Raw genomic sequence first — 54743 nt, 5'->3', positions numbered from 1 at the left:
GGCATCCAGCAGCCGGCGGGTCACCCGCGTATCCTCGGCCAGTATGCGATCCACGCCGGCCAGAACGTCCAGCGCCCGCAGGGTGATGTCGCGCAGATTGCCGATCGGCGTTGAGACCAGGTAGAGACCCGGTCCGGGCGCTTGCCCCTTCGGGCCCTGGCGGCTAGCTTCGCCGGGGATTTCACTGGGTGTTCCGGTCATGCTTTCAGTCATTCTTTCGCGTTTTGCCGCTTATCCTTGCAACATGGCACAAAGCGTACGGCCGCGCTGCCTCGCCGTCATCGGCCTGGCGGCCCTGGCGGCGGCCTGCAGTACAACGCCCGAACCGGCACCGCCTGCTCCGACCCTGCCGGTCGAGGAGCCCGAACCCGAACCCAAGCCGGAACCGGAAGCGCCTGAAGAGCCGGTCGAAACCGGATTGATCCCGCCGCATATGGCTGACCGGGATATTGCCCGTGTGGCCGTGCTGCTGCCTTTCTCGGCCGAGAATTCCGGCGCGCGCGCCGAGGCCCTGCGCCTTCTGCGCGCCGCCGAACTGGCCCTGTTCGAACGCGCCGGCGGCAATCTCCTGATGATCCCCAAGGACACACAGGGCACGCCCGAGGGCGCCCGCTCGGCCGCCATGGCCGCAGCCGAGGACGGGGCCGACCTGATCATCGGACCGCTGTTCGGACCGGCTGTGGCCTCGGCCGCCAATGTCGCGCGCCAGGCGGATATCCCCGTGATCGCCTTCACCACGGATACGGCCGTCGCCGGCGATGGCGTCTATCTGTTGAGTTTTCCGCCCGAGATCGAGGTCGAGCGGATCGTCGAATACGCCTCGCGCCAGGGCGTCCAGCGCTACGCCTATCTCGGTCCCCAGGACCGGTACGGCGTGGCCGTCTACAATGCCCTGGAGAACACCTCGGCACTGACCGGCGGGTTTGTCGCGGCGGAAGCCTTCTACACCGGCGATGTGGAGGCCATGGCGCGCGCCTCGGCCCGGCTGGCTGAGGGCGTGTTCGAACCACTGACGCCGGAGGACGCCCTTGAGCTGCGCCGGAGCGAATGGGTGCCCGATCCGGAAGCCCCTTTCCAGGCCGTCATCCTGCCGGAGGGCGGAACCCGGCTGCGCGCACTCGGCCCGCTCCTGATCTCGCAGAATGTCGACCCGCTGGTCGTCCGGTTCCTTGGCACCGGCCTGTGGGACGATCCGGAATTGCTGCGCGAACCGGCCCTGCACGGAGGCTGGTTTGCCGGCCCCGACCGCGATGCGCGTGAACGGTTCGAGACTGCCTATGAGGACACCTACGGCAGCGCACCGTCTCGCATTGCCAGCCTGGCCTATGACGCCATGGCGCTTGCCGCACACATGGATGGCGGGGAGCGTGGCTTCTCCCGCGAGGCGATCGAGGAAGAGCAGGGCTTTCTGGGCGCGGACGGCCTGTTCCGCTTCCGCGAGGACGGGCTGATCGAACGCGGCCTGGCGATCTACGAGATCCAGCCGCGCGGCCTGCGCGAACTCGAGCCGGCGCCCCAGACTTTCGAGCCGCAGGCCTTCTAGGGCACGAGTTCGCCCGAGACGCCGTCGGCCAGGAGCCGGCCTTCGCGTGTCAGGCGGATGTGGGTGCCGTCCTGTTCGACGAACCCCTGCCGGCTCATCCGCGCGAGACCGCCGGGGTCGACGCCGGCGCCCGTCGCCGCTTCGAGATGGACAAGATCCAGCCCGTCAGCCACGCGCATGCCCATCAATATGCGTTCCGCCCCTTCGTCCGCCGCGCCCAGCGTCTCGGCCGTATAGCGCGGATCGGCATCGATATAGTCGCGCGGACGCCGGTGTGCCTCGGTCGCCAGCCGGCCGCCGGCGGCAGCCCGGCCGATCCGGCCATGAGCACCGGGCCCGACCCCGATCCAGTCTCCGCCCGCCCAGTAGAGCCGGTTGTGCACCGACCGGTCGCCGGGGGTGCGGGCGTGATTGGAGATTTCGTAGGCCGCCAGGCCTTCCGCCTCGCAGACCGCATGGGTGAGTTCGTAGAGGTCGGCCGCGAAGTCCGGCGCCGCAGCCAGTTTTTCGCCGCGCGCCGCGCGCTTTCCGAATGCGGTTTGCGGTTCGATCGTCAGTTGATAGGGCGAAACGTGGCCCACACCGGTGGCCAGCGCGCGGCGCAATTCGGCCTCCCAGGCCGCCGCGTCCTGACCGGCCCGGGCATAGATCATGTCGACCGACACACGCCGGAACGCGGCCTGGGCGGCGTCGATCGAGCGCTGGCCCATGACGCTGTCATGATCGCGGCCCAGGGCGGCCAGGGCCGCATCGTCGAAACTCTGCACGCCCAGCGACAGACGGTTGATGCCCGCTGCCGCCATGTCCGCAAACCCGTCCATGTCCCTGGGGTTGGCTTCCAGTCCGATCTCGGCACCGGTTTCGAAACCCCACAACCGGTCGGCCGTCTCGATCACCGCTGCCAGCTGGACCGGCGTCATCAGCGAGGGCGTGCCGCCGCCGAAGTGCAGGCTGACCAGCCGGCGCGCACCGCTGCGCGTGCGCCAGTGGGCCATATCGTCCAGTATGGCCGCCAGCAGCGTCTCGTCATTCCCTTTGGGCCGGTAGACGTTGAAGTCGCAATAGGGGCAGATACGCGCGCAATAGGGCCAGTGGACGTAGAGTCCCAGAGCATCGCCAAGCGCCAGGCGGGCTGCGCCGGTCACGGTCCGAATTCCGACCGCGTCAGGAGGTCGAGCGCACGCGCCCGGTGGCTCAGTGCCCGTTTCTCGTGAGCCTTCATTTCCCCGAAGGTCCGCCCATGCCCGTGCGGGCGGAAAACCGGATCATAGCCGAACCCGCCCTCGCCGCGCGGCGGCCAGACGATATCGCCGGTCACCTCGCCACGATAATGCACCAGCGAGCCGTCCGGCCGGGCGAGGGCAATCACACAGACGAAGCGGGCCGTACGGTCTGCACTGTCGCCCAGCTCGTTGTGCACGCGCTGCATGGCGCGGCGGAAGTCGCGCGGCTCGCCCGCCCAGCGCGCCGAGTAGATTCCCGGCGCTCCGTCCAGCGCATCGACCGCCAGCCCGGAATCGTCGGCCAGACAGACCAGACCCGTGGCGCGGCAGGCCGCCCCGGCCTTGAGCGCGGCATTACCCTCGAATGTCGGTTCGGTTTCTTCCGGTTCAGGAAGGGACAGCTCGGCAGCGCTTTTCAGGGCGATGCCGCGAGGCGCCAGAATCTCCCGCAATTCATTGATCTTGCCCGCATTATGGCTCGCCAATACCCAGGTGAAGTCGTCAGTCATGGGCGGAAAGGACCTCAGTTCCTTATCGCCTTTCGAAAAATTCATATCGAAAAACGATATTTTTCGCTTGCGTGCCCCGAGCTTTCCGTTTATCGATAAACAACAAGGACGGGACACATCGTCCGAAGACGCCAGAAAAACAACGGTAATTGGTCAGATGCAACAGAAAGGAAACAGTGAAATGGTCAGGTCCGAAAATTCAGGCATCCGCACGTTCGCGTCGATCGCGATCAATCTGATGCTGCTGGTTTCGGTGGCGGCCGGCGCGTTCTACGCGATTGCTCCGGTTGCTGCATGATTGCTAAAGACGGGTGAGGCCTGACGGACGGAGACAACGTCCACAGGCCTCATTCACAAACGGGAAGGGGCGGGCATGAAGACACTGGGCCACGGGTCTCTCGCATCCATCGTCAAGGTGGTGCTGGACATCGTCTGGTACATCGCCTGGGTATTGCTCGCCTTTGCGGCGCTGGTCATCCTGGCCGCGGGCGCGACATTGGTCATGGACTTCCTCGGCTATTCGCCGGGGCCGATTTCCGAGCTGCTGCAGGGTATTCGCAGCCATGGCTGGATCTTCCCGATCCTCGTTGCGGAAATCATCGCTTTCATGATCGTGGTCGACCGGCTGCGGCGCATCTTCTCGACCCTGATCGCGGGCGACCCCTTCGTGCCGGAAAATGCGGGCCATCTGCGGGTCATCGCGCTTGCGATTGCCGGCTACCAGGTGCTGCGCCATGTCACGCAGGGCGCCGTGGCAATGCTGCTGACCATCATGGACCAGCCGGTCCTGGGCGGTCTGGAACTGACGGCGACGGCCAATATCGACCTGGGCGCCTGGTTTGCGGTGGCGGCACTGCTGGTGCTTGCGGAAGTCTTCCGCGAAGGTGCGCGAATGCGCCAAGAACAAAAACTGACGATTTAGGGGGACGCCGAACACATGCCCATCCGCGTCACCCTCGACCGAATGCTCCTCGAGCGCCGCATGTCGCTGACCGAACTCTGCGACCGTGTCGGCATCACCATGGCCAACCTGTCCATCCTCAAGACAGGCAAGGCCAAGGCGGTGCGCTTCTCCACCCTGGAGGCGCTGTGCCGTGAACTCGACTGCCAGCCGGGAGACCTGCTGAGCTTCGACGATGAAGAGGACGACAGCCGCGACGCCGCCGAATAGGCGCGAACGGCGCTACCCGGATCCGCCCGACCGAGTTCAGGGCGGTCAGACGGCGGGGGCGGGCCTGCACGGTAGCCCCTTCCCAAAGAGGCCGTGCGGGCCATTCACCAGCCCCCCAGCGCGCTCCCGCCGTCTGTCTTTTGCGCCGGTTTCCCGGCGATGCCTCAGCCCTTTGCCGCCAGCGCCGCGATCTGCGCTTCGCACAATTGCGCCACACCCGCCTTGGCCAGGGCGAACAGGTCGTTGAAGTTACCTTCCGGGATCGGACGGTCCTCCGCAGTCGCCTGAATTTCGACGATACCGCCATTATTCGTCAGCACAAAATTGGCATCGGCCTCGGCGCGGCGGTCTTCCTCATATTCCAGGTCGAGGCGGGTTTCGCCGTCGATCACGCCGCAGGAAATGGCGGCAAGCTGACCATAGACCGGGTCCGCCTTGAGAAGGCCCTCCTCGATCAGATAGGCCGTGGCCTGCTTCAGGGCGACCCAGGCGCCGGTGATCGCGGCGGTACGGGTGCCGCCATCGGCCTGGATGACGTCGCAATCGATGGTGATCTGGCGCTCGCCCAGGGCTTTGAGATCGACCACTGCCCGCAGCGAGCGGCCGATCAGGCGCTGGATTTCCTGGGTGCGGCCAGACTGTTTACCCGCCGCCGCCTCGCGGCGCGACCGGGTGTGGGTGGAGCGCGGCAGCATGCCGTATTCCGCCGTCACCCAGCCCTTGCCGCCGCCGCGAAGCCACGGCGGCACCCCGTCCTCGACACTCGCCGTGCACAGAACATGCGTACCGCCGAAGCGGGCCAGGCAGGAGCCTTCCGCATAGAGCGAAGCGCCGGCTTCCAGAGCAATCTCCCGCATCGCGTCGCGTGCCCGTCCCTGAGGTCTCATCGAAATCTCCAGCTTGTCATCGTCCGCCGCTCCTAGACGCATGCGCGCCGGGCATCAAGCACCGCCGCACTGACTGCGCCGGGTAAACCCGTCCGACAAACGCGATTGAACCGGCGCGCGGCCACGATTAATTCAGTAGGCATGGCCGAGACCAAGCCCGAAAGCGCACTGGCGTCCCTGGACGAACGCATGCGCACGATCTTCCGCGAGATCGTGGAAGCCTATCTGCGTTCGGGCGAACCGGTGGGCTCGCGCACCCTGTCACAGACCGGAAACCTGGCGCTGTCCCCGGCCTCGATCCGCAACACGATGGCCGATCTGGCCCAGATGGGGCTTTTGACCGCGCCGCATTCCAGCGCCGGACGCATGCCCACCCATGCGGGCCTGCGCCTTTTCGTCGACGGACTGCTGCAGGTGGGCGAGCTGTCGGACGATGAACGCCGGGCGATCGAGGGCAAGGTGTCCGTCTCGGGACGCTCGACCCAGGGCCTGCTGACCGAGGCCTCCACCCTGCTCAGCGGTCTGGCGGGCGGCGCCGGTCTGGTGGTTACGCCCAAGCGGGAGGCTCCGCTGCGCCATGTGGAATTCGTTCCGCTGTCGCCGCAGGAAGTCCTGGCCGTACTGGTGTTCGAGGACGGAACGGTCGAAAACCGCCTGATGCGGGCGCCAGAAGGCATGCCGCCGGTCACGCTTGTGGAAGCGGGCAATTATCTTTCCACCCGGCTGAAAGGCCGCAGTCTCGACGAGGCGCGCAAGGCAATCGGGCAGGAGATCGCGGAACGCCGCTCCCAGCTCGACAGCGCCGCGGAGGAGCTGGTCAAGCAGGGTCTCGCCGACTGGGCCGGCGGGTCGGGCGAGCGCGCCCTGATCGTGCGCGGACAGGCGCGGTTGCTGGAAAGCGTCGACGCGGCCGGGGATCTGGAACGCATCCGCATGCTGTTCGAGGACATCGAACGCAAGGAAGAGCTGATCACCCTGCTGGACAAGGCCCGCGACGGTGACGGGGTGCGTCTGTTCATCGGTGCGGAGAACCCGCTCTTCAGCCTGTCGGGTTCAAGCGTGATCGTGGCTCCCTATATGAACTCGGAACAGGAAATCATCGGGGCGCTGGGTGTAATTGGCCCCACCCGTTTGAACTATGCGCGTGTTATCCCCCTGGTCGACTACACAGCCCGTGTCGTCGGACAGATCCTCGATGGCGCGCGATCGCGAGAGTGAAGACCTGAAATGAGCGAAACCGACAACAACGAGACCCAGGCCGGTACGAACGAGACCGCGCCGGAGGCCGAAACCGACACGCAGACCGCCGGGGACGGCGCCGAGGCCGGATCGGGCGAGACCACGCCGGAAGAGGCTATCGCCAAGCTGACGGCGGAACTCGACGCCATGCGCGACAAGCTGCTGCGCGCCCTGGCCGAGGCGGAAAATACCCGCCGCCGGGCCGAGAAGGAGGTCAAGGATACGCGCGACTACGCCGTCTCCAGCTTCGCCAAGGACATGCTGGACGTGGCCGACAACCTGTCGCGGGCCATTGGCGCTGTGGACCAGAGCCAGCTCGACGATGCCCCCGACGCGGTGAAGAATCTCGTCGAGGGCGTGGAAATGACCGAAAAGGCCATGCTCTCCAAGATGGAGCGGCACGGTGTGAAAAAGGTCGATCCGGCCCCCGGCGACGCTTTCGACCCGCATCTTCACCAGGCCGTGGCCCAGATCCCTTCGGACCAGCCGTCCGGCAAGATCGCCTCGGTTATGCAGACCGGTTTCGTCATCGGCCAGCGCACCCTGCGTGCAGCCATGGTGGCGGTTTCGGCCGGCAGCCCGTCCGGCGACGGCGATGGCGGCCCGCAGGCGCCGGGCGACGGGGTCGACGTGAAGGCCTGATCCCGCCTCACATCCCATCACAGGTCCGACAATTCGCGCCGGACCTCTCGCAAGGGAAGCCGCGGCGATGCATGATGCGCCGGTCTCGACGAGGGGATTAGCGAACATGCCGATGCTGCCGCAATGGGCGATGGATGCGATGAACATCCTGACGCAGGCCTTCATCCTGGCGCTGGGCCTGGCCGCGCTGGCCGCCGTGGTCATGTATGCCGCGGATGTGACACAGACCCGCGACGCTGTGCGCCGTAATTACCCCCTTGTTGGCCGGTTCCGCAGCCTGTTCACCACGCTGGGCGAATTCTTCCGCCAGTATTTCTTCGCCATGGACCGCGAGGAACTGCCCTTCAACCGCGCCGAGCGCGACTGGGTCTACCGGTCAGCCCAGGGTGAGGGCGGCACGATCCCCTTCGGTTCGACCAAGCCGATGGACAAGCCGGGAACGGCGATTTTCGTGAATTGCGCCTTTCCCCTGCTGGACGATCATGCGGCCGCCACCCAACCTCTGCGCATCGGCCCTTTTGCCCGCGAACCCTATGATGCCCCATCCTTTTTCAACATTTCCGGCATGAGCTATGGCGCCCTGTCCACGCCGGCGATCCGCGCCTTGTCGCGCGGAGCGGCCAAGTCGGGAATCTGGCTCAATACCGGCGAGGGCGGGCTGTCGGACATGCATCTGGAAGGCGGCTGCGATCTGGTCTTCCAGATCGGCACCGCGAAATACGGTGTACGCAATTCCGAGGGCGGGCTGTCCGTCGAACGCCTGCGCGAGGTCGCGGCGCGGCCCCAGGTAAAAATGTTCGAACTGAAACTCTCCCAGGGCGCCAAACCGGGCAAGGGCGGCATCCTGCCTGCCGAGAAAGTGACCAAGGAAGTCGCGAAGATACGGGGCATCCCGGCAGGCGAGGCGTCGATCTCGCCCAACCGTCATCCCGAATTCGACAATGTCGACGGCCTGCTGGACATGATCGGACATATCCGCGAGGTCACCGGAAAGCCGGTCGGCATCAAGGCCGTGATCGGGGCCTATGGCTGGATCGAGGACTTGTGCGAGGCGGTGACCCGTCGCGGCGTGGAAAGCGCTCCGGATTTCGTCACGGTCGACTCAGGCGATGGCGGCACCGGCGCCGCGCCGATGGCGCTGATGGACAATGTCGGCCTGACCATCCGGGAAAGCCTGCCCATGGTCGCCGACATTCTCGAACGCTACGGGCTGCGCGGGCGAATCCGCATTGTCGCCTCGGGGAAGCTTCTCATTCCGGGTGCAGTGGCGTGGGCACTGGCCGCCGGGGCGGACTTCGTGCAGTGCGGGCGGGGTTTCATGTTCTCGCTGGGGTGTATCCAGGCGATGAAGTGCCACCGCAACACCTGCCCGACCGGTGTGACCACCCATGACAAGCGCCTGCAGCGTGGCCTGGTAGTCAGCGACAAGGCCGAGCGTGTGGCCGAATACGCCAACACGATCCGCGAGCACGTGGAAATGATCGCCCATTCCTGCGGCGTCGCCGAGCCGCGGCTCTTGCGGCGCAAGCATGTCCGCCTCGTCCAGGAACACGGCCGCTCCGTTCCCATGACGGCCATCGACTACTTGCCGCCCGATACGGGCGCAAACGCGCCGCGCGACATGCCGGTGCAACACTAGACGCGCCGGGGCCCGAATGAGCCCCGGCGCGAATGTCCGATAGTGCTAGCAGGCGCGGTATTCGCCGTTGCGCCAATACGTGCAGCGGTCGCGGCTGTCGACATAATACTCCCGGCGGGCGCGCTCATCGTAGTAGAGCTGGGAATGATTGCGATTGCTCTCATTCCACCGGCAGCCGCCGTCATGACGGCAACCGGCGTAAGCCCCTGCCGCAGCGCCGACCACACCGCCGATGATGGCGCCCGTTTCAGCATCGCCGGAACCGGTATTGTTGCCGATGATGGCACCAGCCGCGGCGCCGAGCGCACCGCCGGTCACAGCACCCTGGGTGGTCGCCCCGCAGGCCGCCAGGCTCACAGCCACGACCCCAATCGCAAAGACACGTCCGATCACTGCCATCTCCCTGGCTGATTGACCCGGCGCCTACCATTCCGGCGACCGGGCAGAACGAAACGGATCGTAGACCTGCGATCGTGACACGGAGATGAACAGAACCGTCCCGCCGGCCCTTTCGCGCAAAAAAGGCGCCGGAGCCTTCCGCTCCGGCGCCCGCCTTGTGGAGTGCTGGCTATTGGCTAGCAGGCGCGGTATTCGCCGTTGCGCCAATAGGTGCAGCCGTCACGGCTGTTGATGTAGTAGTCGCGGCGCGCGCGCTCGTCATAGTACAGTTCGGAATGATAGCGATTGTCGCTGTTCCAGCGGCAGCCGCCCTCGGAACGGCACCCGGCATAGGCCCCGGCTGCAGCGCCGACGGCACCGCCGATCAGCGCGCCGGTTTCGGCATCGCCCGATCCCGTATTGTTACCGATAATGGCACCGGCGGCCGCACCCATGGCGCCGCCGGTGGCAGCACCCCGGGTCGTCGCACCGCAGGCAGAAAGCCCAAGCGCAGCGACGCTGACGATAAGCAGTGACTTGATCATGGCGTCGTCTCCCGTTGTTTGCTTCAACACACTCTGTGCAACGCCCGAATGTGGCGAAAGTTCCGCGGGCTCATCCGGGCAGGGTCACGCGGCGCATGGTCAGATTGATGCGGCCGCCGCCGGGAAAGACCTCGTCCGGCAACAGGGTCGATGTGCCCGGATAGATGCGGTCGACACCGTGATAGCTGCGCCGCGCCGCGCCGCCCAGCACCACCACGTCACCCGACGACAGTACCATGGACGCAGTCTTGCCGCGGCGTGTTGTGCCGCCGACACGGAACCGCGCCTTGTCACCCAGCGACACCGATACGACCGCTGCATCCGCCGCCTCCTCGTCCCAATCCACATGCAGACCCATGCGGCTGTCGGGCCCGTACCAATTGACCAGACAGGCTTCAGGCGGGGCGCAATACCCGGAGAGCTGGGCCCACAGGTCGAGCAGGACGGGAGGAATGGGGGGCCAGGGCTCGCCGGTCAGCGGATGTACCGGTTCGTAGCGATAGCCGCCCTCCTTGTCCGTGACCCAGCCCAGCCGGCCAAAATTGGTCATTTTCACGGACAGTGGCTGGCCGGAGCGCGGCATGGCCGGCCGCCAGAACGGGGCGATTTTCGCGGCGGCCACAACAGTTTCAATCAGCGCAGCCTGAGCTGTGCGGTTGAGATGTTCCGGCAGGAGACGAAAGCCTGGGAGGGGCAGCACGGGTTCGGACATGCCGGGAAGATGGCAATTCCCGACCGCCGCGGCCAGTCATGTCCGCCTTGTTCGCACAGATGCTGGCCCCGGTATCCTATTGCGGCCGGTCGTCACGCCGCGAGCGCGTAGACTGGCGCTGACGACGGGTTCGCGCGTCTTGCTCCGCTCTGCGGCCGTCGGCCGAAGGCTCGTCGTCATCCGCCTCACCATCGCTCGCCTGTGATTGCTGCTGCAAAGTGTGGGCAAGCTCATGCGCCATGAGGTTCCGGCTTCCCGGATTGCCGGAGCGGGGACCGAGCTGAACATCGCGACCGGTCGTCAGCGCCCGGGCCCCCAGATTGTCGGCCGTATCCGCCGCCGCGCTGTCGGTATGGACCCGCACGCCGGACAGGTCGCCGCCGGTCTCGGTCGATGTCTGGCCACCCGTATCGCCGCTATTGCTGTTGCCTGTATCTCCCCCGCCATCGCCATCATCGTCCTGGGCCAGGCCGGCCGTGCCCACCACGGCTGCTCCTAGGGCTGCTGCAAGAATGCGTATCATTTCCCTTCCTCCCGCTGGTTTCTCAGCACCGGCAGGATATCATATGAGCCGGTCCGGCCTGTACTTGGCCTGAACACGCACTTGCACTGTCAGCCCGCCCTCCCTAAATCGCCCACCAAGCGCGGGGTTATTCCCCGGCAGCGTGAACCACACCGGCGGCGGCATCGCCGGTATATCAATGACGATCCCGAAGGGGACGGCGAACGGCATCCGGGACGCTTGTGAACAAGGTCCGGTATGCGCCGAGCCGGTCCCGCTTGGAAAAACGGAGAGACGATCAATGAGCAAGGTCATCGGCATCGACCTGGGTACGACCAACTCCTGTGTGGCCGTTATGGAAAACGGCCAGGCGAAGGTCATCGAGAATTCAGAGGGCGCGCGGACAACCCCCTCCGTGGTGGCTTTCACCGAGGATGGCGAGCGCCTCATGGGCCAGCCGGCAAAGCGCCAGGCCGTCACCAATCCCGACTACACGTTCTTTGCCATCAAGCGCCTGATCGGCCGCATGATGGACGATCCGACGGTCAAAAAAGACATCGACATGGTGCCCTACAAGATCGTGCCGTCGGACAACAACGATGCCTGGGTTCAGGGGCGCGACAAGAAATATGCACCCTCCGAGATTTCGGCCTTCACGCTGCAGAAGATGAAAGAGACCGCGGAAAGCTATCTCGGCGAAAAGGTCGAGAAGGCGGTCATCACGGTTCCGGCCTATTTCGATGACGCCCAGCGTCAGGCCACCAAGGATGCCGGCAAGATCGCCGGCCTGGAAGTCCTGCGCATCATTTACGAGCCGACCGCGGCGGCCCTCGCCTACGGTCTGGACAAGGGAGAGAACAAGACGATTGCCGTCTTCGACCTCGGTGGCGGCACGTTCGACGTCTCCATTCTGGAAATCGGCGACGGTGTCTTCGAGGTGAAGGCGACCAATGGCGACACCTTCCTCGGTGGTGAAGACTTCGACATGCGCATCGTCGAATACCTCGCCGACGAGTTCAAAAAGGAAAACGGCATCGACCTGCGCCAGGACAAGCTGGCCCTGCAGCGCCTGAAGGAAGAAGCCGAGAAGGCCAAGAAGGAACTGTCTTCGGCGACCTCCTACGAGGTGAACCTGCCCTTTATCACCGCCGACGCCTCGGGCCCGAAACACCTCAATATCAAGCTCTCCCGCGCCAAGCTGGAGGCGCTGGTCGAGGATCTGATCAAGCGCACGCTGGATCCGTGCAAGAAGGCCCTCAAGGATGCCGGTATCTCGGCGTCCGAGATCGACGACATCGTCCTGGTCGGCGGCATGACCCGCATGCCGAAAGTCCAGGAAGCGGTAAAGGGCTTCTTCGGCAAGGACCCGCACAAGGGCGTCAATCCGGACGAGGTCGTCGCCATGGGTGCTGCCATCCAGGCCGGCGTGCTGCAGGGCGATGTGAAGGACGTGCTGCTGCTCGACGTGACCCCGCTTTCCCTGGGCATCGAAACCCTGGGCGGCGTGTTCACCCGCCTGATCGAGCGCAACACCACCATCCCGACCAAGAAGTCCCAGGTCTTCTCGACCGCCGACGACAACCAGACCGCCGTGACCATCCGGGTATCCCAGGGTGAGCGCGAAATGGCGGCCGATAACAAGCTGCTCGGACAGTTCGACCTGGTCGGCATCCCGCCGGCCCCGCGCGGACTGCCGCAGATCGAGGTCACGTTCGACATCGACGCGAACGGCATCGTCAACGTCTCGGCGAAGGACAAGGCCACCGGCAAGGAACAGGCGATCCGCATCCAGGCCTCCGGCGGCCTCTCGGACGACGATATCGAGCAGATGGTCCAGGACGCCGAAGCGAATGCCGAGGCCGACAAGAAGAAGAAGGACCTGGCCGAGGCCCGCAACGGCGCCGAAGCCATGGTCCATCAGACCGAGAAACAGCTCGAGGAATTCGGCGACAAGGTCCCGGCCGCCGACAAGGACGCCATCGAGGCGGCCCTGGCCGAGCTGAAGGACGTCAAGGACGGCGAAGACCCCGAAGCCATCCAGCAGAAGACCCAGGCCCTGGTCCAGGCCGCCATGAAGCTGGGCGAGGCCATGTATGCCGCTCAGCAGTCCGAAGCCTCCGAGGGTGGCGAAACCACCGGGGATGCTTCCGAGGACGACGTGGTTGACGCGGAATTCTCCGAAGTCGACGACGAAAACAAGAAGGACGCGTAAGGTCCGGTGTTCCGGAGCGATGGACAAGCCGTCGCTCCGGGCCGTCCGGCCCCGGAGAGCCCCATGGCCCGTCCCGACCCGATCTCTGCTCCCTTTGGCGCCTTCGCGCTTCCCGCTCCGGCCGAATGGCTGCGGCGCCTGCCCACCTCCCTGCCTCTGGATGCCCTGCGCCGCGGGGCGGAAACCCTGGTCCGCCGCGCCCTGATGTCCAGCGGTCGGGAGATCGCGGATATCGAGGTCTTTCCCGGCCAGTTCGCCCGGCTTCACCTGCGCGACAATCGTTGCGAAAAACGGGTCTTTGCCGGTGCGAAGACCTGGGACAATGCCGAACGTGCCGAGATCCGCGCCCGTCTGGCAGAACACGACAGCGAGGATGCTTTCGTCTTTGTCGACGCCGGGGCCAATGCGGGCCTTTATACGCTTTCGGTGCTGGCCGACGCCGCCGAGCTGGCCAAGCCGGTCCAGGTACTGGCGATCGAGCCCGATCCGGAAAACCGGCGCCGGCTGGAGTTCAATCTTCAATCCTCGAATGCCGAGGCCGTGACAGTCCTGCCCTGGGCGCTCGGTGCCGAAGAGGGTGAGGTCTGGATGAGCGCCTGCGGCAAAAATCGCGGCGAGGTCCATGTCGAAGCCCGCGGCGAGGGGAAAAGCGTCCCGCTACGCCCGCTGGCGGCGGCGCTCGCCGAGGCCGGTATCGAGCGGGTCGATGTCATGAAAATGGACATCGAGGGCTATGAACCGCTCGTTCTTAAGACCTTCTTCGCGGAATCACCGCGAACGCTGTGGCCTGGCATGATTCTGATAGAGACGCGGCACGATGCTGCGATTGAGGACGGCGCTGCCGGTCTGTGCCTGCAGCACGGATACACGCTGGCGCGGCAAATGCGGCAGAACGCGATCCTGGTTCTGCCCGATGGTGAAATTTGATGAGTAAGCGCGACTATTACGAAACCCTCGGCGTCGATAAATCCGCCGACGACAAGGCCCTCAAGAGCGCCTATCGCAAGCTTGCGATGAAATACCATCCGGACAAGAATCCGGGCGACGCGGGCGCCGAGGCGCGGTTCAAGGAAGTCGGCGAGGCCTATGCTATCCTGTCGGACAAGGACAAGCGCGCCGCCTATGACCGCATGGGTCATGCCGCGTTCGAGCACAATGGCGGCATGGGCGGCGGTCAGGGCCCGTTCGGCGGAGCGGCCGGTGCGGCCGAGTTCGCGGACATTTTCGAACAGGTCTTCGGCGAGGCCTTCGGTATGGGCGGTATGGGCGGACGCCGTGGCGGACGCAGTCACGGACCGGCCCGCGGCGCCGACCTGCGCTTTGATCTGGAGATTTCGCTGGAAGAGGCCTTCAACGGCAAGGACACCACGATCAAGGTGCCCACGGCCATGCATTGCGAACGCTGCGACGGGCAGGGCAATGAGCCGGGCACCGAGCTGGAAACCTGCGGCACCTGCCATGGTGCTGGCCGGATCCGCCGGTCCCAAGGCTTTTTCACCATGGAACAGACCTGCCCGCATTGTGGCGGACGCGGCCAGTATGTGAAGACGCCCTGCCAGGAGTGCGACGGGGTCGGCCGGGTGCGCAAGAACCGCACCCTCAACGTCACCGTTCCGGCCGGCGTCGAGGATGGTACCCGTATCCGCCTGGCCGGCGAGGGCGAAGCCGGGGCCCGAGGCGGCCCGCGCGGCGATCTCTACATCTTCATTTCCGTTCGCCCGCACGAGATTTTCGAGCGCGACGGCCCCAACCTTTATTGCCGCACACCGGCCTCCATGGTGCAGGCGGCCCTGGGCTGTTCCATCCCGGTACCCACGATCGAGGGCGGCAAGGCCGAGATGAAGATCCCCGAAGGCGCCCAGACGGGCCGCCGCATGCGGCTGAAGGGCAAGGGCATGCCGCGCCTGCGCGGCGGGCCGCGCGGCGACATGATCGTCGAACTGTTTGTTGAAACCCCGCGCAATCTCTGCGACCGGCAGAAGGAACTCCTCAAGGAATTCTGCGACCTGTCCGGCGAGGGCTGCAACCCTGACAGCGCGGGTTTCTTCAACAAAGTCAAACAGTTCTGGGACGATGTCACGACCGATGACGGCCGTCCAAACGCGAATTAGGGCGTGATCGCGTGACAGTCTGCGCCGGCGCGGCGTAGGGTTCGCGCATGGATACCACGCCGCAGCAAGCCGACCCGAAAACCGGGCCCGCCGCATCGCAGGCCGGATACTACCAGCCACTAGAGGTGCGGGCCTATCGCGCCTCGCCCGGCGGATTTGCAGTGACCACGCTGACGATCTTCGTTGCGGTTTACGGGCTCTATGTGCTGATCGCCGAAATCACCGGCCGGCCACCCCTGTTCGAAACCGGGGCCGACGGCGATCCGGTGCTGACCCAGGTCGCCTGGATCGCCCTTGTGCTCTCTCTCATCTTCACGGCCGGCACTGCCTTTACCGAAGCCGGGCGGCGGATGTGGGCGGCTGAAATTCCCCATCTGATCGCTGCGGTGACACCGCAGGGCGCGGCCGGAGCCCGGGGCCTGGCCGACGGCATTCCGATCGCCTGGCGCCGCTACTACACGGGCATGTTCTTCGCCGGGGCCGTGGCCGGTCTGTTTTTCAATGGTGTCCTGATCGTCACCAGCAATTTCACCTTGTCCACCTATCTGGCTTCGGTCGGGTTATGGTTCGTCCTCGTCTCGCCCTTTCTCTACGGAATAGGGTTTCGCGCCGGCGTCGACGTGGCGCGCGAGAGCAGTGCGATCAAGCAACTCATCCGCGACCATCTCGAGATCGACCTGTTCCGTCTCGACCGGCTGGACGTGTTTGGCCGGATCGGGCTGAGAGCGGCCCGGTCGTGGATGATCATGGCAGCCATCCTGCTGTTGTTCCTGATCAATCCCAACGAACCCGATCAGCTGTTCGCCGCCGAACAATTGTGGATGACAGTGCCGGTGGTCAGCGCCTCGGTGCTGGGCGGCCTCTTCCTGCTGACCAGCGCACTCCATCCGGTTCATGTGAAGATCCGGGCCGCCAAACAGGCCGAACTGGACCGTATCCATGCCGAAATGTCGGCAATGCGCGACAAGGCGCTGGCCGGCGATGCGGACGCGGCCTCGGCGCTGGCGGGCTATACCGATTACGAGGTCTGGGTGAACGGGCTGCGGGAATGGCCCGTATCGGCCAGTATCACGACCCGGTTCTCGCTTTACATCCTGTTGCCGGTAATTCCCATCATAGGGTCCTATGTTTTTGAAACACTGGCAAATCGACTGGTCACGGGAGGCGGTGGATGAGCCGGAGAATGAAGATCACCCTGCTGGGCGCTACGGGACGGCTGGGCAGCGCCATCGGCCGCGCGATTCTGGACGCGCCGGATATGGAACTGGCCGGCGCCGTGGTTCGTCTCGGCTCGGCAGCGGCGGGTCAGGATATCGGTGCCTGGCTGGGCGGCGAACCCATCGGCCGCCGCGCCGATGTCACGCTGGAGGATGCGCTGGGCGAGGCCGATGTGGTGATCGATGCCAGCCTGCCTGCCATGACCGTGGCCGCTGCGGAATACCTGGCCGAGCGAAACGGGACGCCGCTCGTCAGCGGGGTGACGGGGTTCGACGCCGAGCAGGCAGCCCGTCTGGACGCGGTCTCCCGGCGGGTGCCCCTGCTCACGGCTGACAATTTTTCCCTGGGCGTCGCCATTGCCGAGGCCCTGGTGCGTCATGCGGCACGGCTGCCGGCGGAGGACTGGGATATCGAGATCGAGGAAAGCCATCATCGGATGAAGGCCGACGCCCCCTCCGGCACGGCGCTGATGCTGGGCCGGGCCGCTGCCGAAACCCGAGGCGAGCGCCTCGAAGAGGTCGCCAGTTGGGCCCGCCACGGCCATACCGGACCACGTAAACCCGGAACGATCGGTTTCGCCGTCACACGGGGCGGCGCGATTGTCGGCGAGCATGCCGTGCGCCTAGTCGCCGAGATGGAGGAGATCGCCATCACTCACCGCGCCTTCGATCGCGCCATCTTCGCGCGCGGGGCGCTGGCGGCGGCCCGCTGGATCGACAATGGCGGACAGGCCCGGCCGGCCGGGCATTATTCCATGCAGGATGTCGTTGCAGGCTGACAATATCCTGACAAACCTGCCCTGCGCACGTGAACTACCGGCGCTGTGACAATCTTGCCTGAACCCGCGAACCCTGACATCATCCCGCCACGCTATCCGGCTTGCAGGAGGTGTCAGTGCGCCGCGCCGAACGTCTCATCCGCATCGTCCAGGCCCTGCGCGAAGCCGCGCCGGGGGCGGTGACCGCCCAGGAGATGGGCAAGCGTTTCGAGGTTTCCGAACGCACCATCTATCGCGATATCGCCCACCTGATCGGCTCCGGCGCCCCGATCGACGGAGAGGCCGGCGTGGGCTATGTGCTGCGCCCCGGTTTCGACCTGCCGCCGCTGACCTTTTCCTACGAACAGCTGGACGCGCTGGCCCTGGGCGCTCGCCTGGTCAAGGCGACGGGCGACAGGGACCTGGCCTCGGCCGCCGCCGAGGCGCTGTCCAAGATCGAGCACGCACTGCCGGACACACACCGCCAGCGCCTTCGTTCGACACCGCTCTTTGCTGCCTTCCTGGACGAGACCGTGCGGCCGGAAGCCTTCGGCCCGGTGCGCAACGCCATCGCGTCGAGACGCAAGCTGCGCGTGGTCTACAACTCCCTCGACGATGTCGTCACCAAACGCGTCATCCGCCCGCTGGCGCTGACCTGTTTCGGCCGCGTCTGGCTCTTGTCCGCCTGGTGCGAACTGCGAAACGATTTCCGCCACTTCCGCACCGACCGCATCGAACGGCTGACGGTGCTGGCGGAAAGCTATGAGGACGAGCCGGGGAAAAGGTTCGAAGACATGCGGCGGGCGGCGTAGGGAGCCCTTTCTGCCCTGCTTGAGGGGGAGGCGGCCGAGCGACACGCGGCAGAAGGGGCCGACGGCTGCGGCGCAGGCCCGCCTCACCCTTCCGCCGCACATCCGGCGAGTTTCCCTTCCCACCGGCGTCGGCAGGAAACTACCAACTCCCCGTATTCTCCATGCTCGCCCAGGGCTCCTGCGGGGGCAGGTGCTCGCCGCGCTGGAGCAGCTCGACGGAAATCCCGTCCGGCGAGCGTACAAAGGCCATGTGGCCGTCGCGGGGCGGACGGTTGATGGTGTAGCCCATGTCCATCAGCCGCTGGCAGGTGTCGTAGACACTGTCCATGCGATAGGCGAGATGGCCGAAATTGCGGCCGCCTGTGTACTCCTCGGGATCCCAGTTCCACGTCAGCTCCACACACGGCAGGCCCTCGGGTATCTTCCCGCCCGTATAGCCGGCCGCTTGGACATCCTCCGGCGTGGCCAGAAAGATGAGGGTGAAACGGCCCTTTTCGCTGTCCATCCGGCTGATCTCGGTCAGGCCCAGGCCCTCACAGTAAAAGCGCAGGCTTTCCTCCAGGTCCGAGACCCGGACCATGGTGTGCAGGTAACGCATGGCGGCAATCCCCTAATCCGACTCGTTGGCGGGTACATCCGGCTTCCGATCGGGCCGGGCCCTGACCGCCCATTTGGGGCGTTTGCGCGGAATGACAACATCGTCCAGCGGTTCGCCACGGGCGCGGGCGAGGGCGGGATTGAAGGGTTCCGGCCGCCGGGCATGGTGAATGCGGGCCACGACAAATCCGCACAATGCCCAGACCGCGCAGAAGCCGAAGAACATGTAGAACATCCAGGGATAATAGCCGACATCATACCAGGGTCCGCCATCCAGCCCCATCACGATGACCGGCCACAGCGCGACCAGACCGAAGGCGGCGGCCGGGGTCACCAGGATCGCCAGCACCAGAGCGGCGGCGATATAGAGCGCCCAGCGCGGCTCGAAGGCCGCGACATAGAGGCGTTCGAAGACCGCGGCATCGACGCCCTTCACCGTGCCGGGTTTGGATTCGCAGCGCTCACGGTATTCGATCCGCGCGTCTTCCATCAGCCGCCGGCGCGCCGCGACCCAGCGGATCAGGAAGGCGGCAGCGGCCACGAGGCCGATGATGGCGGCAAGGGCGAAGGGGTTGTTCGTCATGCCCCCAATCTAGCTCGCCATCGCCTCGTAGGCGAGCATGGCCCGCTTGCGGTCAACACCCCAGTGATAGCCGGTCAGCTGGCCGTCGGCCGCGATGACCCGGTGGCAGGGAATAAGCCAGGAGACGGGATTCGCGCCCACTGCCGCGCCGACGGCCCGGGCCGCCTTGGGCGTGCACACCCGTTCCGCGATGGCCTTGTAGGTCGTGGTCGCCCCCGCCGGTATGGTCAGAAGCGCGCGCCAGACCTGCCGCTGCCAGGGCGTGCCGTAGAGCGCCAGCGGGATCGGGTCGCTGTCACGCAGCGTGAAGATGCGCTCGGCCCAGCGCCGGGCCTCGGCATCGTCCCGGCGATAATCCGCCGCCGGATAGCGCGCCTCCAGATCGGCAAAGCCGGCTTCGGTATCGGGATCGGCAAAGGCCAGGGCCGACAGGCCGCGCGGCGAGATCAACAGCACGGCCTCGCCGAAGGGTGTCGGGGCCGTGCCCCAGGTAAAAGCCAGGCCGGCGCCGCGCCGTTTCGCATCGCCCGGCGTTACCGCCTCGTGGGCGATGAACAGATCGTGCAGCCGGCCCGGACCGGACAGGCCCGCATCGAAGGCAGCATCGAGCATGCTCGCGCCCTCGTCGAGGGCCTCGCGGGCGGCGCCATGGGCAAGGGCGCCGACATACTTTTTCGGGCTCACCCCGACCCAGCGGGTAAAGACACGCTGGAAATGGTGGGGCGACAGGCCTGCGGCGCGGGCGGCGGCTTCCAGATCGGGATGATCGCGCCAGTTCTCGCCCAGAAAGGCAAGCGCCGAGGCGATGCGGCGATAATCGCGGCTGGATGTGTCGAGATCGTAGATTTGTGCAGTCATGACACCCAGTCTACGCCACCCGGCACTAGGCTCCACCCGGTTCTTGCGACCGGGCGATGGCCGGGTTCAGCGAGGTCCGCGCAGCGTCGATGGCCCGGCCCAGCGCTTGAGCAAATTCGGCGCGCTCGGGCGGGCTGAGAAAACTGGCCAGAACCAGCGACCGGCCATGCGCGGTGAGCGCGACCTGGGCATGATGCTCTGCCGGATCGATCAGGCGCAGCTTCACCCAGGCAGTGGGCAGGCGATAGCGGCGCTTGTGGCCGGTGGGGTGCTGGCGAACCACATCGATATCGCGCGCGTCCACCCGCACCCATTCCCGGGCCCGCCCGTCACGGTAGGAGATCCTGAAAGCCAGCCAGACCAGAAAGGCATCGAGCCCGAAAAACGGCGTCACCGGCCAGGCCCCTATGGTGACGAACAGAATGCCGGCGGAAAAGGAGACGATCGCGATGGCGATCATCAAGGCCGTAAAGGCCGGATTGGGCAGGGACCGGTTGGGCGCCAGCTCGGCCTCCATGAAGACCGGCCCGTCATGCGGCACAACAGCCTCCGCCTCGGCGGGCCAGGTTTCCACAATCCGTTTCATGCCTGCCAAGATAAGCGCGGGACAGGGCGAGACAATGGCGCCGCAGGAAACGGGATGACAGGCGCGCCTGCCCGGCTATACCTGCCGCCATGAAGACGAAGCCCGCCAAAGCCAGGCCCCGCAGAAAACCCCAGCCGCGCGGCCTCACCCGCGAACAGGCGCACGATCTCATGGCCCGTCTGGCCCAGGACCGGCCGGAACCGCGCACCGAGCTGGATTACACCAATCCCTATACGCTTCTGGTCGCCGTCGCGCTGTCGGCCCAGGCGACCGATGTGGGCGTCAACAAGGCGACCCGCCGTCTGTTCCAGGAAGCCGGTACACCGGAAAAGATGGTAGCCTTGGGCGAGGAACATGTACGCGAGCGGATCAAGACGATCGGTCTTTTCCGCAACAAGGCGAAAAATGTCATTGCCCTGTCCCGACTGCTGATCGAGCGCCATGGCGGCGAAGTCCCCGGCGACCGTGCGGCCCTGGAGGCGCTGCCCGGTGTCGGCCGCAAGACCGCCAATGTCGTCCTCAACGAGGCCTTCGGCGAGCCGACCATCGCGGTGGACACGCATATTTTCCGCGTCGCCAACCGCACCGGCCTCGCGCCGGGCAAGGATCCGCTGGAGGTGGAACAGCGCCTGGAGCGGGTCGTGCCCGACGCGTACCGCAAGGGCGCCCATCACTGGCTGATCCTGCACGGTCGCTATCTCTGCAAGGCCCGCAAGCCGGAATGCTGGCGCTGCCCCGTCGCCGACCTCTGCCGCTTCAAGGAAAAAACGCCCGCGCCGTAAGCGGGTGTCTCTCTGCATTTCGGCCGCCCGCCGCGCACGCTTTTGTCTCCACGGCGTGTCCGCCTGGAGCGATGGGAGGGGTGCGGGATGAGGGTGTGCCGCGATTGCCGGGATCGCGGATCAACCCAGCAGCCCCGTCAGCGCCCGGGCGAAGACAATGCCCATGTCCGGGCCCTGCTCGGGGTAGAGATAGGGTTCCATCAGTTCGATCTCGATGAGCGCCAGCTGCCCGTCGAGCCCGCGCAGCATGTCGACACGGGCATACAGGAGATCGCCGTCGATACAGTCCAGCACGGAGCGCGCCAGGGCCAGCTCGTCCGCTGAGGGGTGGTGAACCTCTTCGCGGCCGCCATATTCCGACTGGACGCGATAATCCCCGTTCGCAGGCACTTTCCGGGCACAATGGGAAAAATCCCGGCCGAAGAAGAGAAAGGCATATTCACCCTCTTCGGCGACCGCCGGCAGGAAGGGCTGGATCATGGCCTCGGCCGGGGGCAGCCGGTCCGCCGGCGGCAGGATCTCGCCGCGCCTGACGCGCGCCTGGCGCCAGGCCCCGGCACCCAGCACGGGCTTGACCACGATATCGTCCGTCCCCAGCGTCTCGAACGCGCCGGATATCGTGTCCGCATCGGCCCGGCCGGCCCACACGGTGGGAATGGTCGGTGCGCCGCGGCCGGCCAGATCCCTGAGATAGGTCTTGTGCGTGTTCCAGCGCATCGTCGCCAGCGGATTGTAAAGCCGCGTGGCGGCATCGATGCGATCCAGCGCAGCCGCGAACTGTGCCGGCTTTTCCATATAGTCCCAGCACGTGCCCACCACGGCGGCATCGAAGCGCGCCGGGTCGAAGCCGGGATCGTCCCAGACCACCGGTTCCAGCGCGATGCCTGCTTCGCGGCAAGCCGGCTGCAGGGCGGCGATCTCGTACTCATATTCGAATGCGTCGGCCCGCGCTTGCGGGTGGTCACGGAACATGCAGGCGGCGGTCAGGAAGGCGGTGCGGATCATGCAATGGCGCTTAGCGGGCGCACCTTGTGGCGGCAAGCCTTGTTCTTGGCGTGCACTGCGTTTACCCCATGGGGCGAACCCTTTGCCCTTTTAGCCATTCATCGGATGATCCATGTCTCAAGCCCGTTTTGACGTGCTCGCTGTCGGCAATGCCATCGTCGACGTGCTCTCGCCGGCCACCGACGACTTCCTGTCTGCCGAAGGCATTGCCAAGAATGCCATGACACTGATCGACGAGGAGCGCGCCCGCACGCTCTACGAGCGCATGCAGCCCGGAAAGGAAGCCTCGGGCGGTTCGGCGGCGAACACGGTGGCGGGCATAGCCTCTCTGGGCGGCAAGGCGGCCTATATCGGCAAGGTTGCGAACGACCAGCTGGGCGACATCTTCACCCATGATATCCGCGCCATCGGCGTGCATTTCGACACACCGGCCCTCAAGGAAGGCCCGGCTACGGCGCGCTGTCTGATCAATGTGACCCCGGACGCCCACCGCTCCATGTCGACCTTCCTCGGCGCGGCGGCGCTGGTGACCGAAGACGATGTCGATGCCGGCGCAGAGGCGCTCAAGGCCTCCGAAATCATTTACCTGGAAGGCTATCTGTTCGACCGCGAGGAGGCCAAGCGCGCCTATGTCGCTGCGGCGGAAACGGCGGCCGCCGAGGGCCGGCGCACAGCGCTGACCCTCTCGGACGTGTTCTGCGTGGAACGCCACCGCGCTTCCTTCCGCCACCTCGTGGCGAACCATATCGATATCCTGCTGGCCAACGAGGCGGAATTGCTGGCTCTTTACGAGACCGGGGATTTCGACACGGCGCTGGCCGCAGTACGCCAGGACGTCGCCATTGCCGCGGTCACCCGCTCGGAAAAGGGTGCCGTGATCACTTCCGGCGAAGACACGGTGACCGTGCCCGCAGAACCGGTGAAGCAACTGGTCGATACGACGGGTGCCGGCGACCTCTTCGCCGCAGGCTTCCTGCTTGGCCTGGCCCAGGGCCGGCCGCTGGCGGAAGCAGGCAAAATGGGCGCGATTTCGGCCGCCGAGATCATTTCTCATTACGGCGCGCGGCCCGAATGCAGCCTAAAAGTGCTGGCCGAAAAATCCGGGATCGCCTTTGATTAAAGCCTTTCCCGGCATTTGGCTAAAAACTTAATGAAACAACTCCGGCATTTTAACCACAATTCAAGTGCTTGCTGTCAGTCTGCCCACTGAGAACGGGTGAGTGGCGTTACTCACCCACAAGTTTGGTGGCTAAGTCGCACTTCTTCTCGGGGGTGCGCTCAGGGGTAGACATGGCACCCATCCGCAAAGCGGTGTCGCGAGTGATGCGGTCGCTGGTAATGAAGTTCACGCTTCTGACCGGGGCCCTGATTTTCGCGACCACTCTCCTGCTGATGACGTTGGAAAGCGTTTCCGCGCAACGGGAAACGCGGCATCTGCTCATCGACCGGTCGGTGGCGACGCTGCAGGCTACGGCCAACCGGCTGGCCAATGCCGTCTCCAGCAATAACAGCGAGTTTGTCGATCTCTACATCGAGGAGCTGATCACCAGCATCGGCGCCGAGGAAATGTATGTCCTCAACAATCGCCGCGAAGTGCTGGGCGAAGCCTATTCGGACGACCGTTCCCAGGGGCATTTGCGCGCCGCCGACATGGCCGTCATGGCCCTGGGCGCCGGCGATCTGCGCTATTCCATCATTGACGGTGCCCTGGAAATGGCCGCGCCGGTCTATACCCAGGAACGGCGCCTGGTCGGCGTGATCTATGCCAAACGCGAGCTTGTGGAACTGGTGGCATCGCGCAACGCTGCGATCCGGCGCCAGACGCTGATCGCACTCTTCGCCCTGGGTGTCTTCCTTCCGCTGGCGGCACTGATTGTGGGCCGCGCCCTGAAGCCGGTGCAGATCCTGACCGATGCCGCACGCCTGGCCTCCTCGAAGACGCTGGACATGCGTATCGACGTGAAGACCGGCGACGAGCTGGAAGTGCTGGCCAATGCCTTCAACCGCATGTTTGCCCGTCTCGACGGTAATCTGAAACGTATTCACCGCCTGGCCTATGTCGACCTTGTGACCGAGCTGCCCAACCGCGAACGCTTCCGCAAGGAAACCGAGCGCGTGGCCCGCAAGGCGCTGGAAGAGGGGTCGTCGGGCGCCGTGCTCTTCCTCGATCTCGACCGCTTCAAGCGTGTCAATGACAGTCTGGGTATCGGCGAGGGCGACCGGCTTCTGGAAATGGTCGGCCGGCGCCTGTCGGAGGTGACCCGCGGCTGCGATCTGGCCATGGGTCTGGAAGAGGCATCCATGGTCGCCCGTCTGGGCGGCGACGAGTTTACCGTCCTGTTGCCGCACATCACCGATTCGGCCGACGCCGCCCGCGTCGCCAACAAGCTGGTCGATGCGATCCGCCTGCCCTTCGAGATTTCCGGACACCAGGTCTTCCTGGGCGTGTCGGTGGGCGTTGCGGTCTTCCCGCAGGACGGGGCCGACCCGGAAACCCTGATGCGTCACGCCGACCTGGCCATGGCTCATGCCAAGCGGGCGGGCGGGTCCGCGGCGCAATTCTTCGAACCGACCATGAACCAGTCCGCCTTCGAGCGCCTGGTGCTGGAAAACGAGCTGCGCGATGCGGTGCAGCAGGACCAGCTGGTCGTCTTCTATCAGCCCAAGGTCCTGATGAAGGACGGCACATGTGCCGGTGCCGAAGCGCTGGTGCGCTGGCAGCATCCCACAGCCGGCCTCCTGTCGCCCGGCGCCTTTATCGAGGCCGCCGAAGAATGCGGCCTGATCGGCGAGATCGGCGACTGGGTGCTGCGCGCCGCATGCCGCCAGGCCGCGGCCTGGCGCGAGGAAGGCCTCGAACTGCCCGTGGCGGTCAATGTCTCGGCCATGCAGTTTGACCGCGACGGTTTCGCGGACTCGGTGCTCGAAGCGCTCGAGGATGCCGGCCTGCCGCCGCACCTCCTGGAACTGGAGCTGACCGAATCCATCGCCATGGAAAATCCGGAGCGGGTGATCGAACAGGTCCAGCCGCTGCGCGACAAGGGCGTCAATTTCGCCATCGACGATTTCGGTACGGGTCACTCCTCCCTGTCCTACCTGACCCGCATGCCCTTCGACGTGTTCAAGATCGACCAGTCCTTCGTGCGCGACATGGCGACCGACCCGCACGCCCGCATCGTGGTCGAGACCATTCTGGCCATGGCCAAGTCGCTTAAGCTGGAAACGGTCGCGGAAGGCGTGGAAACCGCCGAGCAGATGAACATGCTGCGGGCGCAGGGCGCCACACTGGCCCAGGGCTTCCTGTTCGGGCGCCCGATGCCGGCCGGCGATCTGGTGGAATTTGCCCGGGATAGCGACGACAATCGCGCAGTAAACCAGTAAGCTGAAGACTTGATCCGATCCGCCGGCTCGGCCACATCCTGTCTGGACACCAGGAAGAACGAGACGGCCATGACGCACGCAACCACGCCCGACTATGCCGACGCCACACAATGGCGCGGCACCACGATCGTCGCTGTACGCAAGGGCGGACGCCTCGTCCTAGCCGGCGACGGCCAGGTCTCCATCGGCCCCACCGTGATGAAGGGCAATGCCCGCAAGGTGCGCCGCCTGTCCGGCGGACAGGTCGTGGCCGGATTCGCGGGCGCCACGGCCGATGCCTTCGCGCTTTTCGAACGCCTGGAAGCCAAGCTGGAACAATATCCGGCCCAGCTCGCCCGCGCCTGTGTGGAACTGGCCAAGGACTGGCGTACCGACCGCTATCTGCGGCGCCTGGAAGCCATGCTGGTCGTCGGTGACAAGGAGGAGACCTATCTCCTCACCGGTGCCGGCGACGTGCTGGAACCGGAGGATGGCGTCGTCGCCGTCGGCTCCGGCGGCAATTTCGCCCTCTCCGCCGCGCGCGCGCTCTACGACTATGAGGAAGACCCCGAAATCATCGCCCGCAAGGCGATGGCGATCGCCGCGAGAATCTGCGTCTACACTAACGAGAATCTGACTGTGGAGATCCTCGGCGAGGAATAGCGAGCCGCACGCTCCATCAGCGAGCGAAGATCTGTGCTTCGTCCCGGAACGTCTTGAATTCCAGAGCATTTCCGGCCGGGTCGCGCACGAAGAACGTGCCCTGCTCGCCGGCCTGGCCCCTGAAGCGGACATAGGGCTCGATGATGAAGCCGGTGCCGGCGCGCTCCAGCCGTTCCGCCAGGGCTTCCCAGTCGGACCAGTCCATCAGCAGGCCGAAATGGCGCACCGGAACCTGTTTGCCGTCGACCGCGCCGGCCTTCACGGCCGCGCATTCCTCCGGCGCCAGGTGGGCGACGATCTGGTGCCCGTGGAAGTCGAAATCGACCCAGGTGTCGCTCGACCGGCCTTCGTTGCAGCCGAGAAGATCGCCATAAAAGGCGCGCGCTGCAGCCAGGTCGTCGACGGGGAAGGCGAGGTGGAAACGCGGTCGCGTCATCTTGTTTATGCCTTTCGGGACTGGTCTGATCGCACACCCCTGATTACATCAAGCGGACCGACAAGCAACGCAAAGCCCTCATGACCGACTTTTCCCCCCGCGAAATCGTTTCCGAACTTGACCGTCACATTGTCGGTCAGGCCGACGCCAAGAAGGCTGTGGCCATCGCCCTGCGCAATCGCTGGCGCCGGCGCCAGCTGGACGAAGCGCTGGCCGAGGAGATCACGCCCAAGAATATCCTGATGATCGGCCCGACGGGTGTGGGCAAGACCGAGATTTCGCGCCGCCTGGCCAAGCTGGCCGGCGCGCCCTTCATCAAGGTCGAGGCGACCAAGTTCACCGAGGTGGGCTATGTCGGCCGCGATGTCGACCAGATCGCCCGTGACCTGGTGGAAGTCTCGATCACCCTGGTGCGGGAGAAGAAGCGCGAAGAGGTGAAGGCCCGCGCCCATTCGGCGGCGGAGAACCGGGTGCTTGAAGCCCTTGTCGGGCCGGGCGCTTCGGAGAGCACCAAGGAGAGCTTCCGCAAACGCCTGCGCGCAGGCGAGCTGGACGACAAGGATGTCGAGATCCAGCTCTCCGAAACCACCTCGCCCATGCAGATGCTGGATATTCCGGGCATGCCCTCGGGCGGGGCCGGCGTGATCAATCTGGGCGATATTTTTGGCAAGGGCTTTCCGAAGAAGACCAAGTCCGTGCGCATGAAGGTGAAGGAGGCCTACGAGCCCCTGATCGAGGAGGAGGCCGACCGCCTGCTCGACGATGCCCAGATCACCGCCGAGGCGATCAAGCTGGCCGAAAATGACGGCATCGTCTTTCTCGACGAGATCGACAAGATCGCCGCGCGTTCGGATGCCCGCGGCGGCGACGTGTCCCGCGAAGGCGTGCAGCGCGATCTTCTGCCGCTGATCGAGGGCACGACCGTGGCGACCAAGCACGGTGCGGTGAAGACCGACCATATCCTGTTTATCGCTTCGGGCGCCTTCCACGTGGCCAAACCGTCCGACATGCTGCCGGAATTGCAGGGCCGCCTGCCGATCCGGGTCGAGCTGCGCGCGCTGACCGAAGCCGACTTCATCCGCATTCTCACCGAGCCGGAAGCCAATCTGATCCGCCAGTATACCGAGTTGATGGCCACCGAGGGCATGACGCTTGAATTCACCGAGGATGCGATCACGGCACTGGCCAAACTGGCCGCCGACGTCAATTCGAGCGTCGAGAATATCGGCGCGCGCCGGCTGCAGACAGTGATGGAGAAACTCGTCGAGGAGATCTCCTACACGGCGTCGGACCGGTCCGGTGAAACGGTGAAGATCGACGAGACCTATGTCTCCGAACATGTCGGCGAACTGGCCAAGAACGCCGATCTGTCGAAATTCATTCTCTAGGCCGCACGCGCAGCGTCACGTAGAAGGCACCGCTTCCGCCATGGCGGATATGGGCGGGCGCATATCCTGACACATACTGACGAAGCTCCGGAAAGCTGAGCCATTCCGGTAGTTTGCGGCGTAATACCCCGGGTTCGTCCGGGTAGTCCCAGGGTTCGGCGCCGCGCTCGCGCCGCTTCAGGCCCTTGCCCGTGATCACCAGAACGGTGCGGTACCCGCCGGCATGGGCCATGGCGAGAAAGTGGCGCAGCGAGGACAGGGCCTGGTCCTGGGTGAGCCCGTGCAGGTCGATGCGCGCATCCACCTCGACCCGGCCCCGGCGCATCCGTTTTTCTCCGCTGCGATCATGGGGGCCGGACGGCCGGTCCGGCGCCGCAGGCGCGGGCGCGGTATCGACGCCGCGGGTCGAGCGCATACGTTCGGCCTTGGTCGGCGGTGACGGGGCGGACGGCGCAGGCGGTTCCGGATCGTCCAGCGCTTTTATCCGGTCTTCCGAGAGCGGGGTGACCGACATGGCGACCGTCTTCCACAGGGCGCGCTCTTCGGGCCGTATGGTCCGTTTGCGCTTCACGGGGCTCAGACCGGGTCCTGCTGTGCAAACAGGCGGGCGACCACGGTGTGCGGCAGCAGCACGACCCAGCCGGCCTCGGCCCGGGTCGACCCGGCCCGGCGTTCCGCCGCCTCGCCCCAGCCCCAGAAGAAGTCGCCCCGCAGGGGGCCGGTGATCGCCCCGCCGCTGTCCTGCGCCACGACGAGGCCCGACCAGGGACCCAGTTCGGGCAGATCGGCGCTGAGCCAGACCGGAACGCCATGGGCATGATGCGCGGGATCGACCGCGATCGAGGCCATGGGCGTCAGCGCCACGCCCGAGGATCCGGCGGGCCCCAGCTGCGGATCGTCCAGGGACCGGGTCTGGAAGAAGACATAGCGCGGATTGACCGCGAACAGTTCGGCGGTCGCCTCGGGCCCGTGCTCGATCAGCCAGGCCTCGATCCCGGCCTTGGACGCGGCATGGGCCGCCAATTCGCCGCGTTCGATCAGCTCGCGGCCGATGGACCGATAGGGCAGGCCGTTATGGGCGGCAAAGGCGGCGCGTTCCTGACGCCCGTCGGGCCAGACCAGGCGGCCCGAGCCCTGGATCTGCAGGAAGAAGACGTCGATCGGCCGGCCCCAGGCAAACACCTCGCCGGCATTCTCCATCTCGATCGCCGTGCGGTCCTTGTAGTGCACCAATTGGCCGTCGCGGACCTCGCCGACGATACGGCGACCGGCCAGACTGTCGTCGAACCGGCCCAGATCAACGGTCACGAGATCGTCCGGGCGCCGCCGCAGGGGCTGGGTGAACGCGCCCTGCCGGGTTCCGCGCACCTCGACATGGGGTTCGTAATAGCCTGTCAGGAGCCCTGTATCGGCCCGTTCCCGGCTTTCTGGATCGACGGCCTGCGCACGCACGGGCGTGAACGCGCTTTCGAAGGCTTCGCGGGGTGTTGTCCGGCCCGCCATCGCATCTGCGGCGGCAGCACAGGCCGGTTGCCAATCGGCCACCGTCCCGGCCCAGCCGGCGCGGGCGCCGAGCGGGGCGTCCGGATCGCGCTGGGTGAAACGGGCGCAACTGCGATCGAAGGCGGCCAGGGCCGCGCCGAGGTCGGCTTCGCTCCAGCCGGTCATGTCGGCCCAGGCGGCGGGCCGGAAATCCAGCGTGTCGGGAGCAGAAACCGGCGTTTCAGACCGTTCGGAAAGGTCGGGCGCGGGTTGCTGGCAAGCGGCGAGCGCCAGGGCGAGCCCCGCCGCGGTGCCTTTAAGCCGTCGCGACACGGGTCAGCACCCAGTTGGGATTGCTGTCATCGGTGCGGCGCTGAAACACCCAGTCCTCGTGCACGGTGGACAGGCGCGAGAAATCGCCGGCCGTCACCTTGCCGTCGCTGTCGCGGGTCTCGGTCGCGATCTCGGCGTCAAAATGGACCTTGACGGTTGCCGTGTTGTCGCTGTGGCCGGCCTCGGTGATCTCCGCCGAGCGGATTCGCTCGACCTCTGTCCGCACGCTCTCGCCCCGGGTTTCCCGCTTGGCAATGGCGGCCTCGTAGCGGTCGAAGACCTTGGGGGCGAGCAGACCTCTGAGCGTGTCGCGATCGCCCCTGGCAAAAGCCTCGACGATCATTTCATAAGCCTTGCGCGCCCCGTCCAGGAACTGGCCCGGATCGAAACTCGTATCCGCCTGCGCGATCGCCTCCAGTCCGGCCGCAGCCGGACCCTCGAAAGCCGGGCGCAGCTGCGCCTGGGCGGCGTCGCGCTCGGCCCGGTTCTGGTCGACCTCGCGCGAGGCGGGGGCTTCCATATGGCCTTCGCGGCGGCCCAGGACCGAATAGAGCCGGATCGCGAAGAATACGGCGATGGCACCGAAGAGCAGGGTCGAGAGAAGTTCGATCATCAAGCAGCCGCCGTGACAGGAATACGGGTTTCACTCCTAGATATAGGCCTATATCCACGCCGCGTCAGCCACCCGGCTGCGGCGCTGCCTGCTTGCCGGGGCGAGGCCTGCGTGTTAACGGGCCCGCTTTGTTTCCATGACCGCCCGCCATACGGGCGGATCCAGTTTCACATGACCCATCCGGGGACCCACATGACCGACGCACCGTCCACGCCTGCCGATTCCCAGACCCCTGCCCAGCCCCACCTGCGCGTACTGGCGCAATACGTCAAGGACCTCTCCTTCGAAAATCCGGGCGCACCCGACACGTTGCGTCCGGGTCAGCAGGCTCCGGGCATCGACATGTCGATCGATGTCCAGGCGCGCAGCCTGGGCGAGAACCAGTTCGAAGTTGCCCTCTCGATCAACGCGCGCGCCTCGCGCGACAAGGAAGGCAATGATGTCGTCTTCATCGCCGAACTGACCTACGCCGGCCTGTTCCAGATGGAGAACATTGCCGACGCCGACCGGGAGCCCTTCCTGCTGATCGAATGCCCGCGCCAGATCTTCCCGTTCGCGCGCCGCATCCTGGCCGACGCCACGCGTGACGGCAATTTTCCGCCGCTGATGCTGGATCCGGTCGATTTCGCGGCGCTGTACCGCCAGCAGCTCTCGCGCCGGGCGGCGGCGGCTCCGGGCTCCGAGCCCAATGGCAATGCCGATCCCGCGGCGGCCAACTGAGCGCACGCCCGGCCGTCAGCCGATCGGGAGTTTCTTCCAGAGCGCGTTTTCGCCCAGCTCGTCGATGAAGGCGGCATGGGCGGCGCGCTCTTTTTCCGTCTGGCGCGACGGCAAAGGCTGGGGACGGGCCGGACGGGCGGGGAACTCGACCCTGCCCGAACCTCCGGAACCGCGACCGGACAGATCCAGGGCACGGGTGCGTCCGCCGGTCAGTTCCAGATAGACCTCGGCCAGAAGATAGGCGTCGATCAGCGCGCCGTGCTTGTCGCGCGTCTCCAGGGAAATGTCGAAACGCTTGCAGAGCGCATCCAGCGATACGTAGGAGCCGGGAAACTTGGCCCGGGCGATCCGCGCCGTGTCCTTGAACCGGTCCTCGGGATAGGTATCGAAGCCCAGCCGGGCCAGTTCCATATTGATGAAGCCGCGATCGAAGGGCGCGTTGTGCGCAACGAGCACGGCATCGCCGACGAAATCGACAAATTCCTGCGCAATCTCCTCGAACAAGGGCTTGTCGGCGAGGAATTCCCCGGTCAGCCCGGTGATCTCGACGACTTCCCTGGGGATGGAGCGCTGCGGATTGACGTAGGCGTGAAATGTCTTGCCGGTCGGAATGCAGTCGATCACTTCGACACAGCCCAGCTCGGTCACCCTGTCGCCGGTACTGGGATCGAGTCCCGTGGTCTCCGTATCGAAGACGATTTCGCGCATGTCCGTCCGCCCCTGGTGATGCGTGTCAGGCCCGCAGGGCCGCAATGATACGATCGACCTGTTCGCGGGCATCATCGAGACCGCCCGAAGTCTCGACCACATGATCGGCCTTTTCCAGCTTGATCGAATCAGCCGTCTGCCGGGCGATTATGGCGTCCAGCTTCCGGTCCGTCATGCCCGGACGCTGCAACACGCGGGCCCGGCGCACCGGGTCCGGAGCATGCACGACGACGATTGTATCGACCAGGGCATCGCTGCCGGTCTCGAACAACAGCGGAATGTCCAGCACGGCCAGGTCCGCACCGCCGGCCTCGGCATCCTCGAGAAAGCGCGTACGGGCCTGCGCCACCAGCGGATGGACGATGGCTTCCAGCCGTTCGAACCCGCCCGCATCCTCGCGCAAGGCCGCGGACAGACGCTCTCGGTCCACCGCCCCGTCCACGACCGAACCGGGAAACGCATCGCCGACGGGACCGACCGCCGCACCGCCCGGGGCATACAGCGCATGCACGCAGGCATCGGAATCGAACACGGGAATACCGGCCTCGCGGAACAGCCTGGCCGTTGCCGACTTGCCCATGCCGATGGAACCGGTAAGGCCGACAATCTTCATGCCGTCATCCCCGGCGCCCCGACGAGAATCGGGCGGACGTCCGGCCGCTCCGGCGCAGGCCGGCCGAAGAAAGCCTGAAAACTCGGTCTGGCCTGGCCGATGAGCATGTCCAGCCCGTCGATCCCGACAAGGCCCGCACCTCGCGCCTCTGCAAGAAACCCGGTTTCCAGCGGCGTGTACACACTGTCGAAGGCGACGGCTCCCGTCTTTACAGCCGACCAGTCCATGACCAGATCCGTCTCGCCTTTCAGACCCAGGGAAGTGGCGTTGACGACCAGATCGCTGCACGCAAGCACGTCGCTACGCTCGTCCCAGTCGACAATTTCAGCACCGGGCGCCAGATCGGCGGCAAGCTGTTCGGCCCGGTCCCGATTCCGGTTTGTCAGGATGAGTCGGGATATGTTCGATGTCAGCAGGGCATGGACCACAGCCCGCGCGGCCCCGCCGGCGCCTAGGACAAGGGCTGTCGATTGCCGGTACGGAATATTCGCCGGTTCGAGAGCGGCCAGAAACCCGGCGGCGTCGGTATTGTCGGCATGTACGGCTCCCGCCTTGAATGTCAGGAGATTGGCGGCGCCAATGGCGGCCGCGGCCGGCGAGACCGTGTCGGCCAGGACCAGGGCGGTTTCCTTGTGCGGAAGGGTGACATTCAACCCGGCAGCCTGGCTGCGGGCGAGACCCCGCACGAAAATCTCGAAACCGTCGGGGCGAACCGCAAACGGGACGTAGAACGCATCGAGTTCGCATATCGAGATCCAGTGCGCCATCAGGCGCGGCGACAGGGAATGGACGACCGGGTCGCCGACCACGCCTGCAAACCCTGCCTTGCCGCTAGGCCGGTTCATGACACGATCACGCCCTGATCGCGCAGGATACGCAGCAGAGGCAGAAGGGGCAGGCCAAGGATGGCGTAGTAATCGCCTTCGACCTTGCTGAACAATTGGGCCCCCAGGCCCTCATAGGCATAGGCACCGACGCTTGCAGTCAGGGCGAAGCCCGCATTCTTCAGATACATGTCGAGAAAGGCATCCGAGAAATCGCGCACATGCAGGGTCGATGTCTGCTGGTAGAGCCAGACCGGCCGGCCCGCCCGGAACAGGGCGAGGCCGGAATGCAGGTGATGCGGCCGGCCGCGCATGGCTTCCAGCCGGCCTCGCGCCAGTTCGGGCCGGGGCAGCTTGTCCAGCAAGCGGCCTTCGAGTTCCATGGTCTGGTCGGCGCCCAGCACCAGCTTGTCCGGATGTGACAGGGACACGGATTCGGCCTTTGCCTTGCCCAGTTCCAGCGCCATGTCGACCGGGGCGAGACCGGATCGCTCGGCCTTGATTACCGCTTCGTCCACATCCGGCTTGATGATGGAAAAGGGCACGCCGGCACCCTCGAGCACCTGGCGGCGGATCTGGCTGCCCGACGCGAGAACAAGATCGGACATCAGGCCTGGCTCCGCTTTTCGTTCAGGAGGTTGATGATTTTCGCGGCCGTTTCCTCGACCGACCGGCGTGTGACATCGATGGTGGGCCATTTGTGTTTGGCGTAGAGGCGCTTGGCATGAAGCACCTCGTCGCGCACCGCGAAATCGTCGATATAGTCTGTATCCCGGTCTTCGTTGAGGCTGAGCAGGCGATTGCGACGGATCTGCACGATCCGTTCCGGCGACGCCGTGAGACCGACGACGAGCGGATGGCGCAGACTGTAGATCGCATCGGGCAGGGGTACGCCCTTGACCAGCGGAATATTCGCGGCACGGAAACCGCGATGGGCCAGATAGATGCTGGTCGGGGTCTTCGAGGTCCGGCTGACGCCCAAAAGCACGATATCGGCGGCTTCGTAATCCTCGCCCTGACCGTCATCATGTGCCATCGCATAGTTCAGCGCATCGATGCGGCGATAATATTCCGCATCCAGTGAACGCTGGGCGCCGGCCCGGCTGGCAACCGGGCGGCCCAGATAGGAGCTCAATGTTGCCAGCATCGGATCGAGAACGGCGATTGCAGGAACGCCCAGCTCGACACACTTGGTTTCCAGTTCCCGGCGCAGATCGGCATTGACAATCGTATACATGACAACGCCCGGATAGGCGGAGATTTCGTCGAATACCCGCTCCATCTGGCGCGAGGAGCGCACCAGGGCATAAAGATGTTCGAGCGGGCTGGTGCCTTCGAACTGTGCCACGGAGGCCCGCATCACTTCCATGAGCGTTTCACCCGTGGAATCCGAGACCATGTGGATGTGAAAACAGGTCTCGAAGGGAGAGGAAGGCGGCGCTGACATGTCGCAAGAAACCCCTGTTTCGCGTTTACGTTCTGTTAACAAGTCGGGAAAACCAGACCCGGATCCGGCGGCCTCTGCCCTGGCTGTGAGTAGTACCGGGTGATACCGGTGCGAACCAACAGAAGTTTCCACACCCCTGCAAGGCGTTGGCAAGTGTGTGGATGCATGTACGCAATTCACCGCTTCAATCGCTTTGCCCCGGCGAATCAACAGCGGATATCCGGTCTATCTTACCGGTTTTATTGGTCAGACATGGTGTTTCAACAGCACGTGGAAAACAGGCTGTGCATGATTCTTCCGGCAATACCCCGTGGTGGATAGCGGTAGAACCAGATGTTTGAACACGGTCAACGTCACCAACAACCCCAACAAATCAATTTAATAGATAAGGGAAAGAAAAAGCGGCCGGGTGAAAACGACGCATTGATCCCCGACCCGCCGATGCCTAATCAGGCGGTCATGACAAAGCTTTCGGAAAAACCGCTCCTAGCGGTTCTGGGCGGAGACGTCCGTATGCCGCCACCGGTCTGGCTGATGCGCCAGGCCGGACGTTATCTGCCCGAATACCGCGAGGTGCGGGCCGAGGCCGGCGATTTCATCAAATTCTGCTTCTCGCCCGACATGGCGGCCGACGTGACCTTGCAGCCGATCCGGCGGTTCGGCTTCGATGCGGCAATCCTGTTTGCGGACATTCTCCTGATCCCGATCGCGCTGGGCCGCCGTGTCTGGTTCGAACCGGGCGAAGGTCCCCGGCTGGATCCGTTCAACCCGCTCGATCATGCGAACCTGGATCTGTCGCAGGTCGAAGACGTGCTCTCGCCCATCGGCGAGACCCTGCAACGGGTAAAACCGGAATTACCGGAAGAGACGACGCTGATCGGGTTTGCCGGTGCGCCCTGGACAGTGGCGACCTACATGATCGAAGGCGCGGGCTCGAAGGACCGTTTCTCGGCACGGGTGGCGGCGTGGGAACATCCCGAAGCCTTCGATGCCATGATCGACCGGCTGTCCGAGGCGACCGCACGATATCTCGTCATGCAGGCAAAGTGCGGCGCCGAAGTTCTCAAACTGTTCGACAGCTGGGCGGAAGGCCTGCCGGAACCCCTGTTCGAGCGTGTGGTTATCCGCCCCGCCCGCGATATCGTGGAGCGGGTGCGGGCTGCCGGTGTCACGGTGCCGATCATCGGTTTTCCGCGGGGCGCCGGTTCGATGTATGGCCGCTATGCCCGCGAAACCGGGATTACGGCGATCGCGCTGGACACGGGTGTCGACCCGGCCTGGGCGCAGTCGATCCTGCCGGACGGCATGCCGGTCCAGGGCCATCTGGATCCGGCTGCCTTGCGGGCCGGCGGCGCGGCGCTGGCGTCGGAAACCGACCGTTTGCTGGATAGCTGGGCCGGACGGCCCCATATCTTCAATCTGGGTCACGGTATAACGCCCGACGTTCCGATCGAGCATGTGCATCAATTGTTGCAGCGTATCCGGGAGCGGGCCTCGTAGCGGAGAGAGACGTGAAAGACGCTCGCCGAAAACTGGCTGTTGTGCTGTTCAATCTGGGCGGGCCGGACGGTCCCGAGGCCGTACGTCCTTTCCTGCGTAACCTGTTCCGGGATCCGGCGATTATACAGGCTCCGGGCCCGGTGCGCGAAGCACTGGCGCTGTTCATTTCCACCGTCCGGGCCAAGGAGGCGCGGGCCAATTACGCCAAGATGGGCGGCGGCTCGCCACTGCTCCCCGAAACCGAGAAACAGGCTGCGGCGCTGAAGGAGCGTCTGGAGCATGAACTACCCGATCGCGAGGTCCGGATCTGGCCGGCGATGCGGTACTGGGCGCCGCTGACCGAGGACGTCGCGGCCGACGTGGACGCCTGGATGCCGGATGAATGCGTGCTTCTGCCGCTCTATCCGCAGTATTCCACGACGACGACGGCGAGCTCGCTGAAGCGCTGGCGCGAGGCGGGCGGCCCGGAGACCCATGCCGTGTGCTGTTATCCCACCGAACCGGCCTTTGTGGATGCGCACGCCGCGCTGATCCGAAAGACCTGGGAACGGGCCGGGCGGCCGGACGGGCTTCGCCTTCTGTTTTCCGCGCACGGCTTGCCGAAAAAAGTGATCGACGGCGGGGATCCCTATCAGTGGCAAGTCGAACGGACAGTTTCTGCCGTGACGAAACAATTGCCGGAATTTCCCGACTGGCAAATCTGTTATCAAAGCCGTGTCGGACCGCTGGAATGGATCGGTCCGGCTACGGATGAGGCCATTCGCCGGGCCGGCGCCGACGGCAAGGGCGTCCTTCTCTGTCCGATCGCCTTCGTTTCCGAGCACATCGAGACGCTGGTCGAGCTCGACGAGGAATACGCCGAGATCGCCGAAGAACAGGGAATTGACACCTATGTCCGTGTGCCGGCCCTGGGCCGCGATCCTGTTTTCATTGAATCCCTCGCGACAATCGTGAAGTCTGCCCTTGGCCGGGATGGCCGGTTACAGCCCGATACCGGCGCACGCCTGTGTCCGGCCGACCGGTCGGCCTGTCCCTGCAGGGCCGGGGAACGAGCCACTGACGGAGAATTGGCAAAAGCATGATACTGGATGCCTACGACTGGCTGCGGGCCCTGCACGTGCTCTCGGTAATCGCCTGGATGGCCGCGATGCTCTACCTGCCGCGGCTGTTCGTCTATCACTGCGGCGCCACGCCGGGAGGCGAGCTCGACGAGACCTTGAAGATTCAGGAACGGCGGCTCCTCAAGGGCATCATGAATCCGGCTATGATCGCGGCATGGATTTTCGGCGTGTTGCTGATCTGGTCCAATGCAGAACGCGCCGGTGGCTGGGCGGTCTTCCTGCATTGGGCGTGGATGGCGAAATTTGCCCTGGTCTTCGCGATGACCGGTCTGCATCACGTCTATGCCGCGCGGTTCAAACGCTTCGAGGCCGGCACGAACGACTGGCCGGACAAGCGCTACCGCATCCTCAACGAAATGCCCTTTCTTCTGGCCCTTGCCATCGTGCCGATTGCCATTGTGGCGTTGAAATAGCGAGCCTTCCGGCATCGGTGCTTGACGCCGCAGTCGGGGCATGGCAAGGCTTCGGGCAACTCCTATCTTGGATCCTTTCTTTCGCGTGGCGCAGGACACCGGTCCGACGGCGCGCCTGCCCATTCCTCTCTTTTCGGGTTGTCGTGCTTGTCCGGCACCCGGCTTGCTTCAGTCGCGATTGTTCCCCCGTGAGGAACACCGCTTCCCATGTCTGACAGATAGATCATCATGACCGACGAAAATAACGCGCACCCCCTGCTCGACGGTATCGAGCGGATGACGCTGCAGGACCTCAAGGAAAAGAAGCCGACCGAGCTTCTGCAGTTTGCCGAGGCGCTGGAGATCGAGAATGCCTCGGCCTTGCGCAAACAGGGGATGATGTTCGCGATCCTCAAGGCGCTGGCCGAGCGCGGGGTGGAAATTCATGGCGGCGGCGTGATGGAAGTCCTGCAGGACGGGTTCGGCTTCCTGCGCTCTCCGGAATCGAACTATCTTGCCGGTCCCGACGACATCTATGTCTCGCCGACCCAGATCCGCAAATTCGGCCTGCGCACCGGCGATACGGTCGAAGGCGAGATCCGCAGCCCGCGCGACGGCGAACGCTATTTCGCCCTGCTGAAAGTCTCCTCGATCAATTTCCAGGATCCGGAATCGGCCCGGCACAAGGTCCATTTCGACAATCTGACACCGCTTTATCCGGACAGCCGTTTCAACATGGAGACGGACGATCCGACAAAGAAGGACCGGTCGGGCCGGGTGATCGATATTGTCGCGCCGCTGGGCAAGGGCCAGCGTGGCCTGATCGTGGCGCCGCCGCGGACCGGCAAGACCGTGCTCTTGCAGAACATCGCCCATTCCATCGAGAGCAATCATCCCGACTGCTATCTCATGGTGCTTCTGATCGACGAACGTCCGGAAGAAGTCACAGACATGCAGCGCACGGTGAAGGGGGAGGTGATTGCCTCGACCTTCGACGAACCGGCCACGCGCCACGTGCAGGTGGCGGAAATGGTGATCGAAAAGGCCAAGCGGCTCGTCGAACACGGCCGCGACGTGGTTATCCTGCTGGACTCGATCACGCGTCTGGGCCGGGCCTACAACACGGTGGTACCGTCCTCGGGCAAGGTGCTCACCGGCGGTGTGGATGCCAATGCGCTGCAGCGCCCGAAACGCTTCTTCGGCGCAGCGCGCAATATCGAGAATGGCGGCTCCTTGACCATTATCGCGACGGCGCTGATCGACACCGGTTCGCGCATGGACGAAGTGATCTTCGAAGAGTTCAAGGGCACCGGCAATTCGGAAATCGTGCTCGACCGAAAGGTCGCCGACAAGCGCGTCTTCCCGGCTATCGACATCCTCAAATCCGGCACCCGGAAAGAGGAGCTCCTGGTCGACCGGGGTCAGCTACAAAAAATGTATGTGCTGCGCCGCATCCTCAATCCGATGGGCGCCCAGGACGCGATCGAATTCCTCTTGGACAAACTGCGCCAGACCAAGACGAACGACGAATTCTTCGAGTCCATGAATACCTAGGGCCGGTGTCTTACGGCACCAGCACGCTCGCTCCGGTGGTCCGCCGGCCTTCCAGGTCTTCATGTGCCGTCACGGCGTCGGCCAGGGCATAACGCTGGTTCACCTCGGCCGATATCGCCCCGCGGGCGAGGGCATCGAAGACATCGGCGGTGTTGGCGGCCAGGTCTTCGTCGCGGGCGACATAGTGCATCAATGAGGGCCGGGTGACGTAAAGCGAGCCCTTCTGCGTCAAGATGCCCAGATCCACGCCCGTGACCGTGCCCGACGCGTTGCCGAATGTGGCCAGAAGACCGCGGGGCGCGAGACAGTCCAGCGACATTTCGAACGTGGCCTTGCCGACACCGTCATAGACGACGGGCACGCCCTGGCCGCCGGTGAGTTCGCGAACCCGAGCGGGAACGTCTTCCCGGGAATAGTTGATCATGTGCGCGGCGCCCTTCCGGCGGGCGATGGCGCATTTTTCGTCCGAACCGGCGGTTCCGATCAAGGTGACGCCGAGATCCTTCGCCCATTGGCAGGCGATCTGGCCGACCCCGCCGGCGGCCGCGTGGAACAGGATCGTGTCGCCGGGCTCGAGTGGGTAGGTATCCTTGAAGAGATAGCGCACCGTCATGCCCTTGAGCATCAGCGCGGCCGCCTGTTCGTCGCTGACCGGACCGGGGATTTTGGCGACGCGATTGGCGAACACGTTTGCGGCTTCGGCATACGCGCCGATGGGTCCGTTGCCGTAGGCGATCCGGTCGCCGGGCTTGAGGGTCGAAACGCCTTCGCCGGTCTCCTCGACGATACCGGCCGCTTCCAGTCCCAGACCGCTGGGCAGGGGCACGGGGTAGACGCCGGAGCGGTGGTAGGTGTCGATGAAATTGAGTCCGATCGCCGTGTGGCGAACGCGGACCTGTCCGGGGCCGGGATCGGGCAGGTCGATGGTTTCCAGCTGCATGACGGACGGGCCGCCGGTTTCATGGATGCGCACGGCTTTGGTCATGGCGTCGTCCCGGTTGCTTGAGGGTGCGGGAGAGTGATTTGGGCACGTTAACAAAATACCGCTCGGTCGGATCAGGGCGTGCAGGCCCGGATCTGTGCCTGAAGCGTGCCGGATCCGCCCAGGGCGGCAATGGCGGTCTCGACATCGTCGATGGAAAGAAGTTCTACGCCGCCAGCGTCGGCATTGCGATAGACGTCAAATCCGCCGTCCTCCAGGGCGAAGAGGCCGGCTGAGGTTTCCAGACCCTGTGCCGCCAGACGGGCGTCTTCGGCCGGATCGGCAGCGCCTACGCCCAGCCAGAGATATACAGCGTCCAGATTGACCCCGGCAGCGGCCAGCGCGTCGGGATCGTTGGGTGCGGAGAGAACCAGGCCCGGATCGAGCGCATGGATCGCGGCCGCCTGTTCCACCGAATAGGCGATAACGGCAACATGGTCGCGGGCATCATGACGGTGGATGGCATCCACGATCGCCTCTGCCGGCACGGACTTTAGGTCGAGATTGAGAACCAGCCCTGTCTCCTGCGCGATTGCAAAGGCCTCGGCGAGTGTGGGGATGGTGTCGTCCACAATGGTGCCCGCCGGGTCGCGCAGGGCGATCGTGTCAAGATCGGTCCAGTCACGTATTCCGGCCGGACCGGCACCGGCCGTTGTACGCTCCAGCGTGTCGTCGTGGAGGAGGAAGAGCGTGCCGTCGGCGCTGCGGCGTACGTCGATCTCGGCATATAGCACACCTGTTGCGGCCAGCCGGGCAAGACTGGAAAGGGCGTTTTCCGGATAGCCCGGTGCGGGTCCGGCGCGGTGGGCGGCCAGCATGGCATGGCCGTTCTCGCGGAAGCAATCGAGTGCGGCCGCGGGTGCGGCAATATCGCTTTCGGGGGGATTGGGTGTGCAGGCGGTGAGGGCGGCGGCAGCAAGCGGTATGGCAAGACGCATGTCGGACTCCGGTCAGGCTTCGGCGCAACCTGTCTAGAGATTGGATGTGAAGGATGCGCAACAGGCGTGTATGAAGGGCATGCGGCAATCGCCGATGCCAGGTCGAAAAAGCTGTGGTCTCAAAAGGCGGTGAAAGCGACAGGGGAGATATGAAATGGCCGATACAAGCGCAATTCGCCTCTATCATGCGCCACGGACGCGGTCGATCCGGGTGCGCTGGCTGATGGAGGAGATGGGTCTGCCCTACGAGATTGTGCCGGTCCAGTTCGACACGCGGCCTGCGGGCGACGAGGCCTATGGCGGGATACACCCCCTGCGCAAGGTACCGGCGCTCGACGACAAGGGCACTGTCATCGTCGAATCCCTGGCGATCATGCAATATCTGATGGGCCGCTACGGGCCGACATCGCTGGATGTTCGGCCCGACGAGCCGGAATATGCGCGTTTTCTGCAATGGTTCCATTTTGGCGAGGCCGGGATGATGATGCCGGTCAGCCTGTTGCTGGCGCATACCACTCTGTTGCCGGAGAAGGCCCGGGATCCCAGACTCGCCGCCTGGGCCAGGTCGGAAGTTGAACACTTGCTTGAATTTGCAGGGAAAAGCGGGCTCGGGGAGCGGGAATATCTGGCGGCCAACCGGTTCACAGCGGCCGATATCTCGCTGGGGTATATGCTCTATCTGCTTAAGATCATTAGGCAATTCGACAGTGTGCCGGAGAATCTGAAAACCTGGTTCAAGCGCCTGACAGGGCGCGACAGCTGGGCTGTCGCGACCGCTGTGGAGACCGTTTCAGCGTAGATGCTGCCGCAGAAAGGCGCGGGTTCGTCCGTCGGCGAGATTCGCGCTTTCGGCGTTGTAGTGCCTGCCGCCGGTGCGGGCGAAGGCATGCTCGTCGTCGGGATAGTCGTGCAGGGTGACGAGACGGTGCGGATCGAGTCCGGCGTGGATTTTCGCCTGGGCTTCCGCTGGCACGAACTGGTCCTGGCCGGCAATGTGGAGCATGAGCGGGCCGGATATCTTTCCCGCCTCGTCGAGCCGATCCTGGATCGAGACGCCGTAATAGCCCACCGTCGCATCGCTGTCGGTGCGCGCCGCTGTGAGATAGGCAAGGAGGCCGCCCAGACAGTAGCCGATGGCGCCGGCCTTGCCGGTCGATCCGTCCATCCTGCGAACATGGTCGATGGTCGCCTGGATATCCTCGATCCCCTTGTCCGGGTCGAAAGCGTGCATGAGGGAAAAGGCCTTTTCCAGCTCCGCTTCGGTCTTGTCGGTGATGTCGATGCCGGGTTCGATACGCCAGAACAGGTCGGGGCAGACCGCTATATAGCCATCCGCCGCGAGCTCGTCGCAGCGGCCGCGCATCACCTCGTTCACACCGAAGATTTCCTGCAGGACCACGACGCAGGATCCCGATCCGCCGGCGGGCATTGAAAGATACGCCGAGAACTCGCCGTCGGGACCGGTGATGCGGATGTCTTGACCTGCCATGTCATGCTCCTATTGAGTGCTGGGATCGGCACCATCAAGCGAGGCGGCCATGAAGGTCAATATCGAGATCGATTGCACTCCCCAGGAAGCGCGCGCCTTTCTTGGGCTGCCCGACGTGACCGCGTTGAACGAGACGCTCATGGCCGAAATGGTCAGGCGCGCCGAGGCGAATATGGAACAGCTGGATCCGGATGTGCTGATGCGTCAGTGGACCGCTTTCGGCGGTCAGATGACGAACCAGTTCATGGACCTCATGCGGACCGCCTCGGGCACTGCGGCGGGGTCGGACAAGGATCGGTAAGGCCGTGAACACGACAATCTATGCCCTGTCCACACCGCCCGGCCGGTCCGGTGTGGCGGTGGTGCGGCTGTCGGGCGAGGGGGCGGGCGGAATGCTCGACGCGCTGGCCGGGCTGCCGCGGGCCCAGGCGCGCCGCGCGGCGTTGCGGACGATACGGGCTGCCGACGCGTCGATGATCGACCGGGCGCTGGTTCTGTGGTTTCCCGCCCCGGCGAGTTTCACCGGCGAAGACTGCGCCGAGTTTCACGTGCATGGCGGGCCGGCGGTCATAGAGGCCATACTGGCGGCGCTTGACGAAGCCGGGGCGGTCCCGGCCGAACCGGGCGAGTTCACGCGGCGTGCCTTCGAGAACGACAAGCTGGATCTCACGGAAGCGGAAGGGCTGGCCGATCTGATCGAGGCGGAGACCGAGGGTCAGCGCAGGCAGGCCCTGGCGCAGATGTCCGGGTCGCTGCGCGAGCTCTATGACGGGTGGCGCGGGGATCTGATCTCGGCGATGGCGTCGATCGAGGGCGAGATCGATTTTCCCGACGAGGAGGATGTTCCCGATGCCTTGTCACACGTGGCCTATGCGCCGCTGAGCCGGCTGATCACGTCGATGCAGGCGCATCTCGACGATGGCCGGCGCGGGGAACGCGTACGCACCGGTTTTTCCATCGCCCTGATCGGCGCGCCGAATGCGGGCAAATCGTCGCTTCTCAACAAGCTGGCGCGGCGCGAGGCAGCGATTGTGACCGACATACCCGGCACCACGCGGGATGTGGTGGAGGTGCGGGTCATCATGGCCGGCTTCCCGGTGATCATCTCCGACACTGCGGGTCTGCGCGAGGCGGTCGATGCGATCGAAGCGGAGGGTGTGCGCCGGGCCCTGGACCGGGCCGACAATGCGGATCTTCGCATCGGTGTCGTGGACGCCCGGTCCGAAAAGGACCTGCTCGACCTTCAGGGACGGCTGAAGGACGACGATCTTCTGGTGCTGAACAAGCTCGACCTGGCGCCGGACAGGAATGCGGACGGGGCCTATCGGCTGAGCGCGAAGTCCGGCCAGGGCGTGGACGCGCTCGAGGCCCGGATCGAGTCCATCGTTCGCGATCGTCTGAGTGCGCAGGAATTGCCGGCACTGAGCCGGGCACGTCACCGGCGCGCAGTGGAATCGGCTCTGGCGTCCCTGGAGCGCTGCCGGGAGAGACTGGCGGATGCGCCGGAACTGGCGGGCGAGGATGCGCGCCTTGCGGTCCGCGCTCTGGAAAGCCTGACGGGCCGTGTCGATGTCGAAGACATTCTGGATCGGGTCTTCAGCCAGTTCTGCATCGGCAAGTAGGCCGCGATAAAGTGTTTCACGTGAAACACCGGGTGGCCCCCTCGACTCCGGGCCCTGTCGGCATTATGTAGGCCGGCCTTTTTCACTGAGCAGACGAGCGCGGCCGGGATCACCCGTCATGAAGCATTGGGATGTCATCGTCATCGGGGGCGGACACGCTGGCTGCGAAGCCGCGGCGGCCTCTGCGCGCCTGGGCGCGAAGACCCTGCTTCTCACCCACAAGCTCGACACAATCGGCGAGATGTCCTGCAATCCGGCCATTGGCGGTCTGGGCAAGGGGCATCTCGTGCGCGAGGTGGACGCGCTTGACGGTGTGATGGGGCGGGTGGCCGACGCCTCGGGCATCCAGTTCCGGCTGCTGAACCGGTCCAAGGGGCCGGCTGTGCGCGGGCCGCGCACCCAGTCCGACCGGGCGCTCTACAAGGCCGCCATTCAGGCCGAATTGAGCGCTACACCAAATCTCGAAATTCGTGCGGCTGCGGTCGAGGACCTGATCCTGGACGAGGAGCGCTGTGTCGGTGTCGTCGACGAGACGGGCCGGGAATTTCACGCGGATGGCGTGGTGCTGACGACGGGCACGTTTCTGCGCGGCATCATTCATCGTGGCGCCGAGCGCATTCCCGCCGGCCGTGTTGGCGAGAAGCCGGCCATCGGGCTGGGTGAAACCCTCTACGGACTGAAGCTGCGCATGGGCCGCCTGAAGACAGGTACGCCCGCGCGCCTGCGCAGGTCTTCCATCGATTGGGACGCGCTGGAGCAACAGGCCGCCGACGATGCGCCCGTGCCCTTCTCCTTCCTGACCGGGCGGATCACAGTGCCGCAGATTACCTGTGCGATCACGCGGACGACGGAGGCTACACACCGGATAATCGCCGACAATCTGGAGCATTCCGCCGTCTACAGCGGCGCCATCGCAGGCCGCGGTCCGCGTTATTGTCCCTCGATCGAGGACAAAGTGGTGCGCTTTGCCGACCGGACCAGCCACCAGGTCTTCCTGGAACCGGAAGGTCTGTACGACGACACGGTCTATCCAAACGGCATTTCGACCTCGCTGCCCGATGCGGTCCAGGACGCATTTCTGAAGACCTTGCCGGGCCTCGAACGGGTTGAGGTGAAGCGCTACGGCTATGCCATCGAATATGATTATGTCGACCCGCGCGAACTGGATGCGACCCTACAGGTGCGTACGGTTCCCGGTCTGTGGCTGGCGGGTCAGATCAACGGCACCACGGGCTATGAAGAGGCCGCCGCCCAGGGCGTTATGGCCGGTTTCAACGCCGCGCTGGCCTCGGCCCGGCGCGCGCCCTTCGTGTTGAGCCGGTCGGATGCCTATATCGGCGTGATGATCGATGATCTGATCACGCGCGGGGTCTCGGAACCCTATCGCATGTTCACTTCGCGCGCCGAATACCGGCTTACCCTGCGGGCCGACAATGCGGACCAGCGGCTCACGCCGAAGGCGATGGAATTGGGCGCGGCCTCCGTTTCACGTGAAACAGCCTTCGCTGCGAAAATGGAAGATCTCGATGCGGCGCGCAGCCAGGTTCAGGCCCTGAGCCTGACTCCGAACGAGGCGCGTGCGCAGGGGCTGTCGGTCAATGCCGACGGCAAGCGGCGCACCGTTCCGGAGCTGCTGGCCTATCCCGATATCGGCTGGCCCGATATCGTGCAGATCTGGCCCCAGTTGAACGACATGAATCCGGCTGTCGTGGAACAGGTCGAGATCGACGCGCTTTATGCGGGCTATATCGACCGTCAGCAGGCCGACATTCTCGCCTTCCGGCGGGACGAGGCCGTGCGGATTCCGCGCGATCTCGACTATGCCCGGGTTGGCGGCCTCTCCAACGAGGCGCGCGAGAAGCTGGACACGGCGCGTCCGGAAACCCTGGGGCAGGCGGCCCGGATCGAGGGGGTCACACCCGGTGCCCTGACCGCTGTCCTGGCGCACGTGAAGCGCCTCAGCAAGGAGGCGAGCTAGGTGACACCGGCGACGTTTGCGGAGACGACCGGTGTTTCACGTGGAACACTCGATGCCTTCGAACGCTGGCGCCAGCTTCTGGTGGAAACCGGCGCACACACCAATCTGGTCAGCCGCAACACGCTGGACAGTTTCTGGGAGCGCCACGCTCTCGACAGCTATCAGCTGATGGAGCATGTGCCGCACGACGCCCGGCTGATCGCGGATCTCGGCGCAGGGGCCGGGTTTCCCGGTATCGCCCTGGCGCTCGGCTTGCGTGAGCGGGGCCAGACGGCGCGTGTCGTGATGATCGACTCGGTCGGCAAGAAGGGTGCCTTTCTGCGCAAGGTGATCGGAGAGCTCGGCCTCGATGCCGAGGCCAGATCGATTCGCGTGGAAACCCTGGATCCGGCGGAGGGCTTCGATCTGGTCACGGCGCGCGCGTTTGCACCCCTGAATAAATTATTGGGATATGCCGCCCCCCTGTTGAAAAACGGGGCCGATGGCCTCTTCTTCAAGGGCCGTCACTACCGGGATGAATTGACCGAGGCGCGCAAAAGCTGGACATTCGACCATGAAGTCATACCCAGTCAGACCAGCGACGGTGTGATCCTGCGCATCAATGAGGTCGAGCGTGTCCGATGAAAAAGAGCGCCGCAGAGCGCCCCGCGTCATTGCCATCGCCAATCAGAAGGGCGGTGTCGGCAAGACCACCACAGCCATCAATCTCGGCACGGCCCTCGCCGCTATCAAACAAAGGGTAGCGATTGTCGATCTCGATCCGCAGGGCAATGCATCCACCGGCCTGGGTGTGCCGCCGAGCGAGCGCAAACTGACCTCCTATGACGTGCTGATAGAGGGCGATCCCCTGAAATCCGCACTGACCCCGACCGTGGTGCCCGGCCTCTCCATCGTGCCGTCCGATGTACTTCTTTCCGGTGTCGAGCTGGAACTGGCCGACGATCAACGCCGCTCCTACCGGCTGAAGCGCGCCGTCGACAAGAGCCTGCAGGCGCTCAGTCATGACGAGGACGGGCTGGACTATATCCTGATCGATTGTCCGCCTTCACTGAATGTGCTGACCGTGAACGCCCTGACAGCTGCTGACTCGATTCTGGTTCCGCTGCAGTGCGAATTCTTTGCCCTGGAAGGCCTGTCGCAATTATTGCGCACGGTCGACCGTGTGCGCGGCCACCTCAATTCCCGGCTCGACATCCAGGGCGTGGTCCTGACCATGTACGATGCCCGCAACAATCTCTCCGCCGAGGTCGCGGCGGATGTGCGCGAGCATTTCGGCGACAAGGTCTACAAGACCATGATCCCCCGCAATGTGCGGGTCTCCGAAGCGCCGTCCGTGGGCAAGCCCGTGCTGCTCTACGATCTCTCCTGCACGGGATCGCAGGCCTATATCGGCCTGGCCAAGGAAATCGTCCAGCAAGAGCGCAAGCGTCGCCGTGAAGCGCAGGGTGAAGCCGCATGACATCGACCGAAAAGAACCGCCGCCTGGGCCGTGGCCTCTCCGCCCTTCTCGGTGAAAGCGAGACGGAAGGTTACAGCCCGCCTGCCGAGGGCGGCGAAGCACCGCGTACGGCCCGCGACGGCGTTCGCATGATACCGATCGAACTGGTCCGGCCGAATCCCGACCAGCCGCGCAAGTCGATTACCGAGAGTGAACTCGACGCGTTGGCGGAATCCGTCGCTGAAAAGGGCATTGTCCAGCCGATCCTGGTGCGTCCGGTCAAGGGCGATGGCGAGGTTTATGAGATCGTCGCCGGAGAACGCCGCTGGCGTGCGGCCCAGCGGGCCCGGCTGCATGAAGTGCCGGCACTGGTGCGCGAGCTGACCGATCGGGAAACGCTGGAAATCGGCATAGTCGAGAACGTTCAGCGGGCCGATCTCAACCCGGTCGAAGAGGCGCATGCCTACAGGCAGCTGATCGACCGGTTCGGTCATACCCAGGACGATGTTGCGCGCGCGGTCTCCAAAAGCCGCAGCCATGTTGCCAACATGGTGCGCCTTCTGGCGCTGCCCGAGGGCGTGCTGACATATCTTGCCAAGGGCGAGATATCGACCGGCCATGCCCGCGCCATTGCCTCGGCGCCGGATCCGGAAGCCCTGGCGCACCTGATTGTCACCAGGGGACTGTCCGTGCGGGAAGCCGAAAAGCTTGCACGCGACGCCCATTCCGGCACGGCGCCCGAGACCAAGGCCAGCCCGGATCGTCAGGAGGCTGACAAGGATGCCGACACACGGGCGCTGGAGGCCGATATCACTGCGCGGCTCGGCCTTTCCGTGGACATCCGTCACGGAAACAAGGGCGGCGAGATCCGGGTACAGTACAAGACGCTGGAACAGCTCGACGATGTCTGCCGCCGCCTTTCCGGCGAGAATCGCGGTGCGGCCTAGTGCTGTATCTGGGTGGCGCCCCGCGCCAGACGCAGCAGAAGCTCGCTGACCAGCGCTTCGGCCGGACTGCCCGATCGCTTAACCTGACGTTCCGCCTCGAAGGCGAGCTGGCGGGCATGTTCCAAACGGCGGCCGCGCCAGACCGATAATTGCTGTTTGAAGGCATTGGCCGGCGGTCCGAAGCGCGGCGCCCCGGCGCGTGCGATCGCGGCATCGCCGCCGCCGGCACTCTGCACCGCCCCGATCTGGTCGAGCCGGCGCTGCAGGCCGCGCAGAATTCCGACCGCACTTCCACCCGCACTGATCGAACGGATATAGGCCTTGTCGGCCTCCGCCAGACGGCCCAGCAAGGCCGGCTCGATTACCGCATCGATCTGGGCCTCGCCCTGGTCTGCGGCAATGGCTTCGATATCGGTCAGGGTAACGAGGTCGTCGCCCGGCTCGCGCTGGCCGGCGAGCCCCTTGTAGAGAACCAGTTTCTCGATCTCGCCGCGCGCCAGCGCCCGGTCTCCCTCGAGCCGCGGCAGCCAGGCATTACGCGCATCAGTAGCAAGTGTCAGACCGGCAGCTTCAAGTATGCCATCTGCGAGACTTCCGAGTGACTGGGCAGTATCGGCGTAACATGCGATAGACAAAGCGTTTTTTGCAGGTTCGAAGGATTTTCGAAGCTTTCCTCGCGGCGTTAGATCGCCGGACTCGACCACGAGTACCGTTTCCGGCGCGAGAGCGCCGCTTTCCAGGTCCGAAATCAGTTCGACAACCGGACCGCTCCCGGTCTCGCCGGTCAGCCTCACCCGGACGAGACGCTGGCCGCCGGTCAGCGACATCGCCGCCATCGCATCGGCGAGGGCGGCCGGGTCGGACTTGAGATCGTCCTCGGTCAGCTGCGTCAGTGCGAAAGGGTCGTCCGGGTCGGACAGGATGGCCTTGATCAGCGTCGAGGCGCGCTCATGCGCGAGGCCCCGGTCCGGGCCGTAGATCAGATAGGCCTTGATGGCCGGATCGGGACGCCGGACCCTGGCGTCAGCCTCTCGCGCGCTGGCCTTCACGGCGTCTCCATATCGTTCAGCGCACGCGCGAGCTGTGTCGTGATCCGGTCGGCTGCGATCCTGGCCGCGCGTTCCTCGGCGTCCTGTTCGGAGACCAGCGAGGCATAGACAGAACGTGACAGGTCGTAGGAGGCTTCGCCGACGGCATTGCCACTGAGGACGGGGTCGACTTCCCCATCGCGGAGAAGTTCGTAATTCACGCTCAGACGGACCGCGAATCGCGTCACGATCGCATCGGCGCCGACGCCCAGACCGGTCGAGGACAGCGAGGTTTCCGTGCGCAGTGTATAGGGACCGCCGGCATGACGGGCGCCCATCGTATCCAGCAATTCTTCCTGCAAAAGGAAATCGATGCGGTCCTGGCCGGTCTCGACACGGATCTCGGACAGATCTTCCGCGACCCCGGAGCGTCCATACATCGGCGTGAAGCCGCACCCGCCGAGCGCGAGCCCGATAGACATGACGAGACTGCCCAGCAGAAAACGGCTCATTCGCATCCGTCCTAACCCGCGACTATATTGACGATCCGGTCCGGTACCACGATTACCTTGCGCACAGTAAGCCCTTCCGTGGCGCGTACCACCCCGTCCAGGGCGAGAGCGACGGATTTCACTTCATCCTCCGGCATGCCCTTGGCGATATCGATCTGCGCGCGGCGCTTGCCATTGACCTGCACGGGCAGGGTCACGGTATCCTCGACCAGCAGCGCCGGATCGGCTTCGGGCCAGGGCGCGTCGATGACCAGTCCCTCGCCGCCCAGCCGGCTCCAGCATTCTTCCGCCAGATGCGGAACGAACGGTGCAATCACGCGAACGAGGATGCCCAGGGCCTCGGCCTTGGCCGCAATGCCCACCGGGTCCGCCGGCTCGTACTTGCGCAGGACGTTGACCAGATCGTGGACCTGGGCAACCGCGGAGTTGAAGCGAAAACCCTCGATGGATTCCGTAACGGACTTCAGGGCCTTGTGTGCAGAGCGCCGGATGTCGAGCGCTTCTCCCGAGGCGATGTCGGCCTCAGTCATGGGCCCCGGCGCCGTCTCCGGCAGTGCGGTCACCGTCGTCCACAGTCGCTGGATGAAACGCCACACGCCTTCGACACCGCTGTCAGTATATTCGACATCGCGCTCCGGCGGACTGTCGGACAGCACGAACCAGCGCGCGGCATCGGCACCATAGCTCTCGATGAAGGCATCCAGGTCGACAACATTCTTCTTCGACTTGGACATTTTCTCGATGGCGCCCACCGTCACGGGCCGTCCCGTGGCGATCTCGACCGGCTTGCCGTCGCGATACTCGACCTCGTCCGGGGACAACCATTTCCCTTCGGCGGACTTGTAGGTCTCATGGGTCACCATGCCCTGGGTGAACAGGCCGGCGAAGGGCTCGCCGGCGGCCATGTTCATCAGGCCGCTATCGTTCAGAGCCCGGGTGAAGAAGCGGGCGTAGAGCAGGTGCAGGATGGCGTGTTCGATGCCGCCGACATACTGATCGACCGGCAGCCAGTGTTCCACATCGCCCGCCTCGAAGGGCTTGTCCGCACTGAAGGGCGAGGCGAAACGCAGAAAATACCAGGACGAGCAGACGAATGTGTCCAGCGTGTCGGTCTCCCGCCGCGCCGGTTTGCCGCACTCCGGACAGTCCACATGTTTCCAGGTCGGATGCCGTTCCAGCGGGTTGCTGGGATGATCGAAAGTGACGTCCTCAGGCAGTTTCACCGGCAGCTGGTCATGCGGCACCGGGACGACGCCGCAATCGGAGCAGTGCACAACCGGGATCGGGCAGCCCCAATAGCGCTGCCGCGAAACCAGCCAGTCGCGCAGACGGTAGCTCGTGGCACCCTTGCCCAGCTCCCGGCTTTCCAGTTCTTCGATGGCCCGTTCGATCGCATCCTCGGTTGGCAGCCCGTCGAGGAATTTCGAATTGTAGATGGTACCGTGCCCGGTATAGGCCTCGTCCTCGATCGTGTGCGTGCTGGCATCGGTGTTCGGGGGCAATACGACAGGCGTGACGGGGAGACCGTACTTGCGGGCAAAGTCGAGATCGCGCTGGTCGCCGGCGGGCGAGCCGAAAATGGCGCCCGTGCCGTAGCCCGAGAGCACGAAATTGGCCGTCCAGACCGGGATTTCCCAATTTTCGTCAAAGGGATGACGAACCTTTATCCCCAGATCCACGCCCCGCTTGGGTGCTTTCTCGATCTCTTCTTCCGATGTCCCCATGCGGGCGCATTCATGGCAGAAGCGGTCGATTTCAGGATCGTCCTCGGCCAGCGCCTTGACGATGGGGTGATCGGGCGCAAGCGCTAGGAAAGACGCGCCGAACAGCGTGTCCGGGCGTGTGGTGAAGACGTCGATCGTCCGGCCGAACCTGGCCGCCAGATCGGCATCGAGCAGGGGAAAGCGAACCTCCGCACCGCGCGAACGGCCAATCCAGTTCGACTGCATGGTGCGGACCTTGTCCGGCCAGCGCTCCAGTCCGTCGATCGCATCGGTTAGCTCGTCGGCATAGTCGGTGATCCTGAAAAACCACTGGTCCAGTTCGCGCTGCACCACCAGCGCGCCGGAGCGCCAGCCGCGGCCATCGATCACCTGCTCATTGGCCAGAACGGTCTGATCGACCGGATCCCAGTTGACCTTGGCGGTCTTGCGATAGGCGAGGCCGCGCTCGAGCAGTTTCAGGAAGATGGCCTGTTGATGCTTGTAATAGTCCGGATCGCAGGTGGCGATTTCCCGGCTCCAGTCCAGCGCGAGACCCAGGCGCTGCAACTGGTCACGCATCACCGCGATATTGTCATAGGTCCACTGGCCCGGATGCACGCCGCGATCGCGGGCGGCATTCTCCGCCGGCAGGCCGAACGCGTCCCAGCCCATCGGATGCAATACGTCGAAACCCCGGGCACGCTTGTAGCGCGCCACGACGTCACCCATCGTGTAATTGCGCGAATGGCCGACATGGATGCGCCCGGAAGGATAGGGGAACATCTCCAGCACGTAGTATTTCGGCCTGGGGCTGTCCGCGCCGGGCCCGTGCGCCCTGAACGCATCGCGTTCCGCCCAGGCCGCCTGCCATTTCGGTTCGGCCTCGCGGGGGTTGTATCGGCTCATGATCTTGTCTCGCAGCGAAGCCGGTCTGCGCGCCTAGTCTTCCAGCTGGGAAATGCGCAGCTGGCGGGCGCGGGTCAGGATCGCGTTCTCGATATCGTAGGAGGTCTGTTCGCTGGTCTGGGCATCGATCCAGCCGCCCGATTCCTCGCGCACCTGGCGGAAGACATTGACGGCCAGGGCATCGGCGCGCAGCCGCGTATCCAGGATATAGACCGTGAGCTTGAAGCGCTCGGTCGGCATCTGCGGGTTGGCATACCAGTCGGTGATGATCACGCCGCCGAACGGATCCACTTCGGCCAGGGGCATGAAGGAAATCGTGTCCAGGCTGGCGCGCCAGAGATAGCCGTTGACGCCAATCCCCTCGACCTCGGTGACACGATTGCCGCCCAGCGGATTGGGCAGGGAGGGCAGGCGCAGACCCGAGCGCTGCTCGCTCGCGGTGGCCGACTCTTCTGCCGCATCGTTCGACGCACAGGCGGGCACAAAGAGAATGGCGGCAAAAAGGGCCACTCCAAGAATCCGACGGTCGGGCATATGCCGAGACTCCTTCGAAACTAACGGCGGTTACACGCGGGAGAACCGTGAGCGCGGATGCGCTCCTTGCTTGAACGGTTTGTATAACATGCGATGCCGCATGCGCCAGCGCCGAAAGGCACCCCGCACAACCGTGGCACCAGAGCAACAATTGCTCGCGAAGACGTGAACGGACGGGTCGAGGCGCTTGACCGGCGCGGCCGCTTAACTTCCTGTAAGGCGCGACGTCCGGGGGGACGGGGCCGATCGGCGGGACCGCGAGCTATGGTGCGGACATCAAGCGCGATATTTGTCGCAGCGCTGTCCGGAGCACTTGCGGCCCCGCCGGCATTCCCCCAGGGCAACGGTTTTTCCGGCGATAACGGTTTCGACACGCAGACGGCACGGCTCGTGCTGGATGCCGGAACGGTGGTCCGCGCCGGCGATGGCGATGCGGCCCTCCTCTACGATATCGACGGCCACATCGAATTCGAGAGCTTTACCGGCCGAGGACGCCGCTATGGACTGGTCCTGGGCGGACGGCTGCGGCGCGATACGGGCCGGCGCGCCTGGGGCGGGCTGGCTGGCGATTGCCCGCCCGATACGGGCGGTTGTCCCGATGTGGCGGGACCTGTGTCCGGCTTTCGGGCGGCGGGGCTCCCTGCGGGTGGCCCGGAAACGCGCGGCACGCTGGATACGGCCTATCTTTTCTACGACACCGGCTGGGGAGAGGTCCGCCTGGGGCGGGCCGACGGCGCGGCACGGCTCGATCCGGCAGCCGGGCCTGCGGCCTTTCGCCTGACCCGTGCCGATGGAGGCCGGGTCAATACCGGTCTTCTGTCCGGGGCCCGGACGATCAGTCACATCTCCGGCCAGGATTTCAAACTGGTCTTCCGATCCGTCGCCCTGGGTCAGGAAAGCAGTGTGGGCACGCTGCGCCTGGCGGCGTCCTTCACGCCGTCCGTGCGCGATTGCGGCGTCGATGCCTGCGCCCGCGAATACGGTCCGGCCGGTCTGGTCAG

At 65.0% G+C, this 54743-nt stretch carries 60 protein-coding genes (2 of these 60 cut by a window edge); 31 read left to right on the top strand and 29 right to left on the bottom strand.

All coding sequences use genetic code 11. The annotated features are described in order from the left end of the window. Window positions 1–201: the beginning of a 16S rRNA (cytidine(1402)-2'-O)-methyltransferase gene (gene rsmI / locus Q1U94_RS06075; protein ID WP_300542726.1), read on the bottom strand. The gene continues 699 nt to the left of window position 1, outside the view; 201 of the gene's 900 nt are visible here — the first part of the coding sequence; its start codon is at window positions 199–201; its stop codon lies off the left edge, out of view. 43 nt (window positions 202–244) lie between these two features. Here rsmI and Q1U94_RS06070 point away from each other — a divergent pair, with 43 nt between their 5' ends. Next, window positions 245–1543, top strand: a complete 1299-nt coding sequence (locus Q1U94_RS06070; protein ID WP_300542725.1) for a penicillin-binding protein activator — start codon at window positions 245–247, stop codon at window positions 1541–1543. On the opposite strand, the gene hemW is transcribed toward Q1U94_RS06070, so the two are convergent. Together hemW and rdgB are read right to left on the bottom strand one after the other, a co-directional pair. Beyond that, on the bottom strand, window positions 1540–2688 hold the full coding sequence (gene hemW, locus Q1U94_RS06065; protein ID WP_300542724.1) for a radical SAM family heme chaperone HemW: 1149 nt from the start codon (window positions 2686–2688) through the stop codon (window positions 1540–1542). The two genes, Q1U94_RS06070 and hemW, sit on opposite strands and share 4 nt — an antisense overlap. Further along, the gene (gene rdgB / locus Q1U94_RS06060; protein ID WP_300542723.1) at window positions 2685–3275 is read right to left on the bottom strand and encodes an RdgB/HAM1 family non-canonical purine NTP pyrophosphatase; all 591 of its coding nucleotides are present in this window, start codon (window positions 3273–3275) and stop codon (window positions 2685–2687) included. Before rdgB ends, hemW begins: the two co-directional genes overlap by 4 nt. Between rdgB and Q1U94_RS06055 the strand changes: the two genes are divergently transcribed. The 3 genes from Q1U94_RS06055 (at window position 3274) to Q1U94_RS06045 (ending at window position 4446) form a co-directional block, all read left to right on the top strand. Beyond that, entirely contained in the window at window positions 3274–3573 is a 300-nt protein-coding gene (locus tag Q1U94_RS06055) for a hypothetical protein (protein WP_300542722.1), read from the top strand. The two genes, rdgB and Q1U94_RS06055, sit on opposite strands and share 2 nt — an antisense overlap. Window positions 3574–3648: 75 nt before the next feature. Then, window positions 3649–4197, top strand: a complete 549-nt coding sequence (locus Q1U94_RS06050; RefSeq protein WP_300542721.1) for a DUF2975 domain-containing protein — start codon at window positions 3649–3651, stop codon at window positions 4195–4197. A gap of 15 nt (window positions 4198–4212) precedes the next feature. Then, window positions 4213–4446 carry a helix-turn-helix transcriptional regulator gene (locus Q1U94_RS06045; RefSeq protein WP_300542719.1) on the top strand — a complete coding sequence of 78 codons (234 nt, stop codon included), beginning with the start codon at window positions 4213–4215 and terminating at the stop codon, window positions 4444–4446. Between the two features lie 164 nt (window positions 4447–4610). Here Q1U94_RS06045 and rph read toward each other — a convergent pair whose 3' ends face one another. Beyond that, entirely contained in the window at window positions 4611–5333 is a 723-nt protein-coding gene (gene rph / locus Q1U94_RS06040; protein WP_300542717.1) for a ribonuclease PH, read from the bottom strand. A gap of 141 nt (window positions 5334–5474) precedes the next feature. On the opposite strand from rph, the gene hrcA reads away from it, so the two are divergent. From hrcA to Q1U94_RS06025, 3 genes are all read left to right on the top strand, one after another. Beyond that, a complete protein-coding gene (gene hrcA, locus Q1U94_RS06035) occupies window positions 5475–6551 on the top strand; it encodes a heat-inducible transcriptional repressor HrcA (RefSeq protein WP_300542716.1) in 1077 nt (358 codons plus the stop codon). A 9-nt stretch (window positions 6552–6560) separates the two neighbouring features. Beyond that, complete coding sequence (gene grpE / locus Q1U94_RS06030) at window positions 6561–7214, top strand: nucleotide exchange factor GrpE (RefSeq protein WP_300542714.1); 654 nt, start codon at window positions 6561–6563, stop codon at window positions 7212–7214. A 112-nt stretch (window positions 7215–7326) separates the two neighbouring features. Then, entirely contained in the window at window positions 7327–8853 is a 1527-nt protein-coding gene (locus tag Q1U94_RS06025) for an FMN-binding glutamate synthase family protein (protein ID WP_366917266.1), read from the top strand. A 45-nt stretch (window positions 8854–8898) separates the two neighbouring features. Here the strand turns inward: Q1U94_RS06025 and Q1U94_RS06020 are convergent, their stop codons facing one another. The 4 genes from Q1U94_RS06020 to Q1U94_RS06005 all read right to left on the bottom strand — a co-directional run bounded on the left by Q1U94_RS06020 (window position 8899) and on the right by Q1U94_RS06005 (window position 11011). Beyond that, complete coding sequence (locus Q1U94_RS06020; RefSeq protein WP_366917262.1) at window positions 8899–9252, bottom strand: YMGG-like glycine zipper-containing protein; 354 nt, start codon at window positions 9250–9252, stop codon at window positions 8899–8901. A 176-nt stretch (window positions 9253–9428) separates the two neighbouring features. After that, window positions 9429–9776, bottom strand: a complete 348-nt coding sequence (locus Q1U94_RS06015) for a glycine zipper domain-containing protein (protein WP_300542710.1) — start codon at window positions 9774–9776, stop codon at window positions 9429–9431. A 70-nt stretch (window positions 9777–9846) separates the two neighbouring features. Continuing rightward, on the bottom strand, window positions 9847–10488 hold the full coding sequence (locus tag Q1U94_RS06010) for an alpha-ketoglutarate-dependent dioxygenase AlkB (protein WP_300542709.1): 642 nt from the start codon (window positions 10486–10488) through the stop codon (window positions 9847–9849). Window positions 10489–10564: 76 nt separating this feature from the next. Further along, window positions 10565–11011, bottom strand: a complete 447-nt coding sequence (locus Q1U94_RS06005; protein ID WP_300542708.1) for a DUF4157 domain-containing protein — start codon at window positions 11009–11011, stop codon at window positions 10565–10567. 280 nt (window positions 11012–11291) lie between these two features. On the opposite strand from Q1U94_RS06005, the gene dnaK reads away from it, so the two are divergent. From dnaK to Q1U94_RS05975, 6 genes are all read left to right on the top strand, one after another. Next, the gene (dnaK, locus tag Q1U94_RS06000; protein ID WP_300542707.1) at window positions 11292–13202 is read left to right on the top strand and encodes a molecular chaperone DnaK; all 1911 of its coding nucleotides are present in this window, start codon (window positions 11292–11294) and stop codon (window positions 13200–13202) included. A 63-nt stretch (window positions 13203–13265) separates the two neighbouring features. Then, the gene (locus tag Q1U94_RS05995) at window positions 13266–14129 is read left to right on the top strand and encodes an FkbM family methyltransferase (RefSeq protein ID WP_300542706.1); all 864 of its coding nucleotides are present in this window, start codon (window positions 13266–13268) and stop codon (window positions 14127–14129) included. Beyond that, window positions 14129–15313 carry a molecular chaperone DnaJ gene (dnaJ, locus tag Q1U94_RS05990; protein ID WP_300542705.1) on the top strand — a complete coding sequence of 395 codons (1185 nt, stop codon included), beginning with the start codon at window positions 14129–14131 and terminating at the stop codon, window positions 15311–15313. Before Q1U94_RS05995 ends, dnaJ begins: the two co-directional genes overlap by 1 nt. 47 nt (window positions 15314–15360) lie before the next feature. Then, window positions 15361–16488: a hypothetical protein gene (locus Q1U94_RS05985; RefSeq protein ID WP_300542704.1), complete on the top strand. Its 1128-nt coding sequence runs from the start codon at window positions 15361–15363 to the stop codon at window positions 16486–16488. After that, window positions 16485–17309 carry a 4-hydroxy-tetrahydrodipicolinate reductase gene (gene dapB, locus Q1U94_RS05980; protein ID WP_300542703.1) on the top strand — a complete coding sequence of 275 codons (825 nt, stop codon included), beginning with the start codon at window positions 16485–16487 and terminating at the stop codon, window positions 17307–17309. Before Q1U94_RS05985 ends, dapB begins: the two co-directional genes overlap by 4 nt. Before the next feature lie 116 nt (window positions 17310–17425). Next, complete coding sequence (locus Q1U94_RS05975; RefSeq protein WP_300542702.1) at window positions 17426–18100, top strand: YafY family protein; 675 nt, start codon at window positions 17426–17428, stop codon at window positions 18098–18100. 139 nt (window positions 18101–18239) lie between these two features. Here Q1U94_RS05975 and Q1U94_RS05970 read toward each other — a convergent pair whose 3' ends face one another. The 4 genes from Q1U94_RS05970 to Q1U94_RS05955 are packed head-to-tail and all read right to left on the bottom strand — an operon-like array spanning window position 18240 to window position 20724. After that, window positions 18240–18698 carry a VOC family protein gene (locus Q1U94_RS05970; protein ID WP_300542701.1) on the bottom strand — a complete coding sequence of 153 codons (459 nt, stop codon included), beginning with the start codon at window positions 18696–18698 and terminating at the stop codon, window positions 18240–18242. 12 nt (window positions 18699–18710) lie between these two features. Continuing rightward, the gene (locus Q1U94_RS05965; protein ID WP_300542699.1) at window positions 18711–19280 is read right to left on the bottom strand and encodes a hypothetical protein; all 570 of its coding nucleotides are present in this window, start codon (window positions 19278–19280) and stop codon (window positions 18711–18713) included. Window positions 19281–19289: 9 nt separating this feature from the next. Further along, entirely contained in the window at window positions 19290–20138 is an 849-nt protein-coding gene (locus Q1U94_RS05960; protein ID WP_300542697.1) for a methylated-DNA--[protein]-cysteine S-methyltransferase, read from the bottom strand. 25 nt (window positions 20139–20163) lie between these two features. Continuing rightward, window positions 20164–20724, bottom strand: a complete 561-nt coding sequence (locus Q1U94_RS05955; RefSeq protein ID WP_300542695.1) for a DUF2244 domain-containing protein — start codon at window positions 20722–20724, stop codon at window positions 20164–20166. 89 nt (window positions 20725–20813) lie between these two features. Here Q1U94_RS05955 and nth point away from each other — a divergent pair, with 89 nt between their 5' ends. Next, the gene (gene nth, locus Q1U94_RS05950) at window positions 20814–21506 is read left to right on the top strand and encodes an endonuclease III (RefSeq protein ID WP_300542693.1); all 693 of its coding nucleotides are present in this window, start codon (window positions 20814–20816) and stop codon (window positions 21504–21506) included. Window positions 21507–21626: 120 nt separating this feature from the next. Here nth and Q1U94_RS05945 read toward each other — a convergent pair whose 3' ends face one another. Next, on the bottom strand, window positions 21627–22511 hold the full coding sequence (locus Q1U94_RS05945) for a hypothetical protein (RefSeq protein ID WP_300542691.1): 885 nt from the start codon (window positions 22509–22511) through the stop codon (window positions 21627–21629). A 112-nt stretch (window positions 22512–22623) separates the two neighbouring features. Between Q1U94_RS05945 and Q1U94_RS05940 the strand changes: the two genes are divergently transcribed. The 3 genes from Q1U94_RS05940 (at window position 22624) to hslV (ending at window position 26534) form a co-directional block, all read left to right on the top strand. Then, window positions 22624–23631, top strand: a complete 1008-nt coding sequence (locus Q1U94_RS05940) for an adenosine kinase (RefSeq protein ID WP_300542690.1) — start codon at window positions 22624–22626, stop codon at window positions 23629–23631. Window positions 23632–23801: 170 nt separating this feature from the next. Further along, window positions 23802–25892 carry an EAL domain-containing protein gene (locus Q1U94_RS05935; protein WP_300542688.1) on the top strand — a complete coding sequence of 697 codons (2091 nt, stop codon included), beginning with the start codon at window positions 23802–23804 and terminating at the stop codon, window positions 25890–25892. Window positions 25893–25961: 69 nt separating this feature from the next. Then, window positions 25962–26534: an ATP-dependent protease subunit HslV gene (gene hslV / locus Q1U94_RS05930; protein WP_300542686.1), complete on the top strand. Its 573-nt coding sequence runs from the start codon at window positions 25962–25964 to the stop codon at window positions 26532–26534. A 16-nt stretch (window positions 26535–26550) separates the two neighbouring features. On the opposite strand, the gene Q1U94_RS05925 is transcribed toward hslV, so the two are convergent. Further along, window positions 26551–26970 (bottom strand): VOC family protein, encoded by a 420-nt coding sequence (locus tag Q1U94_RS05925; protein ID WP_300542684.1) that lies wholly within the window; start codon window positions 26968–26970, stop codon window positions 26551–26553. An 80-nt stretch (window positions 26971–27050) separates the two neighbouring features. Between Q1U94_RS05925 and hslU the strand changes: the two genes are divergently transcribed. Continuing rightward, window positions 27051–28358 (top strand): ATP-dependent protease ATPase subunit HslU, encoded by a 1308-nt coding sequence (hslU, locus tag Q1U94_RS05920; protein WP_300542683.1) that lies wholly within the window; start codon window positions 27051–27053, stop codon window positions 28356–28358. Here the strand turns inward: hslU and Q1U94_RS05915 are convergent. The 3 genes from Q1U94_RS05915 to Q1U94_RS05905 are packed head-to-tail and all read right to left on the bottom strand — an operon-like array spanning window position 28348 to window position 30786. Next, window positions 28348–28929, bottom strand: coding sequence for a Smr/MutS family protein (locus tag Q1U94_RS05915; protein ID WP_300542682.1), 582 nt, complete (start codon window positions 28927–28929; stop codon window positions 28348–28350). The two genes, hslU and Q1U94_RS05915, sit on opposite strands and share 11 nt — an antisense overlap. 5 nt (window positions 28930–28934) lie before the next feature. Then, on the bottom strand, window positions 28935–30173 hold the full coding sequence (locus Q1U94_RS05910) for a murein transglycosylase A (RefSeq protein ID WP_300542681.1): 1239 nt from the start codon (window positions 30171–30173) through the stop codon (window positions 28935–28937). Continuing rightward, complete coding sequence (locus Q1U94_RS05905) at window positions 30157–30786, bottom strand: Tim44/TimA family putative adaptor protein (RefSeq protein WP_300542680.1); 630 nt, start codon at window positions 30784–30786, stop codon at window positions 30157–30159. The genes Q1U94_RS05910 and Q1U94_RS05905 overlap by 17 nt, the downstream gene beginning before the upstream one ends. Before the next feature lie 192 nt (window positions 30787–30978). On the opposite strand from Q1U94_RS05905, the gene secB reads away from it, so the two are divergent. Further along, window positions 30979–31506: a protein-export chaperone SecB gene (gene secB, locus Q1U94_RS05900; protein WP_300542678.1), complete on the top strand. Its 528-nt coding sequence runs from the start codon at window positions 30979–30981 to the stop codon at window positions 31504–31506. 15 nt (window positions 31507–31521) lie between these two features. Here secB and dnaQ read toward each other — a convergent pair whose 3' ends face one another. From dnaQ to Q1U94_RS05875, 5 genes are read right to left on the bottom strand one after another with little or no spacing between them, the layout of a single operon-like run. Next, window positions 31522–32214 carry a DNA polymerase III subunit epsilon gene (dnaQ, locus tag Q1U94_RS05895; protein ID WP_300542677.1) on the bottom strand — a complete coding sequence of 231 codons (693 nt, stop codon included), beginning with the start codon at window positions 32212–32214 and terminating at the stop codon, window positions 31522–31524. Window positions 32215–32239: 25 nt separating this feature from the next. Then, complete coding sequence (gene coaE, locus Q1U94_RS05890; RefSeq protein ID WP_300542676.1) at window positions 32240–32827, bottom strand: dephospho-CoA kinase; 588 nt, start codon at window positions 32825–32827, stop codon at window positions 32240–32242. Continuing rightward, window positions 32824–33672: a shikimate dehydrogenase gene (locus Q1U94_RS05885; RefSeq protein ID WP_300542674.1), complete on the bottom strand. Its 849-nt coding sequence runs from the start codon at window positions 33670–33672 to the stop codon at window positions 32824–32826. The genes coaE and Q1U94_RS05885 overlap by 4 nt, the downstream gene beginning before the upstream one ends. Beyond that, entirely contained in the window at window positions 33669–34259 is a 591-nt protein-coding gene (locus tag Q1U94_RS05880) for a nucleoside triphosphate pyrophosphatase (protein ID WP_300542672.1), read from the bottom strand. The genes Q1U94_RS05885 and Q1U94_RS05880 overlap by 4 nt, the downstream gene beginning before the upstream one ends. After that, a complete protein-coding gene (locus Q1U94_RS05875) occupies window positions 34259–35098 on the bottom strand; it encodes a pyruvate, water dikinase regulatory protein (RefSeq protein ID WP_300542670.1) in 840 nt (279 codons plus the stop codon). The genes Q1U94_RS05880 and Q1U94_RS05875 overlap by 1 nt, the downstream gene beginning before the upstream one ends. A 459-nt stretch (window positions 35099–35557) precedes the next feature. On the opposite strand from Q1U94_RS05875, the gene hemE reads away from it, so the two are divergent. From hemE to rho, 4 genes are all read left to right on the top strand, one after another. After that, on the top strand, window positions 35558–36598 hold the full coding sequence (gene hemE, locus Q1U94_RS05870; protein WP_300542669.1) for a uroporphyrinogen decarboxylase: 1041 nt from the start codon (window positions 35558–35560) through the stop codon (window positions 36596–36598). 11 nt (window positions 36599–36609) lie between these two features. After that, window positions 36610–37680: a ferrochelatase gene (hemH, locus tag Q1U94_RS05865; RefSeq protein WP_300542667.1), complete on the top strand. Its 1071-nt coding sequence runs from the start codon at window positions 36610–36612 to the stop codon at window positions 37678–37680. Further along, the gene (locus tag Q1U94_RS05860; RefSeq protein ID WP_300542666.1) at window positions 37677–38132 is read left to right on the top strand and encodes a CopD family protein; all 456 of its coding nucleotides are present in this window, start codon (window positions 37677–37679) and stop codon (window positions 38130–38132) included. Before hemH ends, Q1U94_RS05860 begins: the two co-directional genes overlap by 4 nt. A gap of 228 nt (window positions 38133–38360) precedes the next feature. After that, window positions 38361–39665: a transcription termination factor Rho gene (gene rho / locus Q1U94_RS05855; RefSeq protein ID WP_366917261.1), complete on the top strand. Its 1305-nt coding sequence runs from the start codon at window positions 38361–38363 to the stop codon at window positions 39663–39665. 10 nt (window positions 39666–39675) lie between these two features. Here rho and Q1U94_RS05850 read toward each other — a convergent pair whose 3' ends face one another. Both Q1U94_RS05850 and Q1U94_RS05845 read right to left on the bottom strand, forming a co-directional pair. Beyond that, on the bottom strand, window positions 39676–40650 hold the full coding sequence (locus Q1U94_RS05850) for a quinone oxidoreductase (protein ID WP_300542665.1): 975 nt from the start codon (window positions 40648–40650) through the stop codon (window positions 39676–39678). A 71-nt stretch (window positions 40651–40721) separates the two neighbouring features. Then, entirely contained in the window at window positions 40722–41585 is an 864-nt protein-coding gene (locus tag Q1U94_RS05845; RefSeq protein WP_300542664.1) for a glycerophosphodiester phosphodiesterase family protein, read from the bottom strand. A 154-nt stretch (window positions 41586–41739) separates the two neighbouring features. Here Q1U94_RS05845 and Q1U94_RS05840 point away from each other — a divergent pair, with 154 nt between their 5' ends. Beyond that, the gene (locus tag Q1U94_RS05840; RefSeq protein ID WP_300542662.1) at window positions 41740–42384 is read left to right on the top strand and encodes a glutathione S-transferase family protein; all 645 of its coding nucleotides are present in this window, start codon (window positions 41740–41742) and stop codon (window positions 42382–42384) included. On the opposite strand, the gene Q1U94_RS05835 is transcribed toward Q1U94_RS05840, so the two are convergent. Further along, entirely contained in the window at window positions 42376–43074 is a 699-nt protein-coding gene (locus Q1U94_RS05835) for a dienelactone hydrolase family protein (protein WP_300542661.1), read from the bottom strand. The two genes, Q1U94_RS05840 and Q1U94_RS05835, sit on opposite strands and share 9 nt — an antisense overlap. 49 nt (window positions 43075–43123) lie before the next feature. On the opposite strand from Q1U94_RS05835, the gene Q1U94_RS05830 reads away from it, so the two are divergent. The 6 genes from Q1U94_RS05830 (at window position 43124) to Q1U94_RS05805 (ending at window position 49059) form a co-directional block, all read left to right on the top strand. Then, window positions 43124–43375: a DUF6489 family protein gene (locus Q1U94_RS05830; protein ID WP_300542660.1), complete on the top strand. Its 252-nt coding sequence runs from the start codon at window positions 43124–43126 to the stop codon at window positions 43373–43375. A gap of 4 nt (window positions 43376–43379) precedes the next feature. Next, window positions 43380–44696, top strand: coding sequence for a tRNA uridine-5-carboxymethylaminomethyl(34) synthesis GTPase MnmE (gene mnmE, locus Q1U94_RS05825; protein WP_300542659.1), 1317 nt, complete (start codon window positions 43380–43382; stop codon window positions 44694–44696). Window positions 44697–44814: 118 nt separating this feature from the next. Next, the gene (mnmG, locus tag Q1U94_RS05820; RefSeq protein ID WP_300542657.1) at window positions 44815–46674 is read left to right on the top strand and encodes a tRNA uridine-5-carboxymethylaminomethyl(34) synthesis enzyme MnmG; all 1860 of its coding nucleotides are present in this window, start codon (window positions 44815–44817) and stop codon (window positions 46672–46674) included. After that, the gene (gene rsmG / locus Q1U94_RS05815) at window positions 46675–47298 is read left to right on the top strand and encodes a 16S rRNA (guanine(527)-N(7))-methyltransferase RsmG (RefSeq protein WP_300542656.1); all 624 of its coding nucleotides are present in this window, start codon (window positions 46675–46677) and stop codon (window positions 47296–47298) included. Then, the gene (locus Q1U94_RS05810; protein WP_300542655.1) at window positions 47276–48133 is read left to right on the top strand and encodes a ParA family protein; all 858 of its coding nucleotides are present in this window, start codon (window positions 47276–47278) and stop codon (window positions 48131–48133) included. The genes rsmG and Q1U94_RS05810 overlap by 23 nt, the downstream gene beginning before the upstream one ends. Further along, the gene (locus Q1U94_RS05805; protein WP_300542654.1) at window positions 48130–49059 is read left to right on the top strand and encodes a ParB/RepB/Spo0J family partition protein; all 930 of its coding nucleotides are present in this window, start codon (window positions 48130–48132) and stop codon (window positions 49057–49059) included. Before Q1U94_RS05810 ends, Q1U94_RS05805 begins: the two co-directional genes overlap by 4 nt. Here the strand turns inward: Q1U94_RS05805 and holA are convergent. From holA to Q1U94_RS05785, 4 genes are read right to left on the bottom strand one after another with little or no spacing between them, the layout of a single operon-like run. After that, the gene (gene holA / locus Q1U94_RS05800) at window positions 49056–50108 is read right to left on the bottom strand and encodes a DNA polymerase III subunit delta (protein ID WP_300542653.1); all 1053 of its coding nucleotides are present in this window, start codon (window positions 50106–50108) and stop codon (window positions 49056–49058) included. The genes Q1U94_RS05805 and holA overlap by 4 nt on opposite strands. Then, a complete protein-coding gene (gene lptE / locus Q1U94_RS05795) occupies window positions 50105–50599 on the bottom strand; it encodes an LPS assembly lipoprotein LptE (protein ID WP_300542652.1) in 495 nt (164 codons plus the stop codon). The genes holA and lptE overlap by 4 nt, the downstream gene beginning before the upstream one ends. An 11-nt stretch (window positions 50600–50610) precedes the next feature. Continuing rightward, window positions 50611–53208, bottom strand: a complete 2598-nt coding sequence (gene leuS / locus Q1U94_RS05790; RefSeq protein WP_300542650.1) for a leucine--tRNA ligase — start codon at window positions 53206–53208, stop codon at window positions 50611–50613. Between the two features lie 33 nt (window positions 53209–53241). After that, window positions 53242–53742, bottom strand: coding sequence for a DUF3576 domain-containing protein (locus Q1U94_RS05785; protein WP_300542648.1), 501 nt, complete (start codon window positions 53740–53742; stop codon window positions 53242–53244). Window positions 53743–54006: 264 nt separating this feature from the next. Here Q1U94_RS05785 and Q1U94_RS05780 point away from each other — a divergent pair, with 264 nt between their 5' ends. Beyond that, window positions 54007–54743, top strand: partial view of a porin gene (locus Q1U94_RS05780; protein ID WP_300542647.1) — the 5' portion only. Its footprint extends 490 nt past the window's final position; the window shows 737 of its 1227 coding nt (coding positions 1–737); its start codon is at window positions 54007–54009; its stop codon lies beyond the right edge, outside the window.

This window comes from Maricaulis sp. (assembly GCF_030149515.1).
Taxonomy (GTDB): domain Bacteria; phylum Pseudomonadota; class Alphaproteobacteria; order Caulobacterales; family Maricaulaceae; genus Maricaulis.
Note: the sequence above shows the minus strand (reverse complement) of the source record. Positions and strands in the feature narration are given on the sequence as shown.

Coding starts and splice junctions, on each gene's coding strand:
- Q1U94_RS06070 (WP_300542725.1), top strand. CDS start 245: ATGGCACAAAGCGTACGGCCGCGCTGCCTCGCCGTCATCGGCCTGGCG.
- Q1U94_RS06055 (WP_300542722.1), top strand. CDS start 3,274: ATGGGCGGAAAGGACCTCAGTTCCTTATCGCCTTTCGAAAAATTCATA.
- rdgB (WP_300542723.1), bottom strand. CDS start 3,275: ATGACTGACGACTTCACCTGGGTATTGGCGAGCCATAATGCGGGCAAG.
- Q1U94_RS06050 (WP_300542721.1), top strand. CDS start 3,649: ATGAAGACACTGGGCCACGGGTCTCTCGCATCCATCGTCAAGGTGGTG.
- Q1U94_RS06045 (WP_300542719.1), top strand. CDS start 4,213: ATGCCCATCCGCGTCACCCTCGACCGAATGCTCCTCGAGCGCCGCATG.
- rph (WP_300542717.1), bottom strand. CDS start 5,333: ATGAGACCTCAGGGACGGGCACGCGACGCGATGCGGGAGATTGCTCTG.
- hrcA (WP_300542716.1), top strand. CDS start 5,475: ATGGCCGAGACCAAGCCCGAAAGCGCACTGGCGTCCCTGGACGAACGC.
- grpE (WP_300542714.1), top strand. CDS start 6,561: ATGAGCGAAACCGACAACAACGAGACCCAGGCCGGTACGAACGAGACC.
- Q1U94_RS06025 (WP_366917266.1), top strand. CDS start 7,327: ATGCTGCCGCAATGGGCGATGGATGCGATGAACATCCTGACGCAGGCC.
- Q1U94_RS06020 (WP_366917262.1), bottom strand. CDS start 9,252: ATGGCAGTGATCGGACGTGTCTTTGCGATTGGGGTCGTGGCTGTGAGC.
- Q1U94_RS06015 (WP_300542710.1), bottom strand. CDS start 9,776: ATGATCAAGTCACTGCTTATCGTCAGCGTCGCTGCGCTTGGGCTTTCT.
- Q1U94_RS06010 (WP_300542709.1), bottom strand. CDS start 10,488: ATGTCCGAACCCGTGCTGCCCCTCCCAGGCTTTCGTCTCCTGCCGGAA.
- Q1U94_RS06005 (WP_300542708.1), bottom strand. CDS start 11,011: ATGATACGCATTCTTGCAGCAGCCCTAGGAGCAGCCGTGGTGGGCACG.
- dnaK (WP_300542707.1), top strand. CDS start 11,292: ATGAGCAAGGTCATCGGCATCGACCTGGGTACGACCAACTCCTGTGTG.
- Q1U94_RS05995 (WP_300542706.1), top strand. CDS start 13,266: ATGGCCCGTCCCGACCCGATCTCTGCTCCCTTTGGCGCCTTCGCGCTT.
- dnaJ (WP_300542705.1), top strand. CDS start 14,129: ATGAGTAAGCGCGACTATTACGAAACCCTCGGCGTCGATAAATCCGCC.
- Q1U94_RS05985 (WP_300542704.1), top strand. CDS start 15,361: ATGGATACCACGCCGCAGCAAGCCGACCCGAAAACCGGGCCCGCCGCA.
- dapB (WP_300542703.1), top strand. CDS start 16,485: ATGAGCCGGAGAATGAAGATCACCCTGCTGGGCGCTACGGGACGGCTG.
- Q1U94_RS05970 (WP_300542701.1), bottom strand. CDS start 18,698: ATGCGTTACCTGCACACCATGGTCCGGGTCTCGGACCTGGAGGAAAGC.
- Q1U94_RS05965 (WP_300542699.1), bottom strand. CDS start 19,280: ATGACGAACAACCCCTTCGCCCTTGCCGCCATCATCGGCCTCGTGGCC.
- Q1U94_RS05960 (WP_300542697.1), bottom strand. CDS start 20,138: ATGACTGCACAAATCTACGATCTCGACACATCCAGCCGCGATTATCGC.
- Q1U94_RS05955 (WP_300542695.1), bottom strand. CDS start 20,724: ATGAAACGGATTGTGGAAACCTGGCCCGCCGAGGCGGAGGCTGTTGTG.
- nth (WP_300542693.1), top strand. CDS start 20,814: ATGAAGACGAAGCCCGCCAAAGCCAGGCCCCGCAGAAAACCCCAGCCG.
- Q1U94_RS05945 (WP_300542691.1), bottom strand. CDS start 22,511: ATGATCCGCACCGCCTTCCTGACCGCCGCCTGCATGTTCCGTGACCAC.
- Q1U94_RS05940 (WP_300542690.1), top strand. CDS start 22,624: ATGTCTCAAGCCCGTTTTGACGTGCTCGCTGTCGGCAATGCCATCGTC.
- Q1U94_RS05935 (WP_300542688.1), top strand. CDS start 23,802: ATGGCACCCATCCGCAAAGCGGTGTCGCGAGTGATGCGGTCGCTGGTA.
- hslV (WP_300542686.1), top strand. CDS start 25,962: ATGACGCACGCAACCACGCCCGACTATGCCGACGCCACACAATGGCGC.
- Q1U94_RS05925 (WP_300542684.1), bottom strand. CDS start 26,970: ATGACGCGACCGCGTTTCCACCTCGCCTTCCCCGTCGACGACCTGGCT.
- hslU (WP_300542683.1), top strand. CDS start 27,051: ATGACCGACTTTTCCCCCCGCGAAATCGTTTCCGAACTTGACCGTCAC.
- Q1U94_RS05905 (WP_300542680.1), bottom strand. CDS start 30,786: ATGATCGAACTTCTCTCGACCCTGCTCTTCGGTGCCATCGCCGTATTC.
- secB (WP_300542678.1), top strand. CDS start 30,979: ATGACCGACGCACCGTCCACGCCTGCCGATTCCCAGACCCCTGCCCAG.
- dnaQ (WP_300542677.1), bottom strand. CDS start 32,214: ATGCGCGAAATCGTCTTCGATACGGAGACCACGGGACTCGATCCCAGT.
- coaE (WP_300542676.1), bottom strand. CDS start 32,827: ATGAAGATTGTCGGCCTTACCGGTTCCATCGGCATGGGCAAGTCGGCA.
- Q1U94_RS05885 (WP_300542674.1), bottom strand. CDS start 33,672: ATGAACCGGCCTAGCGGCAAGGCAGGGTTTGCAGGCGTGGTCGGCGAC.
- Q1U94_RS05880 (WP_300542672.1), bottom strand. CDS start 34,259: ATGTCCGATCTTGTTCTCGCGTCGGGCAGCCAGATCCGCCGCCAGGTG.
- Q1U94_RS05875 (WP_300542670.1), bottom strand. CDS start 35,098: ATGTCAGCGCCGCCTTCCTCTCCCTTCGAGACCTGTTTTCACATCCAC.
- hemE (WP_300542669.1), top strand. CDS start 35,558: ATGACAAAGCTTTCGGAAAAACCGCTCCTAGCGGTTCTGGGCGGAGAC.
- Q1U94_RS05860 (WP_300542666.1), top strand. CDS start 37,677: ATGATACTGGATGCCTACGACTGGCTGCGGGCCCTGCACGTGCTCTCG.
- rho (WP_366917261.1), top strand. CDS start 38,361: ATGACCGACGAAAATAACGCGCACCCCCTGCTCGACGGTATCGAGCGG.
- Q1U94_RS05850 (WP_300542665.1), bottom strand. CDS start 40,650: ATGACCAAAGCCGTGCGCATCCATGAAACCGGCGGCCCGTCCGTCATG.
- Q1U94_RS05845 (WP_300542664.1), bottom strand. CDS start 41,585: ATGCGTCTTGCCATACCGCTTGCTGCCGCCGCCCTCACCGCCTGCACA.
- Q1U94_RS05840 (WP_300542662.1), top strand. CDS start 41,740: ATGGCCGATACAAGCGCAATTCGCCTCTATCATGCGCCACGGACGCGG.
- Q1U94_RS05835 (WP_300542661.1), bottom strand. CDS start 43,074: ATGGCAGGTCAAGACATCCGCATCACCGGTCCCGACGGCGAGTTCTCG.
- Q1U94_RS05830 (WP_300542660.1), top strand. CDS start 43,124: ATGAAGGTCAATATCGAGATCGATTGCACTCCCCAGGAAGCGCGCGCC.
- mnmG (WP_300542657.1), top strand. CDS start 44,815: ATGAAGCATTGGGATGTCATCGTCATCGGGGGCGGACACGCTGGCTGC.
- Q1U94_RS05810 (WP_300542655.1), top strand. CDS start 47,276: ATGAGGTCGAGCGTGTCCGATGAAAAAGAGCGCCGCAGAGCGCCCCGC.
- Q1U94_RS05805 (WP_300542654.1), top strand. CDS start 48,130: ATGACATCGACCGAAAAGAACCGCCGCCTGGGCCGTGGCCTCTCCGCC.
- lptE (WP_300542652.1), bottom strand. CDS start 50,599: ATGAGCCGTTTTCTGCTGGGCAGTCTCGTCATGTCTATCGGGCTCGCG.
- leuS (WP_300542650.1), bottom strand. CDS start 53,208: ATGAGCCGATACAACCCCCGCGAGGCCGAACCGAAATGGCAGGCGGCC.
- Q1U94_RS05785 (WP_300542648.1), bottom strand. CDS start 53,742: ATGCCCGACCGTCGGATTCTTGGAGTGGCCCTTTTTGCCGCCATTCTC.